46 protein-coding genes (1 of these 46 running past the window's edge) are annotated in these 57,671 nt (G+C 59.6%); 25 read left to right on the top strand and 21 right to left on the bottom strand.

Annotation, left to right across the window (positions count from 1 at the left end; translation table 11 throughout):
• The 6 genes from BWR59_RS10825 to BWR59_RS10800 all read left to right on the top strand — a co-directional run.
• A protein-coding gene (locus tag BWR59_RS10825) for an OprD family porin (RefSeq protein ID WP_081565636.1) crosses the window boundary here: on the top strand, positions 1–281 show its 3' end. It extends 1,102 nt beyond the left edge of the window; the window shows 281 of its 1,383 coding nt (coding positions 1,103–1,383); the start codon falls outside the window, past its left edge; its stop codon occupies positions 279–281.
• A gap of 87 nt (positions 282–368) precedes the next feature.
• A complete protein-coding gene (locus BWR59_RS10820; protein WP_230981990.1) occupies positions 369–1,976 on the top strand; it encodes an ABC transporter substrate-binding protein in 1,608 nt (535 codons plus the stop codon).
• Positions 1,977–2,051: 75 nt separating this feature from the next.
• A complete protein-coding gene (locus BWR59_RS10815) occupies positions 2,052–3,062 on the top strand; it encodes an ABC transporter permease subunit (protein WP_081565634.1) in 1,011 nt (336 codons plus the stop codon).
• A 10-nt stretch (positions 3,063–3,072) separates the two neighbouring features.
• Entirely contained in the window at positions 3,073–3,984 is a 912-nt protein-coding gene (locus BWR59_RS10810) for an ABC transporter permease subunit (protein ID WP_081565633.1), read from the top strand.
• Between the two features lie 10 nt (positions 3,985–3,994).
• On the top strand, positions 3,995–4,963 hold the full coding sequence (locus tag BWR59_RS10805; protein ID WP_081565632.1) for an ABC transporter ATP-binding protein: 969 nt from the start codon (positions 3,995–3,997) through the stop codon (positions 4,961–4,963).
• Positions 4,963–5,937 carry a peptide ABC transporter ATP-binding protein gene (locus tag BWR59_RS10800; protein ID WP_081565631.1) on the top strand — a complete coding sequence of 325 codons (975 nt, stop codon included), beginning with the start codon at positions 4,963–4,965 and terminating at the stop codon, positions 5,935–5,937. Before BWR59_RS10805 ends, BWR59_RS10800 begins: the two co-directional genes overlap by 1 nt.
• 344 nt (positions 5,938–6,281) lie before the next feature.
• Here BWR59_RS10800 and BWR59_RS10795 read toward each other — a convergent pair whose 3' ends face one another.
• Positions 6,282–8,843 carry a sulfite reductase flavoprotein subunit alpha gene (locus tag BWR59_RS10795; RefSeq protein WP_081566019.1) on the bottom strand — a complete coding sequence of 854 codons (2,562 nt, stop codon included), beginning with the start codon at positions 8,841–8,843 and terminating at the stop codon, positions 6,282–6,284.
• Positions 8,844–9,113: 270 nt separating this feature from the next.
• Positions 9,114–11,438 carry a TonB-dependent receptor gene (locus tag BWR59_RS10790; protein ID WP_081565630.1) on the bottom strand — a complete coding sequence of 775 codons (2,325 nt, stop codon included), beginning with the start codon at positions 11,436–11,438 and terminating at the stop codon, positions 9,114–9,116.
• Positions 11,439–11,637: 199 nt separating this feature from the next.
• Between BWR59_RS10790 and BWR59_RS10785 the strand changes: the two genes are divergently transcribed.
• Entirely contained in the window at positions 11,638–12,315 is a 678-nt protein-coding gene (locus BWR59_RS10785; protein ID WP_081565629.1) for a Fe2+-dependent dioxygenase, read from the top strand.
• Between the two features lies 1 nt (position 12,316).
• Entirely contained in the window at positions 12,317–13,102 is a 786-nt protein-coding gene (locus BWR59_RS10780; RefSeq protein WP_081565628.1) for a tetratricopeptide repeat protein, read from the top strand.
• Positions 13,103–13,186: 84 nt separating this feature from the next.
• On the opposite strand, the gene BWR59_RS10775 is transcribed toward BWR59_RS10780, so the two are convergent.
• Positions 13,187–14,350: a type III PLP-dependent enzyme gene (locus tag BWR59_RS10775; RefSeq protein ID WP_081565627.1), complete on the bottom strand. Its 1,164-nt coding sequence runs from the start codon at positions 14,348–14,350 to the stop codon at positions 13,187–13,189.
• Between the two features lie 673 nt (positions 14,351–15,023).
• Here BWR59_RS10775 and BWR59_RS31950 point away from each other — a divergent pair.
• Together BWR59_RS31950 and BWR59_RS31945 are read left to right on the top strand one after the other, a co-directional pair.
• Positions 15,024–16,352 carry an N-acetylmuramoyl-L-alanine amidase gene (locus tag BWR59_RS31950; RefSeq protein ID WP_143490811.1) on the top strand — a complete coding sequence of 443 codons (1,329 nt, stop codon included), beginning with the start codon at positions 15,024–15,026 and terminating at the stop codon, positions 16,350–16,352.
• Positions 16,349–16,636, top strand: a complete 288-nt coding sequence (locus BWR59_RS31945) for a hypothetical protein (RefSeq protein WP_120128872.1) — start codon at positions 16,349–16,351, stop codon at positions 16,634–16,636. The genes BWR59_RS31950 and BWR59_RS31945 overlap by 4 nt, the downstream gene beginning before the upstream one ends.
• 259 nt (positions 16,637–16,895) lie before the next feature.
• Here BWR59_RS31945 and BWR59_RS10760 read toward each other — a convergent pair whose 3' ends face one another.
• Genes BWR59_RS10760 through BWR59_RS10745 form a run of 4 tightly spaced genes read right to left on the bottom strand, consistent with a single transcriptional unit; the run spans position 16,896 to position 20,420 of the window.
• Positions 16,896–18,065: an ABC transporter ATP-binding protein gene (locus tag BWR59_RS10760; RefSeq protein WP_081565626.1), complete on the bottom strand. Its 1,170-nt coding sequence runs from the start codon at positions 18,063–18,065 to the stop codon at positions 16,896–16,898.
• On the bottom strand, positions 18,062–18,715 hold the full coding sequence (locus BWR59_RS10755; RefSeq protein WP_081565625.1) for an ABC transporter permease: 654 nt from the start codon (positions 18,713–18,715) through the stop codon (positions 18,062–18,064). The genes BWR59_RS10760 and BWR59_RS10755 overlap by 4 nt, the downstream gene beginning before the upstream one ends.
• On the bottom strand, positions 18,712–19,680 hold the full coding sequence (locus tag BWR59_RS10750) for a glycine betaine ABC transporter substrate-binding protein (RefSeq protein ID WP_081565624.1): 969 nt from the start codon (positions 19,678–19,680) through the stop codon (positions 18,712–18,714). Before BWR59_RS10750 ends, BWR59_RS10755 begins: the two co-directional genes overlap by 4 nt.
• Before the next feature lie 26 nt (positions 19,681–19,706).
• On the bottom strand, positions 19,707–20,420 hold the full coding sequence (locus BWR59_RS10745) for an ABC transporter permease (protein WP_081565623.1): 714 nt from the start codon (positions 20,418–20,420) through the stop codon (positions 19,707–19,709).
• 345 nt (positions 20,421–20,765) lie between these two features.
• On the opposite strand from BWR59_RS10745, the gene BWR59_RS10735 reads away from it, so the two are divergent.
• Positions 20,766–22,349, top strand: coding sequence for a peptide chain release factor 3 (locus BWR59_RS10735; protein ID WP_081565622.1), 1,584 nt, complete (start codon positions 20,766–20,768; stop codon positions 22,347–22,349).
• 183 nt (positions 22,350–22,532) lie between these two features.
• On the opposite strand, the gene ggt is transcribed toward BWR59_RS10735, so the two are convergent.
• The 3 genes from ggt to BWR59_RS10720 form a co-directional block, all read right to left on the bottom strand.
• Entirely contained in the window at positions 22,533–24,200 is a 1,668-nt protein-coding gene (gene ggt, locus BWR59_RS10730; protein WP_081565621.1) for a gamma-glutamyltransferase, read from the bottom strand.
• 165 nt (positions 24,201–24,365) lie between these two features.
• Positions 24,366–25,265 carry an NAD-dependent epimerase/dehydratase family protein gene (locus BWR59_RS10725; protein ID WP_081565620.1) on the bottom strand — a complete coding sequence of 300 codons (900 nt, stop codon included), beginning with the start codon at positions 25,263–25,265 and terminating at the stop codon, positions 24,366–24,368.
• A gap of 197 nt (positions 25,266–25,462) precedes the next feature.
• The gene (locus tag BWR59_RS10720) at positions 25,463–26,395 is read right to left on the bottom strand and encodes a DMT family transporter (RefSeq protein WP_081565619.1); all 933 of its coding nucleotides are present in this window, start codon (positions 26,393–26,395) and stop codon (positions 25,463–25,465) included.
• A 112-nt stretch (positions 26,396–26,507) separates the two neighbouring features.
• On the opposite strand from BWR59_RS10720, the gene BWR59_RS10715 reads away from it, so the two are divergent.
• Positions 26,508–27,386, top strand: coding sequence for a LysR family transcriptional regulator (locus tag BWR59_RS10715; RefSeq protein WP_081565618.1), 879 nt, complete (start codon positions 26,508–26,510; stop codon positions 27,384–27,386).
• Between the two features lie 151 nt (positions 27,387–27,537).
• Here BWR59_RS10715 and BWR59_RS10710 read toward each other — a convergent pair whose 3' ends face one another.
• Both BWR59_RS10710 and BWR59_RS10705 read right to left on the bottom strand, forming a co-directional pair.
• Entirely contained in the window at positions 27,538–28,434 is an 897-nt protein-coding gene (locus BWR59_RS10710) for a LysR family transcriptional regulator (RefSeq protein WP_081565617.1), read from the bottom strand.
• Positions 28,435–28,510: 76 nt separating this feature from the next.
• A complete protein-coding gene (locus BWR59_RS10705) occupies positions 28,511–29,047 on the bottom strand; it encodes a TetR/AcrR family transcriptional regulator (RefSeq protein ID WP_081565616.1) in 537 nt (178 codons plus the stop codon).
• A gap of 120 nt (positions 29,048–29,167) precedes the next feature.
• Here BWR59_RS10705 and BWR59_RS10700 point away from each other — a divergent pair, with 120 nt between their 5' ends.
• Positions 29,168–29,812, top strand: coding sequence for a glutathione S-transferase (locus tag BWR59_RS10700; RefSeq protein ID WP_081565615.1), 645 nt, complete (start codon positions 29,168–29,170; stop codon positions 29,810–29,812).
• A 58-nt stretch (positions 29,813–29,870) separates the two neighbouring features.
• Here BWR59_RS10700 and BWR59_RS10695 read toward each other — a convergent pair whose 3' ends face one another.
• Both BWR59_RS10695 and BWR59_RS10690 read right to left on the bottom strand, forming a co-directional pair.
• Positions 29,871–30,455, bottom strand: coding sequence for an NAD(P)H-dependent oxidoreductase (locus BWR59_RS10695; protein ID WP_081565614.1), 585 nt, complete (start codon positions 30,453–30,455; stop codon positions 29,871–29,873).
• Positions 30,456–30,640: 185 nt separating this feature from the next.
• Positions 30,641–31,405: a sulfite exporter TauE/SafE family protein gene (locus tag BWR59_RS10690; RefSeq protein WP_081566018.1), complete on the bottom strand. Its 765-nt coding sequence runs from the start codon at positions 31,403–31,405 to the stop codon at positions 30,641–30,643.
• Positions 31,406–31,582: 177 nt separating this feature from the next.
• Here BWR59_RS10690 and BWR59_RS10685 point away from each other — a divergent pair, with 177 nt between their 5' ends.
• Together BWR59_RS10685 and BWR59_RS10680 are read left to right on the top strand one after the other, a co-directional pair.
• Positions 31,583–32,506 carry a LysR substrate-binding domain-containing protein gene (locus BWR59_RS10685; protein WP_081565613.1) on the top strand — a complete coding sequence of 308 codons (924 nt, stop codon included), beginning with the start codon at positions 31,583–31,585 and terminating at the stop codon, positions 32,504–32,506.
• A gap of 62 nt (positions 32,507–32,568) precedes the next feature.
• Positions 32,569–32,913, top strand: a complete 345-nt coding sequence (locus BWR59_RS10680; protein WP_081565612.1) for a cupin domain-containing protein — start codon at positions 32,569–32,571, stop codon at positions 32,911–32,913.
• A 105-nt stretch (positions 32,914–33,018) separates the two neighbouring features.
• Here the strand turns inward: BWR59_RS10680 and cynR are convergent, their stop codons facing one another.
• Entirely contained in the window at positions 33,019–33,906 is an 888-nt protein-coding gene (gene cynR / locus BWR59_RS10675) for a transcriptional regulator CynR (RefSeq protein ID WP_081565611.1), read from the bottom strand.
• A gap of 112 nt (positions 33,907–34,018) precedes the next feature.
• Between cynR and BWR59_RS10670 the strand changes: the two genes are divergently transcribed.
• The 4 genes from BWR59_RS10670 (at position 34,019) to argH (ending at position 37,272) form a co-directional block, all read left to right on the top strand.
• A complete protein-coding gene (locus BWR59_RS10670) occupies positions 34,019–34,681 on the top strand; it encodes a carbonic anhydrase (RefSeq protein ID WP_081565610.1) in 663 nt (220 codons plus the stop codon).
• A 59-nt stretch (positions 34,682–34,740) separates the two neighbouring features.
• Entirely contained in the window at positions 34,741–35,211 is a 471-nt protein-coding gene (gene cynS / locus BWR59_RS10665; RefSeq protein WP_081565609.1) for a cyanase, read from the top strand.
• A gap of 244 nt (positions 35,212–35,455) precedes the next feature.
• Positions 35,456–35,710, top strand: coding sequence for a glutaredoxin 3 (grxC, locus tag BWR59_RS10660; RefSeq protein ID WP_081565608.1), 255 nt, complete (start codon positions 35,456–35,458; stop codon positions 35,708–35,710).
• A gap of 134 nt (positions 35,711–35,844) precedes the next feature.
• Positions 35,845–37,272, top strand: a complete 1,428-nt coding sequence (gene argH, locus BWR59_RS10655; RefSeq protein ID WP_081565607.1) for an argininosuccinate lyase — start codon at positions 35,845–35,847, stop codon at positions 37,270–37,272.
• A gap of 199 nt (positions 37,273–37,471) precedes the next feature.
• On the opposite strand, the gene mmsB is transcribed toward argH, so the two are convergent.
• The 3 genes from mmsB to BWR59_RS10640 all read right to left on the bottom strand — a co-directional run bounded on the left by mmsB (position 37,472) and on the right by BWR59_RS10640 (position 41,541).
• Positions 37,472–38,359: a 3-hydroxyisobutyrate dehydrogenase gene (gene mmsB, locus BWR59_RS10650; RefSeq protein ID WP_081565606.1), complete on the bottom strand. Its 888-nt coding sequence runs from the start codon at positions 38,357–38,359 to the stop codon at positions 37,472–37,474.
• A gap of 235 nt (positions 38,360–38,594) precedes the next feature.
• Complete coding sequence (locus BWR59_RS10645; RefSeq protein ID WP_081565605.1) at positions 38,595–40,121, bottom strand: CoA-acylating methylmalonate-semialdehyde dehydrogenase; 1,527 nt, start codon at positions 40,119–40,121, stop codon at positions 38,595–38,597.
• Between the two features lie 91 nt (positions 40,122–40,212).
• Positions 40,213–41,541, bottom strand: a complete 1,329-nt coding sequence (locus BWR59_RS10640; protein ID WP_081565604.1) for an MFS transporter — start codon at positions 41,539–41,541, stop codon at positions 40,213–40,215.
• A gap of 257 nt (positions 41,542–41,798) precedes the next feature.
• Between BWR59_RS10640 and BWR59_RS10635 the strand changes: the two genes are divergently transcribed.
• The 6 genes from BWR59_RS10635 (at position 41,799) to BWR59_RS10610 (ending at position 48,219) form a co-directional block, all read left to right on the top strand.
• Positions 41,799–42,746: a LysR family transcriptional regulator gene (locus BWR59_RS10635; protein WP_218191182.1), complete on the top strand. Its 948-nt coding sequence runs from the start codon at positions 41,799–41,801 to the stop codon at positions 42,744–42,746.
• A 538-nt stretch (positions 42,747–43,284) separates the two neighbouring features.
• Positions 43,285–44,136 (top strand): TIM barrel protein, encoded by an 852-nt coding sequence (locus tag BWR59_RS10630; RefSeq protein WP_081565602.1) that lies wholly within the window; start codon positions 43,285–43,287, stop codon positions 44,134–44,136.
• Positions 44,137–44,149: 13 nt separating this feature from the next.
• Positions 44,150–45,214 carry a 2-oxoglutarate and iron-dependent oxygenase domain-containing protein gene (locus tag BWR59_RS10625; protein ID WP_081565601.1) on the top strand — a complete coding sequence of 355 codons (1,065 nt, stop codon included), beginning with the start codon at positions 44,150–44,152 and terminating at the stop codon, positions 45,212–45,214.
• A gap of 59 nt (positions 45,215–45,273) precedes the next feature.
• Positions 45,274–46,089 carry an ABC transporter substrate-binding protein gene (locus tag BWR59_RS10620; RefSeq protein ID WP_081566017.1) on the top strand — a complete coding sequence of 272 codons (816 nt, stop codon included), beginning with the start codon at positions 45,274–45,276 and terminating at the stop codon, positions 46,087–46,089.
• A 252-nt stretch (positions 46,090–46,341) separates the two neighbouring features.
• On the top strand, positions 46,342–47,892 hold the full coding sequence (locus BWR59_RS33085; protein ID WP_081565600.1) for an amino acid ABC transporter permease/ATP-binding protein: 1,551 nt from the start codon (positions 46,342–46,344) through the stop codon (positions 47,890–47,892).
• Between the two features lie 54 nt (positions 47,893–47,946).
• On the top strand, positions 47,947–48,219 hold the full coding sequence (locus tag BWR59_RS10610) for a Rho-binding antiterminator (protein ID WP_081566016.1): 273 nt from the start codon (positions 47,947–47,949) through the stop codon (positions 48,217–48,219).
• A 3-nt stretch (positions 48,220–48,222) separates the two neighbouring features.
• On the opposite strand, the gene recD is transcribed toward BWR59_RS10610, so the two are convergent.
• Genes recD through recC form a run of 3 tightly spaced genes read right to left on the bottom strand, consistent with a single transcriptional unit; the run spans position 48,223 to position 57,490 of the window.
• Positions 48,223–50,310 carry an exodeoxyribonuclease V subunit alpha gene (recD, locus tag BWR59_RS10605; protein ID WP_081565599.1) on the bottom strand — a complete coding sequence of 696 codons (2,088 nt, stop codon included), beginning with the start codon at positions 50,308–50,310 and terminating at the stop codon, positions 48,223–48,225.
• Complete coding sequence (recB, locus tag BWR59_RS10600) at positions 50,307–54,008, bottom strand: exodeoxyribonuclease V subunit beta (RefSeq protein ID WP_081565598.1); 3,702 nt, start codon at positions 54,006–54,008, stop codon at positions 50,307–50,309. The genes recD and recB overlap by 4 nt, the downstream gene beginning before the upstream one ends.
• Complete coding sequence (recC, locus tag BWR59_RS10595; protein WP_081565597.1) at positions 54,005–57,490, bottom strand: exodeoxyribonuclease V subunit gamma; 3,486 nt, start codon at positions 57,488–57,490, stop codon at positions 54,005–54,007. The genes recB and recC overlap by 4 nt, the downstream gene beginning before the upstream one ends.
• Positions 57,491–57,671: the final 181 nt, after the last annotated feature.

The raw sequence follows: 57,671 nt of genomic DNA, 5'->3' as shown, positions 1-57,671 counted from the left end.
CCGACTACGGCGTACCTGGCCTGAAGTTCAACGTTTACCAGGCGCGCGGCTTCGACATCGACGGTACCCACTACAAGGGCACGGCCTATGACGTTCGCGGCATGGACGGCGAAACCCACTACGAATACGGCGTCGGTGCTTCGTACACCATGCAGTCCGGCCCGCTGAAGGCCTCGACCATGCGCGGCACCTACACCACGCACCGTGCGAGCGCCAATCAGGCTGACGGCAACATCAACGAGTTCCGTCTGGTTACCACCATCCCGTTCAACATTCTGTAATCACCAAACCGGTGGGGTTCGGGCCAGAACTTATTGGCCCGAATCACCCACTCACTCATGGCTTCATCACTTGCGGAGGGCGTTTACTTGAAATCGACATTCAAACTCGCAACATTGCGCAACGCGGTCGCACTGGCGCTGTTCAGCGTCGCGCTCGGCGTTTCGGCCAAACCTCTGGTGGTCTGCACCGAAGCCAGCCCGGAAGGGTTCGACACGGCGCTGTACACCACCGCCGTCACTGCCGATGCGGCAGCGGAAACCATTTACAACCGTCTGGTGGACTTCAAGCCCGGCACCACTGACATCGAACCCGCTCTGGCGGAGTCGTGGGAAATCAGTGAAGACGGCCTCAATTACACGTTTCACCTGCGCAAAGGCATCAAGTTCCACACCACCGATTACTTCAAGCCGACGCGCGACATGAATGCCGACGACGTGGTCTGGAGCTTCCAGCGTCAACTGGACCCCAACCATCCGTGGCACAAGCAATCAACGGTCGGCTTCCCCTACTTCGAGAGCATGGGCTTCAAGGAACTGCTGAAAAGCGTCGAGAAGGTTGACGACAATACGGTCAAATTCACCCTGACCCGCCGCGAAGCCCCGTTCCTGGCCGATGTGGCCATGGCGTTCGCCTCGGTCTACTCGGCTGAATACGCCGATCAACTGCTCAAGGCCAACAAGACCGACGACCTGAACAGCAAGCCGATCGGCACCGGGCCGTTCGTTTTCCAGCGGTACGCCAAGGACGCTCAGGTCCGCTTCAAGGCCAACCCGGACTACTTCCGCGGCAAACCACCGGCTGACACGCTGATCCTGGCCATTGCCACCGACAACAACGTGCGTCTGCAAAAGCTCAAGGCCAACGAGTGCCAGATCGCGCTGTATCCAAAGCCTGACGACATCCCGAGCATCAAAAAGGATCCGGCGCTCAAGGTCGACGAGCTGAATGCCATGACCACGGCTTACATCGCGATGAACACGACTCATAAGTACATGAGCGATGTGCGCGTGCGCAAAGCGATCGACATCGCCTTCGATAAAGAAGCCTATGTGAATGCGCTGTTTGGCAAAGGCAACGCCACCGTCGGCGTCAACCCGTACCCGGACACTCTGCTGGGCTACAACAAAGACCTGAAAAACCCGGCGCACGACCTGGACAAGGCACGTGCCTTGCTCAAGGAGGCCGGGGTTCCCGAAGGCACCGTTCTGACCCTGTTCACGCGCAATGGCGGCGGCCCGACCAATCCGAACCCGATGCTTGGGGCACAAATGATGCAAGCGGATTTGGCGAAAGTCGGCATTAAGTTAGATATACGCGTCATGGAATGGGGCGAAATGCTCAAACGCGCCAAAAACGGCGAACACGACATGGTGTCGGCAGGCTGGGCAGGCGACAATGGCGACCCTGATAACTTCCTGACTCCGAACCTGAGCTGCGAGGCCGCCAAGAACGGCGAAAACTACGCGCGCTGGTGCAATCAGAAGTTCCAGACGTTGATCGATCAGGCACGGGAAAAAACCGACCCGGCCGAACGTGCCGCGCTCTATGAGCAGGCGCAGGCGATCTTCAATCAGGATCAGCCATGGATCAGCATGGCGCACACCAAGATGTTCACTGCAATGCGCAACAACGTAGAGGGTTATCACATTAGCCCTCTCACCACTAATAACTTCGCCACCACCCAGGTGAAGTAGAAGAAGAATCCGGCGGGCTCGCAAAAACGGGCCCCGCCGGTACACGCCTAACCGGCAGATGAGGTACACGAGAAGATGTTTAGTTTTATCGCTCGCCGAGTGGGGTTATTGATACCCACCTTCTTCGGCATCACCTTGCTGACCTTCGCATTGATTCGCCTGATTCCGGGCGACCCGGTCGAAGTCATGATGGGTGAACGCCGGGTCGATCCGGAAATGCACGCCCAAGCCATGGAACGTCTTGGCCTGAACAAACCCCTTTATGCGCAATACATCGACTACGTCGGCAAGCTCGCCCATGGCGATCTCGGCGAATCGCTGCGTACGCGCACGAGCGTGTGGACCGAATTCACCTCGCTGTTCCCGGCAACCCTGGAACTGTCGATCGCGGCGTTGATATTCGCTGGCATCCTCGGGCTTCTGGCCGGGGTTATCGCGGCGCTCCGACGAGGGTCCCTGTTCGACCATGGGGTGATGGGTATTTCGCTGGCGGGATACTCGATGCCGATCTTCTGGTGGGGCCTGATCCTGATCATGTTCTTCTCGGTATCGCTGGGCTGGACCCCGGTATCGGGTCGTATCGACTTGCTATACGACATCCCTCCCAAAACCGGCTTCATGCTGATTGACACCCTGCTCAGCGATGAAGAAGGTTCGTTCATCGACGCTCTGCGTCACCTGATACTGCCGGCCATTGTGCTGGGTACCATCCCGCTGGCGGTGATCGCGCGGATGACCCGCTCTTCGATGCTTGAAGTGCTGCGCGAAGATTACGTGCGTACTGCCCGGGCCAAAGGCCTGTCGCCCGCCCGCGTAGTGTTCGTTCACGGCCTGCGCAACGCGCTGATTCCAGTACTGACCGTGTTCGGTCTGCAAGTGGGCACATTGCTCGCCGGTGCTGTACTGACCGAAACGATCTTCTCCTGGCCGGGTATTGGCAAATGGCTCATCGAAGCCATTGGCGCACGTGACTACCCTGTCGTGCAGAACGGCATCCTGCTAATCGCCTGCCTGGTGATTCTGGTCAACTTCGTGGTGGACATCCTCTACGGCTTTGCCAACCCACGCATTCGTCATCAGCGCTGAGATCCCTACTATGAGCACACCTACTCCCGTAGTAGCAGTCGATCAAAGCCTGCTCTACCCGTCCGTATACAAAGAGTTCTGGCAGCACTTCGCCAAGAACAAAGGCGCCGTTGCAGGGCTTGCGTTCATGCTGCTGATCGTTTTCTGCGCCATTTTCGCGCCATGGGTCGCGCCACATGATCCGAGCGAGCAATACCGTGACTTCCTGCTGACCCCACCGGTCTGGCTCGAGGGCGGTCAATGGCGGTTCCTGCTGGGCACCGACGAACTGGGTCGCGATCTGCTGTCGCGTCTGATTCAGGGCTCACGCCTGTCGCTGCTGATCGGTCTGTCGTCGGTGGTGATGTCGCTGATTCCGGGGATCCTCATGGGTCTGCTGGCCGGTTTCTTCCCGAAAATCCTCGGCCCAACCATCATGCGTCTGATGGACATCATGCTGGCCCTGCCGTCGCTGCTGCTGGCGGTGGCCATTGTCGCGATCCTCGGCCCTGGCCTGATCAACACCGTGATCGCGATCGCGATCGTCTCGCTGCCGTCCTATGTGCGTCTGACCCGCGCGGCCGTCATGGGCGAACTGAACCGCGACTACGTGACCGCTGCCCGTCTGGCCGGCGCCACCCTGCCGCGCCTGATGTTCATCACCGTGCTGCCCAACTGCATGGCGCCGCTGATCGTTCAGGCGACCTTGAGCTTCTCCTCGGCGATCCTCGACGCTGCGGCGCTGGGCTTCCTCGGTCTGGGTGTACAACCGCCAACGCCTGAGTGGGGCACCATGCTCGCTTCGGCCCGCGACTACATCGAACGCGCCTGGTGGGTGGTGAGCCTTCCGGGTCTGACCATTTTGCTCAGCGTGCTGGCAATCAACCTGATGGGCGACGGCCTGCGCGATGCGCTGGACCCGAAACTCAAGAACGCCGCCTGAGGACGTCCGAATGCCACTCTTACAAATCAAGAACCTCAACGTTCGCTTCGGCGACGCCACCGCCACCCCGGTCGTAGATGGCCTGGACCTGGCCGTGGACAAAGGCGAAGTACTGGCAATCGTCGGCGAATCGGGCTCGGGTAAATCCGTGACCATGATGGCGCTGATGGGCCTGATCGATCATCCCGGCATCGTCACCGCCGACTCGCTGATTTTCGACGGCAAGGACATGCTCAAGCTGAGCGCTCGCCAGCGTCGCCAGATCGTCGGCAAGGATCTGTCGATGGTCTTCCAGGACCCGATGACCGCGCTGAACCCGAGCTACACCGTGGGCTTCCAGATCAAAGAGGTGCTCAAGCAACACCTCGGCCTGTCTGGCAGAGCGGCGCACCAGCGTGCGCTGGAACTGCTGCAGAAGGTTGAGATTCCGGGCGCTGCACAGCGTCTGGACGCCTATCCGCATCAACTGTCGGGCGGCATGAGCCAGCGCGTCGCGATCGCCATGGCGATTGCCGGCGAGCCGAAACTGCTGATCGCCGACGAGCCGACCACCGCTCTGGACGTGACCATTCAGGCGCAGATCATGGACTTGCTGCTGGCCCTGCAGAAAGAGCAGGACATGGCGCTGGTACTGATTACCCACGACCTGGCAGTCGTGGCCGAAACCGCTCAGCGCGTGTGCGTGATGTACGCAGGTCAAGCCGTGGAAGTCGGTCAGGTCCCGGGCCTGTTCGACGTACCCGCGCACCCGTACAGCGAAGCGCTGCTGGCCGCGATTCCCGAGCACAGCATGGGTGCCGCGCGCCTGTCGACGCTTCCGGGCATCGTCCCCGGTCGTTACGACCGTCCGAGCGGTTGCCTGCTGTCGCCACGCTGCCCATATGTTCAAGACAAATGCCGCCAGCAGCGCCCGACTCTGGACCCTAAAGCCCACAGCCTTGCACGCTGCTTCTTTCCGCTGAATCAGGAGGTGGCGTAATGAGCGAAATCGTACTGACCGCCCGTGACCTCACCCGTCACTACGATGTATCCCGTGGTCTGTTCAAGCCACACGCTACCGTGCGCGCGCTCAACGGCGTGTCTTTCGAACTGGAAGCAGGCAAGACCCTGGCTGTGGTCGGCGAGTCCGGTTGTGGCAAGTCCACCCTCGCCCGCGCCCTGACACTGATCGAAGAGCCATCGTCGGGGTCATTGAAAATCGCTGGTCAGGAAGTGACTGGCGCGACCAAGGCGCAACGCAAGCAACTGCGCAAAGACGTGCAGATGGTGTTCCAGAGCCCGTACGCATCGCTCAACCCGCGCCAGAAGATCGGTGATCAATTGGGCGAGCCGCTGCTGATCAACACCAACCTGTCGGCGGCCGAACGTCGCGAGAAAGTGCAGGCGATGATGAAGCAGGTCGGTTTGCGTCCTGAGCATTATCAGCGCTACCCGCACATGTTCTCTGGTGGTCAGCGTCAGCGTATCGCGCTGGCCCGCGCCATGATGCTGCAACCGAAAGTGCTGGTGGCGGATGAGCCAACCTCCGCGCTGGACGTGTCGATTCAGGCGCAGGTGCTGAACCTGTTCATGGATCTGCAGCAGGAGTTCAACACGGGGTATGTGTTCATCTCCCACAACCTGGCAGTGGTTCGCCATGTCGCCGATACAGTGCTGGTGATGTATCTGGGGCGGCCGGCGGAGATGGGGCCGAAGGAGGAGATTTATAACCGTCCTCTGCACCCGTACACCCAGGCATTGCTGTCGGCCACGCCGACGATTCACCCGGATCCGTCTAAGCCCAAGATCAAGATTGTGGGTGAGTTGCCCAACCCGCTGAATCCGCCGTCGGGTTGCGCTTTCCACAAGCGTTGCCCGTATGCGACCGAGCGCTGCGGCACTGAGGTTCCGGAGTTGCGGACTGTGGATAACCGGCAGGTGGCGTGTCATTACGCGGAGCAGTTCGTGGCGTGATCGGCTGCTGACCTGTGAATGAAACAAGGCCGTTGCGTTTGAAGTGCAGCGGCCTTTTTTTGTGGCTCTGGACTGTTGCGCACTTAGACGCAAGATCAAGGCTGGCGCAGATCTGGAAGCTTCACGCGACCCGTGTGGGAGACGCCGGAGGTCACGACGGTACGGGCTGCGATCCGGGCGAAGCGGTGAGTCAGGCACTGATGGGTTGTCTGACAAACCGCTTCGCGGCTGTCGCACAGCTCCAGCAGCGCCCACAGGGTTCGGTGATCAACTCGAAATCCGGGTCCGCCACAAACCCTGTAAGAGCCGTATTGCTGGCTTCCGCAGGTACTCCTGCGGCGGGGTCAGTAAACATCCCGGCGATAACGGCCTTGCTCGATCAGGCTCTGTACACCCTCTTCGCCGATCAGGGCTTCCAATGTTTCATCGACGCCTGTGGCCATGCCTTCGAGACTGCCACAGATGTAGATAACGGCGCCGTCTGCCAACCAGCGATGCAACTCATCAGCTGCTTCGCGCAGGCGATCCTGCACATAGATTTTCTCGGCCTGGTCGCGGGAGAAGGCCAGGTCCATACGCGCCAGGCCGCCACTTGCCAGCCAGCCTTTCAGTTCATCTGCACAATGGAAATCGTGGGCCGCGTTTCGCTCGCCGAATAGCAGCCAGTTGCGTTGTTCACCTTGAGCAATGCGTGCTTTCAGCAAACTGCGCAGCCCAGCCAGCCCTGTGCCGTTGCCAATCAGTATCATCGGAGCAGGCTCGCTCGGCAGGTGGAAACTGCTGTTGCGACGCACGCGCAGGCTGATCGAAGAACCCACAAGGGCGTGCTCCGTCAGCCAGCCTGAACCCAGACCGAGACTGCCATCCGGATGCAGCTCCTGGCGCACGATCAGCTGCAATGCGCCGTCTTCGGGGATCGACGCAATAGAGTATTCACGCATCGCCAGCGGGACCAGCGCATCGATCAGTGCCTGAGCATGCAGGCCGACAAGATGGCTGCGATTGGCGGGCAATTGGCGGCTGGTCAACGCTTGGCTAAGGGGTTCGTGAAGACCCTCCACGCCGACCTGCGTGTCGGCAGCGATGCCCAATCCGGCGAGGAAATGCTCGACGGCGGACGGCGCATTTCGCGGCAGCACCTCGATCAGATCACCTGCTTCCCAGGGCGTGCCGGCTGCGGAGGTCAAGCTCAGCAAGAACACCTTGGAACCGACGCTGCCGGGGTTCAGCAGGTCGCGCTGGCTCAGTGTCCAGTTTTCGTAATCCGGGGCCTTCCATGCAGCAGCAGGCGTCGAGCCTGTCAGTTCGCCCAGCTGCTGCTGCCAGTGTTGCAGCGAGGCGCTGTCGCCGCTGTCCACTTCAACCGGTGCAAACAAGGTGCTGGCGCCACGTTCGGCGAGCCAGCCGTGGAGACGCTGGGCAAAGCCGCAGAAGTCTTGATACTGCCGATCGCCCAGCCCAAGCACTGCGTAGTTGAGGTTATTCAAGGACAGCGGACGCCCCAGCAGTTTGCGTTCGAAGCCACGGGCGCTGTCAGGTGCCTCGCCGTCGCCGAAGGTACTGACGACGAAAAGGGCGTTGCGGCTTTGATTCAGGTCTTGCTCGGTCATGTCCGCCAGACGCTGCACGCGCACCGGCAGGCCAGCCGACTGCAGTTGCCCGGCAGTCTGCCAGGCCAGTTGCTCGGCGAACCCACTCTGGCTGGCAAAGCCAATCAGCCACGCCGGGCCCTGAGTGCCGTAAGCGCTGGGGGTTGTCGCCACTTCGCCACGAGCATTGCGGATGTCGCGCTTTTTACGACGACGGTCCAGATACAACAGCCAGCCCGTGATGAAGAACAGCGGCATGAGCAGCGCTGCGATGGTGATCACGATACGTCCGGGAAGTCCCCAGTAGCTGCCGGTGTGCAGCGAGTAGTTACTGACCAGCAACTGCGCGCCGTAGCTTTTATCCGTGTAGCGCGAAACGGCCTTGAGCTGCCCGTTGGCGGGATCGAGGGTGATCTGGTTCAGGGCACGTGGATGCGGCGCGTTCTTCAGAATGTAGAAGACAGTCGCCATCTGCCCCGGCGCCTGTGGCATGCGCAGGTTATAGGTCTTCAGGTCCGGGCCTGCGGTTTTCTGGATGGTGTCCCAGATCGCGGCGTAGTCGGGCGCCGACGCCTGGACTGGCCCGCCATCCTTCGGACCCGGGCCTGGACGCGGCCCTCCTCCGCCTCGGCGCTGCTCGCCAGCCACCGGCGGGTCGCCGATCAACTTGTTCATGCCGTTGCTGAACCAGTCGTAAGACCACATCAGGCCCGTAACGGCCAACAGCAGATAGACGATCAGGCACCAGGTGCCGAATACCGAATGCAGGTCCCAATTGAAACTGCGTCCCTTCTTTGCCCAGTCCAGGGTCAGCCACACCCGCCAGTTAAGCGCCTGGCGCGGCCAGCGCAGGTACAGACCGGACAGGCAGAAGAACACCAGAATCAGCGTACAGGCCGCTGTCACTTGCTTGCCGTATTCGCCTGCCGCGAGGAAGCGGTGAAGGTTCAGGATGAAGCCGAAGAAGTCTTGCCCGATCGCGTCTTCGGTGAAGTCCCCGGTGAAGGGATTGAAGTTGTGCATCTCGCCACGGCGCTGGCCCGGCGGCGGCTGAAACCAGACTTGAGCGACCCGGTTACTGTCCGGCTCGATGCGAAACATGGAAACCTTGTCGCGGCCCTGGGCCTCGACTTTGCTGACCATTTCGACCAGGGACAACTGACGCTCGAGCGGCTGCACGAACAACGTATCGGGGTTAAGCGCATCGACGATCTCGTCCTCGAACGAATACAGCGCCCCGGTGATGCCCATCAGCGCCAACACCAGACCCGCCGTGATTCCGAAGAACCAGTGCACTTGAAACAGGACTTTCTTCAACACCCTCAATCACCTCGATAACCCGCTGCGACGCGCATTATGCGCACAAACGGCATGCATTCTCATCCGTATCTGATTCTGTATTCGGTCACAGACTGGACACAAAACGGTGTGTTGCCTGGGCTCCTGTAGCACTCCGGCTTGCCGGCGGCGACATGATTTAAATCGCTACCGCCGGCAAGCCGGACTGCTACAGAGAGACGCACGCCGCCCACATACAAAAGCCCCACTCACCAGTGGCAAGCGGGGCTTGTTAGCTTCGCTTCTTTATCAGAAGTGGAAGCTGGTGGTCAGCAAGGCCGTACGACCGGCTGCCTGATTGGCGAAATGCGCCGCGTAGGCTTTGTCGTAGTAGGTCTTGTCGGTCAGGTTCTGCACGTTCAGTTGCAGGTCGACGTTCCTGGTCAACTTGTACGAAGCCATGGCGTCGTAACGGGTATAGGACGGAACATAAACGGTGTTGGCCGTGTCGCCATAAACTTCGCCGACATAGAACGCACCACCACCAACGGTCAGCTTCGGCGTGATGTCGTACGTGGTCCAGAGGCTCGCGCTGTTCTTGGCGGTGTTGGGCATCTCATTGCCATCCTGCGAGGCAGCACCGTTTGTCACAGCGCCGTTGCGCCCGACCAGACCGGAGTCGACCAGCTCGCTGTCCAGGTAGCTGTAGCCTGCGAACACTTGCCACTGCTCGGTGATCTTGCCGCTGGCCGACAGTTCGAAACCGTCGACACGAGACTTACCGGCGTTCTGGTAGGTGTTGGTGCTCACCAGGACTCGGGTGTTGTCCTTCTCGGTGCGGAACACCGCTGCCGTTAGCGACAGACGATCATTGAGGAAGTCCCACTTGGTGCCGATCTCGTAGTTTTTGGTGGTTTCTGGCTCCAGGTCGCTGGTCAGAGTACCGCCGTCAGCAATCAGGCCGTTCCCGTCGGTACCTTCGTTGAGCATGCCGCCCGGTGGGGTGGCAGACGTGGCGAACGAGGTATAAATGCTGCCGTTCTCAACCGGCTTGTAGACGATCCCCGCCTGCCAGTTCCAGAAGTTGCTGGTGTTCTTGCTGCGAGTGGTGGCTGCGGTGAGGCTATCGGTCTTGGCCGAGGTATCGAAGCTGTCGAAGCGCGTACCCAGGTTGATCTGCCACTGCGGGTTCAGCTCGATGGTGTCGAAGGCATAGACCGAGCGAGTGAAACCGATGGTGTTGGTCCCTTTGTAGTTGCGCGCGATCGTGCCGGTGTAGTCGTCGTCCGGATTCGGGTTGCTCAGCGACGTACAGGTGCCGCCGTAGACTTCACCGACCTGACATCCCACTCCGCCAGGAGACGCTGCGGTCGGGTTGGAGTTGGCAGGGTTGGCGAAGGTGTAGCCGCTGACCTTGCTCACTTCACGGGTCAGCTCGATGCCGGTGGAGTAGCTGTTTTTCAGGCCCAACAGCTGGAACTGGCCGAACAGGTCAGTCTGGTTGGTCGTGGTTTCGGTGGTGCTGACCCGGGCGTTGGCACGGCGCCAGACGGTCCCGCGGGCATTGACGTTGTGCTGGCTGTCGTCCGGCTGGGTGAGGATGTAGTCCTGCCCTACGTTGCCGTGACGAAAGGTGTTCTTCAGGGTCATGTCTTCGTTGAAGTCATGCTCGAAGCTGATGGTCGAGATATCGCTGCGGGTCTTGCGGAAGTCGCGATCTTTCAAGCCGTAGAAGTTGTTGCTGTTGCCGCCGTCGGTGGGCTTGTCATGCACATGGACAGCGGTTGGCGAGTTCGAGCTGTAGCCGTAGGGAATGCCCGAATCTGGCAGATCATTGCCTTCCACATGGTAATAGCTGAGGTTCAGGCGGTTTTCAGTGCCCAGGCCGAACGTCACCGACGGCGCCACGCCCCAACGGTCGTAGTTGATCGCATCACGACCGGCAACGTTCTGCTCGTGGCTCATCAGATTAAGACGGAACGCTGCGGTGTCGAGAAACTTGCGGTTGACGTCCAGGGTATAGCGGCGCGTCTGGTCGGTGCCGTAGGTGAAACTGCCCTCGGTGAAGTCGTTGGCCTTCGGCAACTTGCTGACCAGGTTGATGCTGCCGCCCGCCGAACCGCGACCGCCCATGGCCGAGTTAGGACCCTTGCTCACTTCGATCGATTCGATGTCGAAGATCTCACGGCTCTGCGCACCCGTGTCGCGCACGCCGTCAATGTAGGTGTCGCCTTGGGCATCGAAGCCACGAATGAACGGACGGTCGCCCTGAGGGTTACCGCCCTCACCGGCTCCGAAGGTGATGCCCGGCACTGTGCGCAGCGCGTCCTGCAAGGAAGTCGCGGCAGTGTCCTTGAGTACTTGCTGAGGAATGACGGTGACCGAACGAGGCGTGTCCGACAACGGCGCGGTGTACTTCTGCGAAGCGCTCTTCTCGGTCTTGTAGTCTTTGGACTCGGTAGCCTCACCATTGATGCTGGTCGCGCCCAGCGAAATAGCACCACCGTTGGCCTTGTCGGTTTCTTCGGCGGCGTGGGCCATCTGCGAGGCGGACATCGCAGTGACGGCCATGCCAATCGCGGAAGCGAGAAGCCGTGGTGAGCTGACAGACGGTTGTAACGAGAGGCGCGACATGATGAGTTTCCTTCCCCAAGGAATGTAGAGGCCGCGGAATATAGTTGGGAATCATTTGTATTCGCATAAAACTTACATTCTTTACATTTTCGCTTTACGGATTTTTCACCTTCATTCGTCTACGCGCGCTCGCAGGGTTTTACACAGCCAATAAGAATCACTACCATTCGCTACCTTTTCGATACAGAGTGGCGACGCCATGCTCCTGCACATACCTGGCCTGTTTGCGCGTGAGGAAGTGCTGCGCGTCCGTGAAGCTCTGGAACAGACCGAGTGGGCGGACGGCAAGATCACCGCCGGTCACCAGTCGGCGAAAGCCAAGCACAATCTGCAACTGCCCGAAGGCCACCCGCTGGCGAAAGAAATCGGCGCGGCCATGCTCGAACTCTGGCAAAACCCGCTGTTCATGTCGGCTGCCTTGCCACACAAGGTGTTTCCACCCTTGGTGAACTGCTACACCGGCGGCGGCAGTTTCGATTTTCACATCGACAACTCGGTGCGTCAGGCCAGAGGCAGCGTCGAACGGGTGCGCACCGATCTGTCGTCGACGCTGTTTTTCAGTGACCCGGACGACTACGACGGTGGCGAGTTGGTGATTCAGGACACCTTCGGCACCCGGCAGATAAAGCTGCCAGCCGGAGACATGCTGCTCTACCCCGCCACCAGCCTGCACAAGGTCAATGCCGTAACTCGCGGGGCGCGTTACGCATCGTTTTTCTGGACCCAAAGCCTGGTACGCGACGATGGCCACCGTACCCTGCTATTCGAAATGGACACCGCCATTCAGCAACTGAGCCGCGACGTACCCGATCATCCATCGCTGATCCAGCTCACCGGCACTTATCACAACCTGTTGCGCCAATGGGTCGAGGTCTGACATGAGCTGGACCATGCGACGCGAAGATGTACTGGACGGCGAGCAACTGCGCGCCATGTTGCAGGAAAACCCTGCGAGTGCTGCGCGAGCGATCCTGATCGCCGCTCAGGAAAACATGGTCGATGCCCAGGCTCTGCTCGGTCAGATCCTGCTGGATGGCACCGGCATCGAACAGGACGCAGCACTGGCGTTGGTGTGGTTCCAGATCGCCGCACGCAACGGTCATGCAATGGCCACCAACATGGCCGGTCGCTGTCATGAGCACGGCTGGGGCTGTGAGCCCGACGCCGGCAAGGCCGCCGAATACTATCGGCAAGCCGCCGAGGCCGACCTCGACTGGGGTTTCTACAACTACGGCAACCTCTTGGCCACCGGCCGTGGCGTTAACAAGGATCAGGCCCGTGCCCTCGCTTGCTATCGCAAGGCGGCGCAAATGGGCCACGCTAAATCGATGAACATGCTCGGCCGTTACCTGGAAGAAGGCCTCTGTTGCGAGCGGGACCTGGCCGCTGCCCACGACTGGTATCGTCGCTCGGCGGAAGGCGGCGACTTCCGTGGTCAATTCAGCCACGCCGCCGTTCTGGCTGATAAGGGTCGCATCGACGAAGCGGTCTCGTGGTTTCAGACCGCACTGCGTATCGGCAACCTGAACTTCCTGCGCGTCAGCCGCAAAACCCTGCTCGAGGCCACCCATCCTGACGTGCGGGCATTGGCACTGGATTACCATCAGCGTGCCGCCGAGCTGGGTGATAGATCAGATCAAGCGCAGCTGCAGGCGTTGAGATAGGCCTGGGACCAAAGTCGGCCTCGGCCAGTGAGACACAAAAAAGCCCGCGATCACTCGCGGGCTTTTTGCGTTACGGCATCAGACTCAGACGTAGAACGATTTCAGCGGCGGGAAGCCATTGAACTCAACAGCACTGTAGCTGGTGGTGTAGGCGCCGGTGGACAGCCAGTAAAGGCGGTCACCGATGGCCAGGTTCAGCGGCAGGCCGTACTTGTAGTTCTCGTACATGATGTCGGCGCTGTCGCAGGTTGGCCCGGCGATGACGACTTCTTCAACTTCGCCTTTCTTCTCGGTCCAGATCGGGAACTTGATGGCTTCGTCCATGGTTTCGATCAGGCCGGAGAACTTGCCCACATCGGTATAGACCCAACGCTCGACGGCGGTACGCGATTTACGCGCAACCAGCACCACTTCGCTGACCAGGATACCGGCGTTGGCGATCAACGAACGGCCCGGCTCCAGGATGATTTCCGGCAGATCGTCACCGAAGTCTTCTTTGAGGAAGCGGATGATTTCTTCGGCGTAGGTTTCCAGGCTGTTGGTACGGGTGATGTAGTTGGCAGGGAAGCCGCCACCCATGTTGATCAGCTTGAGCTCGATGCCGTCTTCTTCTTTCAGACGTTCGAAGATCACCTTCACTTTGGCGATCGCGGCGTCCCAGACGCTGATGTCGCGCTGTTGCGAGCCCACGTGGAAGGAGATGCCGTAAGGCACCAGGCCCAGGTCACGGGCCAGGATCAGCAGGTCCATCGCCATGTCGGTCTGGCAGCCGAATTTGCGCGACAAAGGCCAGTCAGCGGTGGTCGAGCCTTCGGTGAGAATACGCACGTAGACTTTCGAGCCCGGAGCGGCCTTGGCGATGTTGCGCAGGTCGGCTTCGGAGTCGGTCGCGTAGAGGCGTACGCCCTTCTCGTAGAAGTAGCGGATGTCCTTGGATTTCTTGATGGTGTTGCCGTAGCTGATGCGATCCGGGCCAACGCCACGGTCCATCACTTTGTCCAGCTCGTAGATCGAGGCGATGTCGAAGCTCGAACCTTTCTCTTTGAGCAGGTCGATGATTTCGACGGCCGGGTTGGCCTTGACCGCGTAGTAAACCTTGGCGAATTCGAAACCGGCGCGCAGGTCGTCGTAGGCTTTGCTGATCATCGCGGTGTCGATGAGCACGAACGGGGTTTCTTGCTTGTCGGCAAACGCCTTCATTTTTTCGAAGGTGCTTTTCTCGAAATAGTCTTCGACCTGAATCGACATGCGGGGGACTCCTGTTGGCAAACGGTAAAAAACAATGGGTGCGAGGGCCTTACCCTCATGAACGTCCTCCGTATCCCCACTTTGGTTCGCCTACTTCCCAAGGCATGTCGCCGAAAGCAAAAAGGCCATGAGAACCGGGATTCTCTTGGCCTGCTGTCTCGTCGTCAGTACTTGAGCCGGATGGATCGTTTCCAGCATGGACGTTCGGCGCGAACTTTAGGACCTGAGGGGTTCAAGATCAACAAAAAATGTCGCTTTTCTGCCCGTTTTTGCCAGACGGGCATCAGCTCCGTTCAATCACCCTGTAGTAACCGACCGATGTGACAGGACGATGTTCCCCTTGATCCCTGCCATTGATCCCCTGTAGCAGTCCGGCTTGCCGACGGCGGTGATTTGAAAGACGCCACCGCCGGCAAGCCGGACTGCTGCAGGGGACCGGAATCAGACGCTGAAATAGGTGTCAGCAACGCCTGTCGCTGCTCCCCTAACACCAAACGATGCGGGCTTTCCCCACGTACCATTGGCGAGTTCTAGTGACGGAGATATCTGTCAGTTACCGGAGACCGCCACGCCGGAATCGGCCTACATGACGGATGGCCTACCCCCTATCGTCAGGCAGCATTTTCATTCCGTACGGTGATGCGCTCACTGGGCGAATAATGAGGGCTTAGCCGTGGGTTATTTCAAAATTGGCGGGCGTGAGCAGGGATTGGATGGGGACAAAACCACGACCAACGCGATCTGCTTTTCCAGCCTGCCGCAGGCGCACCTCGAAGATGGACGGGGCGCATTGCGGCTAGGGGACAAAACCAGTCCGTGCGGGCTATGCGGGCAGATCGGGGAAATTGTCGAGGGTGAAAATAGTTTCAAGTGGGATGGCATTCCCACAGCGCTGCACAACGCGATGGTGATGTGCGCATGTCCGCCGGGGACCAATCGATTGATCGCCCCATCCAGAACAAAATCGGGTTCGAATCGGGATGAAGCGTCTACGCCGCCGAAAGCGAACATCGGATCCTCGAACGTGGTGCCCTACCCTTTAGCGAAGGGGATACAGCCCGTGGGAAAAACCTGGGCGCGCAGCTTCTTCGTGACCCATAGCGAAACCGGCCAACCGCTGGCAAACCGGAAATACATCGCGACGGTAGACGGTCAGCAACGCAATGGCGCAACCGATAGCAACGGGATTGCATACATAGAAGGAGCGTCAGCTAACTCCAGCATTTCCATTCACATCCCCTTCCATTCCCCCGCACGCGAATTGATCGAGCTTGCGGGAATGACAACTCGCGAGGTCGTCACCACTACCCGGGTCGAGCAAGTGCTGCACGGCGAAACACCCAGGCCTATCGCGATCACCGTGAATGATCGAGCGGCGACTCGGGAGGCGATCATTCAGAAAGTGCGGGAATTGGGGCATGGGTTTGTGGAGCGTTCGGGATGGCATGCGAAACCGCCTGGAAAGCCACTGGAGCGGAATTGGGATTACAGCATGATCGCCTTGCATCACGCGGGTAGGAGCTATTCGTGCAATGCCGGAGGTGAACAGATGCAGGATATTCAATCGTTCCAACAGAACAAGGAGTTCGACGATATCGGTTACCACTTCGGCATTGATTGCTCAGGGATAATCTATGAAGGCAGGGATATTCGTTCTAAAGGAGGACACCTTCTCGCCTATAACTCAAACGTACTCGGCATTGTCCTTTTGAACAACCTGACTACACCAGAGGAAGGCAAAGATTTTGTAACGCTGGCTCGGACTGCACTGGATTATTTGGGACTTAGCACCACGAACCCGCTACCAAGCCTCCAAGTTAATGCGACCATCAACCTCATTACTGTTCTAAAAGACATTTATGACATAGAGCACTTTGGTGGACATCGCGAATTCCCCCATCAAGATGAAGGCGAGGCAAAAATTTGCCCTGGAAACGTCGGAATGAATCTTGTGAAAAAAATTCGTGCAAAAACGCGCCTTCGGAAGCCAATGAAATCATGAAAAAATCACTTCTCCTATTACTCCCGTTCTTGGCAGCGTCGTTGACACTTGGCTACTACAGAGAAACGGGAGAGGCACAAATGTACACTTATGTATTTGTTAAAAAAAGCCCAACATTTCAGATGAAATTTGAAAACATATTCGCCAATCTACGCGACGACAAGAAACTCTCTAAACTCGACATTCAAGAGCGCCAGAAAGTTATAGACTATTGCAAATATCGGCTTGGCATTGATACCACACTGGAAACACAAGACGATCTTGAAAGATGCAAGGCACCCTGACCACATAAACAGATGCAACCTATCACCGAGCCGAGCTTTAGTCATCGTCGTCCTTACTGGGTCAGGCACGACATTTAGTTATGTAGGCTATTACTAGACCTGCGAGGATGCGAGAACTCAGCGGCTGATTGACGGGTCACGTTACTCCGTTCACAGAAAAAAATTCGCTCCCATAGATGGACTGCGTTCCACCCGTGGGGGCGAATCCATTCGCGATCGCGTCAGTTCAGGCGCTATCAAAGCGCCTGACTCAGCTACTTCAAGTCGACGCCGCCTGCTCCGCCACTTCTGCTGGCGAAACGATGCTGGTCTTCTTGCCTCGGGATTGCCCCGAGCTCAGGTAGGCCGCAATCGACTCCTGTGTCACCTCGCCGAGGAACACGTTCTCGGCATCCAGCACCGGCAGCCAGGAGCGGTTGAACTCGTACATGCGCGACAGCAGGATGCGCAGGTGTTCGTCGTAGGCGGCGGTGGCATTGAACGGGCGCAGGTACTGCTCGCAGGTACCTGTCTGGCGGTGCAGGTCGCGACGTCGGACATAACCCATGGCTTTGTTGCCGCCATCGGTAACGACAACGTAGCGGCGGTCCTGTTCGTCCATGATTTCCAGCGCATCGGCCACCGGGGTTTCCGGGCTGACGGATGGCGCGTTGTCGGCGGCGTCTTCGGCCTTCACCAGCAGCAGGCGTTTCAAGGTGCTGTCCTGGCCGACGAAGTTGCTGACGAAGTCGTCTGCAGGATGCGCCAGCAGCGTGTCCGGATGGTCGATCTGCAGCAGTTTGCCGGCGCGGAAAATCGCAATCTTGTCGCCCAGCTTGATGGCTTCGTCGATGTCGTGGCTGACCATGATCACGGTCTTGTTCAGCGCACGCTGCATCTCGAAGAATTCGTTCTGGATCATCTCGCGGTTGATCGGGTCGACGGCGCCGAAGGGTTCGTCCATCAGCAGCAACGGTGCATCGGCGGCCAGCGCGCGGATCACCCCGATCCGCTGTTGCTGACCACCGGACAGTTCACGCGGATAACGATGCAGATACTGCTTGGGTTCCAGCTTGATCATGCTCATCAGTTCGCGAGCGCGGTCGTGGCATTTCTGTTTGTCCCAGCCGAGCAGCTTGGGCACGACCACAATATTTTCTTCGATGGTCATGTTGGGGAACAGGCCGATCTGCTGGATCACATAGCCGATGTTGCGACGCAGGGTCACTTCGTCGAGGCCCGTGGTGTCTTCGCCGTTGATCAGCACCTTGCCGGAAGTCGGCATGATCAGGCGGTTGATCATTTTCAGCGTCGTACTCTTGCCGCAACCCGACGGGCCGAGGAATACGCAGATTTCACCTTCGTTGACGGTCAGGCTCACTGAATCAACGGCCTTCACTTCCTTGCCGTTGCTCTGGAAGGTTTTGGAAAGATTTTGAAGTTCGATCATTTCAGGAGTCCTTTTGGAGTCAGCGAGCGTTGCAGCCATTGCAGAAGCAGGTCGGCGAAGATGGCCAGAATGCTGACCAGTACGGCGCCGACGATGAGCATCGACATGTCGCTGCGGCTGATGGAAGCGAGGATGAGTACGCCAAGACCACCGGCACCGATGGTGGCGGCGATGGTCATGACACCGATGTTCATGACCACGGCGGTGCGCACACCGGCGAGGATCACCGGCACGGCAATCGGCAGTTCGACCATGCGCAGGCGCTGGCCAAAGGTCATGCCGATGCCCTTGGCGGCTTCGCGAATACCCGGTTCGACGCCAGTCAGCGCCAGATAGGTGTTACGCATGATCGGCAGCAGTGAGTACAAAAACACCGCAGTGATCGCCGGCATAGGGCCAAGGCCTTGACCGAACTTAGAGTAGAACGGCAGCAGCAGGCCGAACAGGGCAATCGAAGGGACGGTCAGCAATACCGTGGCGCTGGCCTGTAATGGACCGGCGAGCACCGGGAAGCGAGTCATGAACACGCCCAACGGCACGCCCACCAGAATCGCCAGCGAAACGGCGATGCCCACCAGCGTGATGTGTTGCAGGGTCAGGTGCATGACCTGATTCCAGTCCAGATGGGAGAAAGCGCTCAAGAAGCTCATAGTTTCTCCTCCTGTTTTTCCACCGGCGTCTGCTTGATCGGCACGCTTTCGGCAGAAGGATTGATCGGATGTGTGCGCAGGAAATCAGCGGCCACGACGGAAGGACTTTCGTGATCGACATCGATGCGCGCGTTCAGATCGATCATCGTCTGGTTATCCAGCAACGCAGCCAGCGGCTTGAGTTGCTCGGCCAGTTGCGGGTGCTTGTCCAGGTACTCTTTGCGGATTACCGGCGCTGCGGTGTAGTCCGGGAAGTAGTGCTTGTCGTCGTCCAGCACCTTGAGTTTGAACGCGTTCAAACGGCCATCGGTGGTGTAGACGAGCCCTGCGAATACCTGGCCGTTGCGCAGTGCGGTGTAGACCAACCCTGCGTCCATCTGACGAGTGTTTTCACGGCTCAGGTTCATGTCGTAGTGCTTGACCATGCCCACCAGCCCGTCGGAACGGTTGGCGAATTCGGTGTCGAGCGCGACGATATGACCCTCCTTGGCCTCATCCTTTAGTAAGGTTGTCAGTTGCGAAACGTTGTTGATCTGCGGGTACTGTTTGGCGATCTTGTCCGGCAGCGCCAGCGCATAGGTGTTGTTGAACTTCGACGGCGAGAGCCAGACCAGGCCCTTCTTGGCGTCCAGTTCTTTCACCCGCTGGTAGGTCTGTTCGCTGTCGAGTTTTTCGTCGACGTGGTTGTAGGCAACCAGCGAAACGCCGGTGTATTCCCAGAGCATGTCGAGCTGGCCGCTTTCCTGGGCACTGCGCGCCAGGTTGCTGCCCAGCCCGCCAGTGATCTGGACCTGATAGCCCTTGTCGCGCAGGTATTGCGCGGTCAACTCGGCGAGGATGGTCTGCTCGGTGAAGACCCGTGCGCCGATGCGCAGCAACGGTCGCTCGGCCGGAGCGTCGGCCGCTTGGGCAAACCCGGACAACAACAGGCCGGCGCCCAGCATAAATGTGCATAACTTCTTCATACGAATTCCTTCTTCAGCGCGGCCGCTCAACGAGCCAGGCCACGTTCCAGCCACAGACGACTCGCCAGGGTCACGGCGCCATCGAGCAGCAGAGCCAGCAACGCGGTACACGCGGCGCCCAGTACCAGTTGCGGCTGATTGTTCAGGGCGATGCCGGGGAAGATCAGACTGCCGAGGCTGTTGGCCCCGATCAGGAAGGCCAGCGGCGCAGTCCCGACGTTGATCGCCAGCGCCACCCGCACACCGCCGATGATGATCGGCACGGCATTGGGCAGCTCGACGCGCCACAACACCTGACGCGGTGTCATGCCGATGCCGGTGGCGGCTTCTTTGAGAGAACCCTGAACGTTTTTCAGGCCTTCGTAGGTGTTGCGCACGATGGGCAACAGAGAGGCGAGGAACAGCGCGAAGATCGCAGGCCCACTGCCGATACCCAGGACACCCAGGGCAATGGCCAGTACTGCGAGAGGAGGAACGGTGTTACCGATGTTGAAGATCTGCATGAAGCGTTCGGCGCGGCCGACCATGTTCGGTCGGCTCAAGACAATGCCGGTCGGTATTCCGACCACCAGTGCCGCGAGCATCGATGCCAGGACAAGCATCACATGCGCTTGCAGGTAAAACAGCAGATCATCCTGATACTGCCTGATGGTACTGATGCCGATCCATTGGACCAGCAGGGCCAGAAGTGCGATGACAATCACACCTCCCATTAGCCCCTTGCCATAGCGATTAGCCACGGGCGGACTCCTTATTTCAGTCGGCGAACGCCTCGCAGGGGATTGGCCATTTCGGCCGGATTGCGAACGTTCGCGAAGAGCAGCGGGTGGGTCGCCGGAAAGGGTGAAACCTCGGCGAAAACACAAGCCATGAGCGCAGCTTCGTCAAGCTAACTTGCTGATTTTGCAACCCTTGACGTTGAGTGTAGCTTCTTCAACAGCCAGGGAATGGACGTCTCCACAACCGCAAAGGTTCCCACGTAAGATGCTATTTGGCCACCCTTGATCGACTGAACGGTTCGGTTATTGACTTTGTTTGAGCTATAATCGCCGCCCTTTTTTGAATCACCTCTCGGGCGATTTCCCATGACCAGACAGGCCGCCGAAGTCGCGAAACGCCGCACTTTCGCCATTATTTCCCACCCCGACGCCGGTAAGACCACCATCACCGAAAAGCTTTTGCTGATGGGCAAGGCCATTGCCGTCGCCGGTACGGTGAAATCCCGCAAATCCGATCGCCATGCCACGTCAGACTGGATGGAGATGGAGAAGCAGCGGGGTATTTCCATTACCACGTCGGTCATGCAGTTCCCGTATCGCGAACACATGATCAACCTGCTCGACACCCCGGGCCACGAAGACTTCTCCGAAGACACCTACCGCACGCTGACCGCGGTGGACTCGGCATTGATGGTGCTCGACGGCGGTAAGGGTGTAGAGCCGCGGACCATCGCCCTGATGGACGTCTGCCGTCTGCGTGACACGCCGATCGTCAGCTTCATCAACAAGCTGGACCGCGACATCCGTGACCCGATCGAACTGCTCGACGAGATCGAAGCGGTCCTGAAGATCAAGGCTGCGCCGATCACCTGGCCGATCGGTTGCTACCGCGACTTCAAGGGTGTGTACCACCTGGCCGACGACTACATCATCGTCTACACCGCCGGTCATGGGCATGAGCGCACTGAAACCAAAATCATCGAGAAGCTGGACTCTGACGAGGCCCGCGCCCATCTGGGCGACGAGTACGACCGCTTCGTCGATCAACTCGAGCTGGTGCAGGGCGCCTGTCATGAGTTCAATCAGCAGGAGTTTCTCGACGGCCAGTTGACCCCGGTATTCTTCGGTACTGCGCTGGGTAACTTCGGTGTCGACCATGTGCTCGATGCGGTCGTCGACTGGGCCCCGCTGCCGCTGCCGCGTGTTGCCAACGAGCGGACCGTCGAGCCAGTCGAGGAGAAGTTCTCAGGCTTCGTGTTCAAGATTCAGGCGAACATGGACCCCAAGCACCGCGACCGTATCGCGTTCATGCGCATCTGCTCGGGCAAGTACGACAAGGGCATGAAAATGCGCCATGTCCGCACTGGCAAGGACGTACGCATCGGTGACGCGCTGACGTTCTTCTCCAGCGAGCGTGAACAGCTGGAAGAAGCCTACGCCGGCGACATCATCGGCCTGCACAACCACGGCACGATCCAGATCGGCGACACCTTCACCGAAGGCGAGGCGCTGGGCTTCACCGGTATCCCGCACTTCGCTCCGGAACTGTTCCGTCGTGTGCGTCTGAAGGATCCGCTGAAATCCAAGCAGCTGCGTCAGGGTCTGCAACAGCTCGCCGAAGAAGGCGCCACGCAGGTGTTCTTCCCGACGCGCAGCAACGACATCATTCTGGGCGCCGTCGGTGTGCTGCAGTTCGACGTAGTCGCCAGCCGCCTGAAGGAAGAATACAAGGTCGAATGCGCCTACGAGCCGATCACCGTGTGGTCAGCCCGATGGATCGACAGCAGCGACAAGAAGAAGCTCGAGGAATTCGAGAACAAGGCCGTGGAAAACCTGGCCATGGACGGCGGTGGTCACCTGACCTATCTGGCGCCGACCCGGGTCAACCTGGCCCTGATGGAAGAGCGCTGGCCGGATATCAAATTCCGTGCGACGCGTGAGCATCATTAAGGGCCATTGAGCTATAACGGCTGGTGATCGTTCCCACGCTCCGCGTGGGAATGCCGACCGTGACGCTCCGCGTCATCCTACTGCGGGACGCGGAGCGTCCAGGATGCATTCCCACGCAGAGCGTGGGAACGATCATTCACCTTCGATCCCTCCCACAGAAGCTGCTCACCACTGCGAACACGTCTACTTGACCACCATCCCCACTCCCCGCCCACGCGGGTCGGACGCGGTTTCGACTTTCGCGCCGTCGACTTTGATCGCCTGCACATTGCCCATCGACCAGCCTTGATCCTTGAGCGTGTAGCCCATGGTCTGCAACTCCTCGGCAACCGGGGTGGGCAATGGCGCGAATTTCTCGGTAAAGATCGTGTCTTTGGGCAGCAACTGGTGATGCACTCGCTGCGCCGCCACTGCGTCCTTCAACGGCATGTGGAAATCGTAGAGGTTGTTCAGCACCTGAAAGACCGTGGTGAAAATCCGTGAACCGCCCGGCGTGCCCAACACAAGAGTCACGGCGCCGTCGCGGGTCACCAGGCTCGGACTCATCGACGACAGCATGCGCTTGCCCGGTTCGATGGCATTCGCATCTCCACCTACCACGCCAAACGCATTGGCCACGCCCGGCTTGGAGCTGAAGTCGTCCATCTCATCGTTCATCAAAAAGCCCGCGCCCTTGACCACTACGCCGCTGCCGTAGTCCCAGTTGAGGGTGTAGGTATTGCTGACGGCGTTGCCGCTGGAGTCGACGATGGAAAAGTGTGTGGTCTGGTTAGATTCAAGCCCGGCCTTGATGTTCTCGGTCGGTGAAATGCCGTTCGGGTTGACCTCGTGCGCGCGCTGGACCAGATACACATGGTCTGTCAGTTGGCTGACGGGCGCCTTGGAGAAGTCCGGATCGCCGAGGTAGTTAGCGCGGTCAGCGAACACACGCTTTTCGATCTCCGCCAACAGGTGAATGTAGCGCGCGGAGTTCAGCGGCACGCCTTTGAAGTCGTCGCTCAATTGCTGCTTGATGCCGATCAGCTGTGCCAGTGCCACACCGCCCGAGCTGGGCAGCGGCGCGGTGTAGAGGGTGTTGCCGTCGAAGTTGACGCGCAACGGCTTGCGCCATACCGCCTTGTAACCGGCCAGATCCTGCCTGGTGATCAGGCCGTTGTCGTGCTGCATCTGCGCCACCAGCAAGTCAGCCGTCTGCCCCTGATAGAACTCGTTGGCGCCCTTGTCGGCGATCCGCTCCAGGGTCTTGGCCAGCTCCGGCTGGCGGAAGGTCTCGCCGCTTTTCATGCCGCCGAAGTAATCGCTGAAGTTTGTCTTGCCGTTGAGCTGCTTGATCGCCGCTTCGCCGTACATGTACTGCTTGTCGGCCACTGTGAAACCGTTCTTCGCATAGCCGATGGCCGGGGTCAGCAGTTCGGCCCAAGGCAATTTGCCGAATTTCTGATGTGCTTCCCACAAGCCCATCACCGTGCCGGGCACGCCGGAAGCGCGGGCACCAACCAGGCTCATGCCAGGGATCACGTTGCCCTTTTCATCCAGGTACATGTCGCGGCTCGCCGCCTTGGGCGCGGTTTCGCGGTAGTCGAGGAAGTAGGGTTTGCCCTTCATGAACAGGGTCATGAAGCCGCCTCCGCCGATGTTGCCTGCTTCGGGGTAGGTCACGGCCAGCGTAAAGGCGGTGGCGACCGCGGCATCAACGGCGTTGCCGCCCTTTTTCAGGATTTGCGCCGCCACTTGCGCGCCATACTGGTCGGGCGCTGCAACGGCGCCGCCTTCAAGCGTAATTGCATAAACGGGTGAGCTGGCGGCGAAGATCACCGACAAGGCGAGGGTCTTGAGGGTCACGACTCGCATGGGGCTTCCTTAATGAGCTGATGCGACAGCTTCGTACGCGCGTGCTGTATGAAAGCTGTCTGAAGGCTGACGAGACTAACGATCCAGTCACTCATTAATGATGAAACTTCCCGCAAACGCAAACGGCCACCAGAAGGTGGCCGTTCATTGCACGTCAGAGGCGGATCAACCTTTGAGCATGTCGTGCTTGATCCACTCGATCACCGACGTGCGCTTGGGCACCCAACCCAGCAACTCGCGGGCGTTCTTGCCGCGGACCCGGCTGTTGGAGCCCAGGCCGTAGTTGGCCATCTCATAGCCCCATTCTGCTTCTGCATCTTTCAGCGGCCAGTCCTGAGATTTACCAAGCCCCATCGCTTCGGCCATGGCATTGGTCATGTCGACGAAAGATGCTTCCCCGCTTTCGACGAAGTAGAAAGTGCCCGCCGGGTTCTTCTCCAGCGCCAGGGCGTACAGCTCTGCCACATCTTCGATGAACACGTTGGACCAGACGTTTTCGCCCGGGCCGACGTGACGCACGATACCGCTTTTGCGGGCCTGTTTGAGCAGGCGCGGCAACTGCACGCTGTCGCGGTCTACGCCCAGGCTCAAGCCGTAGATCAGGGTGTTGCAGATCACGGCCGAACGTACGCCGTCTTTCGCCGATGCGATGACCAGATCGTCGATGGCAACCCGTGCGGCCTTGTCAGGCGTCGCGGCCGGGAGCTTGTCTTCAAAGAAGACCTGGCCGCCGCCCTTGCCGCCGGACGCATCACCGACGATGCTCGACCCGCTGGTGTGCAGGAGCGGCTTGTTCGAACCTTTCAAACCTTCGATCAGTGCTTCGACCGCACCACGGTGGTCACTGCTAGCGGCGTTGATCACGCCGTCGGATCTGCGCGCCTGCTCGATCAGCATGGCCCTGTCGTCGAGCGTGCCAATCACCGGAACGATACCCAACGCTGTCATTTCATCGGCCTGCTCGGCGCTGCGCACCAGGCCAGTGACTTGATGGCCCTTTTTGACCAGGCTCGTTGCGATGGAGCCACCGATAAAACCTGCGGCGCCGGTAATGAAGATGTTCATGCGATGACTCCCTGTTGCTGTAAATGATGGAGTCAGTATCAGCCTGTGATTCGATACGAAAAAGGCAGTTGAGCCCAAATGACTATTGCGTGCAGTTCACGAATAGCCGATTCACCACCACTCTCTGTAGCAGTGCGGCTTGCCGGCGGAGGCGCCCTCGACATCGCTACCGCGGCAAGCCGGACTTCTACACAAGCTCACAGCACCAGCCGCTCACGCCGCAGGTTCAGCGCCAGCACGCTGCTCAACACAACGACCGAACCCACGACCACCATGACCGAGGGCATTTCTCCGAGCAGCACCGAGGCGATGGCGATAGCCATGGGCGGGGTCAGGTACAGGCTCATGGAGGCGCGGCTGACCTCCATGTGTTTCAACACGTACGCCCACGCCAGATAGGCCAGCGCACTAGGGAAGAAACCGAGCACGCCCACGGCAACGTTGACCCGCAGCGGGGCATTGACGATTTCCCCCATGAGCCCCGGAAGGTAAATGAGCAGGAAAAAAGTCCCGGCCCAGATCGTGTAGCAGACCATGGTCAGGCCGTCGTAACGATGGCTATAGCGCTTCTGCAGCGAGAAATACACACTCCAGGAAAACGCCGCGAGCAGGACCAACAAACCCCGCGCATCGATGTGGCCGAAACCGCGATCGCCGGTGATGACAATTGCAACGCCGACCAGTCCCCACGCCACACACGTCCAGCGCCAGCCGCTGACGCGCTCCTTGAACACAAAATGCGCGAGCAGTGCAGTGAACAGCGGCATCGATTGAATCAGCACGCTCGATGCCCCGGCACTGACGCCCGACTGGCCGAAATTCAGCGCGATGTGGTGCAGGCTGACCGCGAAAAAACCCAGCACGCCGAGCAGCGGCAGGTCCTTGATACGCGGCAGGGAGATGCGTAACGAAGAAGCGATGATCGCCATGAACAATGAGGCGATGATGAATCGCAGCAGGGCCAGGTGCTGCGGGTCATAGCCTTGCAGACCAATGCGAATCCCGGTCGGGGAGAAGCCCCAGCAGGCGATGACGAAGAAGGTTGCCGCCGCCACTTTCAGGCCCTGCCAGCGCACGCCTGAATCTTCCGAACCGCCCGTTACCGCAACCGGCTCACTTGCCACGCTCATGTCGATGCTCCCGTCCGCAGACGTTTTGCCCGCGCTTGGCTGCGAGTATCGAAACAACTTATGCTCACCACAACCGAACAATAATGACTCAACCATTCACTTTTGGTGATGCATGGAACTGGCTCAGATTCGCATGTTCAAGACAGTTGCCGACACCGGCAGCATCGCTCGCGCCGCCGAGGTTCTGCATTGCGTCCCGTCGAACATCACGGCCCGGATCAAGGCACTGGAAGCCGAGCTCGGCACCGATCTGTTTTTCCGGCACGGTCGGGGCTTGCGCATCAGCCCGGCCGGGGAAATTTTTCTGACGTACGCGGGGCGAATGCTCAGCCTGGCGGACGAAGCCAAGCGTGCGGTGCACCCCGATGCAACCCCTTCAGGCCCCTTGCGCATCGGCGCCATCGAGTCGTCAGCCACTTCACGATTACCCCGATTGCTCGCACGTTTTCACGCGCGCTATCCAGACGTGTCTCTGGAGCTGACGACCGGCACCGGCCCGCAACTGCTGGATGCCACGCTCAACCACAAACTCGACGGTGCAATTGTGGCGATTGATGTGAAGCGCCCTCGACTCAAGCGCACGTCGATGTATCGCGAGGATCTGGTGCTGATCGCTGCCGAATCCCTGGGGCCGATCCGTAGCGCGGCGGATCTGCAGGGCAAGTCGATTTTCATGTGGCCTGAAGGTTGCCCGTATCGCGCGGCGCTTGAGCGCTGGCTGCTGAACAATGGCCAGACGCAGCCGATCATCAGCATCGCCAGCTACGGCACTATCGTCGGCTGCGTCAGTGCCGGTGCGGGCGTGGCGCTGGTGCCCAAGGGGGTGTTCGAGCAATACCACAAGGGCTCGGGCTGGGTCGGTTACGAATTCCCGGAACTGACGTCTGTCGACAACCTGTTCTACTGGCACGAGAACGCCGAACACCATCCGGCGCGCGAGGCATTCGTGGAGATGTTGCGGGCGGAGTTCAGTGGTGTTCGACCGGTATGATCATCATCCGGATTGGAATGCGAATGTGGGAGGGAGCTTGCTCGCGAATACCAGCGCCCAGTCACTGAAAAATCATGCGAATGTACCGACCCTTTCGCGAGCAAGCTCCCTCCCAAAGGGGCCAGGTACATCCAGGAGAATGGGCGTTGAATCAAGCCGCATAATTCGCCAGCTTCTGCTGTATGAAATCCAGAAAACACTGAATACGCAGAGCCAGTTGCGAGTTGCGGTAGTACACCGCATGAATCGGCTGGCGATAACCACTGTTGGCTTCCGGCAGAATGACTTTCAGACGCCCTGAGCGGATGTCTTCGTGGGTCATGAAGTGCGACAGGCAGACGATGCCCTCCCCCGCCAACGCCAGCTGACGCAGGGTTTCGCCACTGGACGCCGAGACCGTTGGGTGAATGAACAAACGATCGCCGTCGGCATGCCGCAAAGGCCAGTGATTGAGGGTCTCGGTCTGAGTGAAACCCAGCAGCGAATGCTCGCCCAGCGCCTCCACCGTTTCAGGCGTGCCGTGCTGTTTCAGGTATTCGGGGCTGGCCAGAATGTTCAGCGGGCTGGTGCCCAGCGAGCGCGCATGCAGCGTCGAGTCGGCGAGCGTGCCGATGCGTATCGCCACGTCGGTGCTCTGCTCCAGCAGGTCGATGATCAAGTCGTTGCTGTTCAACTCCAACTGAATGTCCGGATACATTGCCCGAAATTCCGCCACATAAGGCACGATGGAGTGCAGCATGAACGGCGAAGCAGCGTTGATTCGCAAACGCCCTGAAGGCGTCTGCTGACGCAGCGACATGCGCTCTTCCAGCTCTTCCATCTGCCCGAGAATCTGCCTGGCCCGTTCGAGGAAAAACTTGCCCTCCTCGGTCAGGTCCATGCGCCGAGTCGTGCGATTGATCAGCGTGGTGTCGAGCTTGGCTTCAAGCCGCGACAAGGTGCGACTGATGGCCGAAGGCGTCTGGCCTATCTGCTCGGCTGCGGCCGAAATAGAGCCGCTTTCGATCACTGAAACGAACACCTGCAACTCATCGGATCTGGCTTTCACTGTTGTCCTCCGCTCAAAGGCAGGCTGGATATTAGCGCTGTTTCGAGCAAAAGACAGAGCGCTCATGAAGGGGCGCTCACGGCAACAGTCCGGCAAGACGATAGGCCGCGATGGTGTTGTCGAACGCGCTCAAATCATCACGCCCGCGCGCGACCAGTTGCGCGCCTTCGACGGCTGCGTAAATCGCCAGCGCCTGGGCGTGCTTCTGTTCCTCGGTCAACTCCGGACGGCACACCGACAACACCTCAGACAGCCAACGCACGTTGACCTCGATGAACGCGTCGACTTCGACGCGAACCTCGGGCGGCAAGTCCTCGTATTCCGCCGACATGATGCCGCACAGGCACATGCGGTTGTCGTTGACCAAGGCCATGCGAAAAATCCCGGTGTAGCCCCTCATCCAGTCGTCGAGGTTGTCTGAGTCAGCGCGCAAACCCTCGAAGTACGTCACGCCATCTTCGGTGTAGCGTTTGGCAAGCGCTTGGCCCAAATCGCCCTTGGTGGGGAAGTGGTAGTGAATGCTCGCGCTCTTGATGCCAACTTCCTTGGCCAGTTCACGAAAGCTCAAGCCATTGTAGCCGCGGGTCTGCACCATTTTTCGGGCAGCCGCCATGATCGATTCCCGGGTATCGGTCGTCACAATTTACCTTCCTATCGATAGATAGACGTTGACAGCTCAAACATTCTCGGCGCAGTGTATACCTACCGATAGGTAGACAGCTATGGAGCTCGCATGAAAGTTTTCGATATTCCCGGTTTCCCCAACCCGCTTCGGGTCCGAATTGCACTCGCTGAAAAAGGCCTGGCGTCAAAGGTGGAGTTCATCAAGATCGACCTGCCCGCCGCAGAGCACAAGCAACCGGCGTTCCTCGCAATTAACCCGCTAGGCACTGTGCCGGTCCTGCAACTGGACGACGGCACCAATATTTCCGAATGCACCGCGATTACCGAATACCTCGACAATCAGGACGGCAACCCGACCCTCACCGGCAAAACGCCGAAGGAGAAGGCCATCATCCACATGATGCAGAGGCGTGCCGAATCCGAACTGGAAAACCCCATCGGCTTTTACTTCCACCACTCGACGCCCGGGCTCGGTGCGGGCTTGCAGCCGTACAAGAGCCCTGAGTGGGAAGGTCGTGTGGAATGGGGTAATCGTCAGCGCGACAAGGCCGTGGCCGGCATGAAGTACTTTGACCAGGTGCTGCGCAGTCAGCCCTATGTCGCCGGAGAAGCGTTCTCCATGGCCGACATCACGGTCTACGCCGGACTGGTTTTCGCAGGTTTCGCCAGCGTCGACATTCCTGAGGAATGCACGGCGCTGGTCGCCTGGCAGGCCAGGGTCCAAGAGCGCCCAAGCGTGAAAACCCCGGCCTGATCCACACAAAACCCGCACAGCGCGATCAGGCTGTGCGGGGCTTTTTGGGGTAGCCGATTCAGACGCCGAACACAGCCGCCAGATGCGCTTCGTAGCGCTTCATATCGGCTTCGATGTTCGGCACCTTCATCACGTCTACCGCCAGGAAAGTCGGCAGAGCGGTCATGCCCAGGAACTGGTTGGCCTTGTGGAACGGGAAGTACACAGCGTCCACGCCCTTGGCTTCGAAGAAGTCGGTCGGGTCGTCGAAGGCTTGCTGCGGGGCATTCCAGGTTGCCGAGATCATGTATTGCTTACCCTGCAACAGGCCGCCGCTGCCGTACTTCTGCGAACTGTCGGAACGGGTGCGACCATCGTTGGCGTAGAGGCTGCCGTAGCCTTCGGTGAAAACTTCGTCGATGTACTTTTTCACCGTCCACGGCGCGCCCATCCACCAGCCTGGCATCTGCCAGACGATCACGTCAGCCCACAGAAACTTTTGCACTTCTTCGGCAACGTCGTAGCCGCCGTCGATGAAAGTCTGCTTAACGTCGAAACCAGCGCGGTCCATGAATGCCAGTGCAGCGTCGTGCAGTGTTGCGTTGTAGCGGCCTTCGGAATGAGCGAATTGTTTGCCGCCGTTCAGGAACAGTACTTTTTTCATTTGAGCCTCGTCGTTGCCCGGGCCGTCAGCCAGTCATGGCTTGGGCGAGCGTCGGAAGATGGGAAGGGTTGGAAACTGGAATGGAGGGCAGGATAACGATTTGGCGGGCGCGGAATAAGCAACAGTGATGCAAAAAGCTTTTGCCTTGAAAGCATGAATAATAGCGAGATTGTTAACTTGGCTTTTTAACCCGATATCAACAGGTGCAGACCCAGCAGGCCCATGCCGATGAAAAACACGCGCTTGAAGACCACGGCGCTGATGCGCTGGCGCAGCCATTGGCCGAGCATCATGCCGATTAACGCGGGGACCACGGCCAGTAATGAGGCGCTCATTTCTGCACCGCCCAACGCGCCGTTCCAGAACAGCCCGGCGCCCAGTGCCAGGCTGGATACGGTGAACGACAAGCCCAGCGCCTGCACCAGCTGATTACGATCAAGCCCGAGGCCTTGTATGTAGGGCACGGCGGGAATCACGAACACGCCGGTCGCCGAAGTGATCAACCCCGTAATCAAACCGCACAACGGCCCCAACCAGGGTTCGGCGCGGGGCGGCACCTTGAGCGTCGGCAGGAACAGGCCGCACAGCGCATAAATGAATAATGCCCCACCGAGCGCACGCCCCATCGAATGAGCGCCGTCCATTCCCAACACGTACGAGCCCAATCCGGTCCCCACTGCAATCATCGCCAGCAGGGGCCAGAGCCGCTTGAGCGAACTGCGCAGATGCCCGCCCGCCGCCAGTTGCCAGAGATTGGTAAAGGTCGAGGGAATCAGCAGCAGCGCCGCAGCCTGCGTCGGTAACATAGCCACCCCGAGCAACCCCATCGCCACGGTAGGCAGCCCCATGCCGATCACGCCCTTGACCGTGCCTGCCAGCAAGAAGGCCATAAGGACCAGACCTGTCAGGCTCCAACCGATGTTCTGATACAGCGAGAAGAATGTGTTCATGGGCTCATACTGAGCCTGTGCCGCACGATTGAAAATCTGCGATATATTGATCCAGCCTTCGGCTATGCCAGAACCACCAGGATTTTCTGCTTTTCCAAAAACCTGCATTACAGAGCAAAGTAAGTTCTTCCCCCAGCTGGGTGTCCACCGAATCGGGGGAGCATCACAGGGCACGCCATGCATTTCGACCTGATCGACCTCAAGCTTTTCCTCCATGTCTGCGAAGCCGGGAACATTACTGGCGGAGCCTCTCGTAGCCATTTGTCTCTGGCATCAGCGAGTGCGCGGATTCGCGGGCTGGAATCCGCGCTGGGCATCACAATGCTCGAACGAGGACGACGCGGCGTCACCCCGACCGCAGCAGGCAAAGCGCTTGCGCAACATGCGCGGCTGATCCTGCAGCAGGTAGAACGTCTGCAGGCCGATCTCACCGAGTACGCCCAAGGTTTCAAAGGTCAGATTCGCCTTCTGTGCAACACCTCGGCGCTGAGCGAATACCTGCCGGAGCGTCTGGCCGAATACCTTGCCCGTTACCCGAATATCGACATCAACCTGGAAGAGCACCCTAGTCTGAGGATTCTTCACGCGGTGCGGCATGGCACGGCTGATATCGGCATTATTTCCAACGCCGTTGATGCCAGCGACCTGCAGACCCTGCCCTTTTGCGCCGATCCGTTAACCCTGATCATGCCAGCCAGCCACCCCTTGGCCGAACATGACACGCTGCGTTTCAGTCAGACCTTGCAGTACGAATTCGTCGGGCTTGGGGTCAACAGCGCCATGTCGATTTATCTTGAGGAACAAGCGCTGCATCTGGGCCACCGCATCAAAACGCGGGTACGCGCCGAGAGCTTCGATGGCGTGATGCGCATGGTGATACGGGGCGCCGGGCTGGGCGTCGTACCTCGGGCTGCAGTCGAGCGCTTCCAGCAGGCCGGGCGACTGAAAAGCCTGCCATTGAGCGACAGTTGGGCCGATCGCGAGTTGCTGCTGTGCGCACCTGACTTCGATGCCCTGCCCGAATACGCCAAGGCACTGGTGCGTCATCTAAGCGAAAAAACTGCGTTTCCAGGCACCTCGATGTCGAGCCCAGACAACTGAGCCGTCCCAGACACCCCTAAGGTGTGCGAGCGCAACTTTCGCCACCCTCTTCTGGAGCTGTCATGAGCAAGCCAATCATCGTTCTTCGCGACACCACGCCACTGCCCGTCGTCGACGCCTGCAAATGGGAACGCATCGGCGGTGACCCGCACACCGTCAACCTCAACGCCTATACCAGCGCCGATGGCGAAAAGATCATGGGCACCTGGATCTGTACGCCGGGCAAATGGTTCGTGGAATACGTGAAGTGGGAATACTGCGACTTCCAGGAAGGCTACTGCATCATCACCCCTGAAGGTCAGGAGCCAATTCACTTGAAGGCCGGCGACAAGTTCATCATCGAACCAGGCATGAAAGGCACCTGGGAAGTGGTCGAGACCGTGCGCAAGTACTTCGTTTTTGCCTGATTCCCCAACGGGCACAATTCCCCTGTAGCCGTGCGGCTTGCCGACGGTGGCGCTCAGGAAATCACCACCGCGGGCCAGCCATGCCGCTGCAGATGTCGGACTCGATCAGGCAAGGTTTTCGCACCACCGGCTGAGCGTGCGTATGAACTCCACCGATGCAGCGCTCTGCCAGGCATTGCGTCGACGCAGCAGTGCGGCGCTGCGTTGCGGGGCGCCGTCACGCAGGGGAATGGCGTGGACGCGCCGCTCCTGGCTTGCCGTGGCCTGCGGCAGGATGGTGGCGACCGGCACATGGCGAATGATCTCCAGAATCGCGCTTACCGAATTGGCCTGCATGTCCACGGTCGGCGCGATGCCATGCTCGCGGCAGTAGTCGTCGATGCAGGTGCGGGTGAAGAAGTCCTTGGTCAGCAACACCAGCGGCAGGCCTGCCAGCTCTTCGCCTGTCAGGGCCTCCTCACGGCCAAATTGCGGGTGAACCTGACCGACCATCACGCTGAGCGTTTCCACGAACAGCGGCTCGCACTCAATATCCGGGTCACGCACATCAGTGAAGGCGATCGCCAGATCCAGACTGTCATCGGCCAGTCGCGCTTCGATCTCGCCCATGGACAACTCGAAGACGCTCAGCCGAATGCCGGGGTGTCTGCTGCTGAACTCACGGATCAGCGGCCCTGCCAGATAGGCCATGAACGTCGGCGTCATCGCCAGACGCAACGTCCCTCGCGACAGGTCCTTCACGTCATGGATCGCACGCTTGCCCGCCTCCAGATCGCGCAAGACCTTGCGCGCGTATTCGATATAGGCCGCGCCCGCATCGGTCGGGCGCACCAAGCGTGCCGAGCGGTCCAGCAACTCGGCACCGAGGGATTCTTCGAGCTGTTTGATCTGCTGCGACAGGGTCGGCTGCGAGACATGCAGCGCCTGTGCAGCACGGCTGAAATTGCCGTGATCGGCCACGGCCAGCAGGTATTTGAGATGGCGCAGAAGCATGGCGAGTCTCTATAGGCTGTACTTATAGAAACTATTGTAGATCGGTCTTGGACGCTATAGCAGGAGAAGATCAGTATCGATCCCACAGCCACTCACCACCAGGTGAAACACCATGAAAGCGCTAATCGATGGTCTGCTCAAATTCCAGAGCGAAGCATTTCCAAAACGGGCCGAACTGTTCAAACACCTCGCCAGCACGCAAAACCCGGCCACTCTGTTCATCACCTGCTCAGACAGCCGCGTGGTACCGGAATTGCTGACCCAGCAAGAGCCCGGCGAGCTGTTCGTGATCCGTAACGCCGGCAACATCGTGCCCTCCTACGGCCCGGAGCCGGGCGGTGTTTCCGCTACCGTCGAATACGCCGTCGCCGTTCTGGGCGTGACCGACATCGTCATCTGCGGCCACTCCGACTGCGGCGCCATGACCGCCATCGCCCAGTGCAAATGCATGGATCACCTGCCTGCGGTCGCCAGCTGGTTGCGCCACTCAGAGTCCGCTCGGGTGATCAACAGCGCCCGCACTCACACCAGCGATACCGCACGTGTCGGCTCGATGGTCCGTGAAAACGTCATCGCCCAACTGGCCAACATTCAGACCCACCCGAGCGTGCGCCTGGCGCTGGAACAAGGCCGCCTGAACCTGCACGGCTGGGTCTACGACATCGAAACCGGCTCGGTCGACGCACTCGACGGTACTGCCCGTCGCTTCGTGCCGCTGGCCAGCCATCCGCACACCTACGCGTTACAACGCCTGCGTAACAGCGACGTCGCTTGATACCGCCCCGGAACCCACGAAGCACTGTACTTACCTGCTAACCACTGAGGATGCACACCATGCAACAGTCCAACGCCTACCAGGATCCATCCCTGGCCCTGACCGCCAAGATCATCGACATCAAGTCGCAGAAAGGCCTGTCGTTCGAACAACTGGCTGACGGTACCGGCCTGAGCCTGACCTACGTCACCGCGGCCCTGCTGGGTCAGCACCCGTTGCCCGCCAACGTCGCGCAGATCATCGGCCAGCGCCTGGAACTCGACGATGACGACGTGCGCCAACTGCAATCCATTCCCTTGCGCGGCAGCATCGGCAACGGCGTGCCCACCGACCCGACCGTCTACCGTTTCTACGAGATGATTCAGGTCTACGGCACCACGTTGAAAGCCATCGTCCACGAGCAGTTCGGCGACGGCATCATCAGCGCCATCAACTTCAAGATGGACATCAAGAAAGTCGAAGATCCAGAAGGCGGTTCCCGCGCGGTGATCACTCTGGATGGCAAGTTCCTGCCGTACAAACCGTTCTGAGCGTCCCCCCGCAACACCCAGTGCCCGGCATATGTCGGGCACTTTTTTGCCTGCAACCGAACGGCCTCGGCGGGCATCCCGAACATTGAGACGATCTATCGCATCAATGAGCGTTTTGGACACGAAAGCCTTTGCGGAACGCTATAGGATTAACTCCGTCATAGAGATGATCGGGATGAACCTCCGATCATCCGAGTCCATTCCCGGGCCGCAATCCAAGGGCCGACCAACGGAGTTCTTTGTCATGTCTGAAGTCACGATCTACACCACCAACACCTGCCCGTACTGCGTAGCGGCGAAAAACCTGCTGAAGGCCAAGGGCGTGAGTTACAACGAAATCAACGTCCAGACCTCGATGGACCAGCGCAACATCATGATGGAGCGCAGCGGACGTCGTACCGTGCCGCAGATTTTCATTGGCGAGCATCACGTGGGTGGGTTCGACGACATGGCGCTGCTGGAACGCAAAGGCGAGTTGAACGCGCTGCTGGCGGGTTAAGCGCCGACAGGTTTCCATTTCTGCCAAGTCCACTTGCCATTTGAAACATTTCCCCCGTAGCGGGTTTTTCCTAGCATCCCCCGACGTCGTCGACGCCTGGTTCGCCAGCAATCACGTATCCAAGGGGAATGCACATGTCCGATGCAACCGAACGTCTGTGGGGCGCGCGCTTCAAATCCGGCCCGGCCGAGGCAATGGCCAATCTGTCGCGCTCGCCCAGCGTCTATTTCCGCATGACGCCCTATGACGTCGCAGGCTGCAAGGCCCACGCCCACGAGCTTGAACGTGCCGGGCTGCTGGATGCCGACGAGACGCAGCGCATCATCGCGACCCTGCAATCGATCGATGAAGACTTCGCCGCCGGCAAGGTGCAGCCCATCCCCGCGGACGAAGACGTGCACACCTTCATCGAACGTCTGCTGACCGAACGCCTCGGCGCGCTGGGTGGCAAGCTGCGTGCCGGTCGCTCGCGCAACGACCAGACCGCCAACGACATGCGCCTGTTTCTGCGCGATCAGATTCGCGTCCTGACGCTGTCGATTCTAGACCTGCAAAAAGCGCTGGTCGGCCAGGCCGAACAGCACATCAACACCATCGCGCCAGGCTTCACGCATCTACAGCAGGCCCAGCCGATTGTCTTCGCCCATCATTTGATGGCCCACGCACAGGCGATTCATCGAGACATTCAGCGTCTGCAGGATTGGGATCGCCGATTCAACCTTTCGCCATTGGGCGCTGCTGCCATGGCCGGTTCAGCCATTGCGCGGGACCTGCAAAGCTCTGCCGCAGAACTGGGTTACGCAGGCCCCTGCGAAAACTCAATCGACGCCGTTGCCAGTCGCGACCATGTGGCCGAATTTCTGTTCTGCGCCAGCATGCTGGGCATCAACATTTCACGCATGGCCGAAGAGTTCTGCATCTGGACCTCACGGCAGTTCCGCTGGATCGAGCTGGACGACGCCTACGCCACTGGCAGCTCGATCATGCCGCAGAAAAAGAACCCTGATATCGCCGAACTGGCCCGTGGAAAATCCGGGCGCCTGATCGGTTCTCTGACCGCGATCCTGGCGGTGCTCAAGGCACAGCCGCTGTCGTACAACCGCGACCTGAGCGAAGACAAGCACGCCATTTTCGACGCCGTAGATACCCTGAATCTGGTGCTGCCCGCTTTCGCTGGAATGGTCAGGACCATGACCGTGCGCACCGATGAGTTGCTGCGTCAGGCGCCGCTGGGTTTCACCCTTGCCACGGAAGTCGCCGACTGGCTGGCCGTGCGCGGCGTGCCCTTCAAGGAAGCGCATGAAATCACCGGGCAACTGGTGCAGCTGTGTGAAGAGCAGGACATCGGCCTGGAAGAATTGACCCCGCAGATGCTGGCGGATACCGATGCGCGCCTGACACCGGACGTGCTGCAAGCCCTGACGCTGGATGCCGCGCTGGCAGCCCGCAGTGGTTGGGGTGGAACATCGCCGGTACGGGTGGCGGAGCAGATTGAGCGGTTCAGGCAGAACCTGTTGGCGCAGGAAAAGTGGGCCAAGGATTACAGCGGCCCGCGCGCGTAACGCCCTCTGCCTGACCTGACAATGATGGTGTAGGAGACCTGAGGGTATCAACGGCAATGATGTTGTGAGAGAGGCTGGAGAAATTTGTGGGAGACGCCGGAGGTCACGACGGCAGCGATGGCGGCGTACCTGACACACCGCTTTCGCTGCCGTCGTGACCTCCGGCGTCTCCCACAGGTACAACGCGATCGAAAATCACCTATTCCTTCTTTAAATACCCTTCAATCACCGCCGAAAAATCCTTGCCGCCGTCGCCGCGCAGGCTCATCGCCTGATACAGCTGCTGCGCCACAGCCCCTAGAATCACTGGCTGACGCGCGACCTTCGCGGCTTCGGTGGCTAGCCCCAGATCCTTGAGCATCAGCTCGGCGCCAAACCCTCCGGTATACCCCCGCGAAGCCGGCGCGGTTTCGACAATGCCGGGCCAGGGGTTGTACATCTCCGAACTCCAGCAACGGCCAGTAGAGCTGTTGATGATGGTTGCCAGAATCGCCGTATCGATCCCCAGACGATCCCCCAGCGCCATGGCCTCGGCGACGCCGATCATGGAAATCCCCAGCAGCATGTTGTTGCAGATCTTGGCGATCTGACCGGTGCCGACATCGCCGCAATGCACGATGTTGCGGCCCATCTGCGCGAGGATCGGTTTGAGCACCGTGAAGTGCTCAAGACTCGCGCCCACCATGAACGTCAGCGTGCCCGCCTGCGCCCCGCCGGTGCCACCCGATACCGGCGCATCGCCGACCACGACACCCTGCTTCGCTGCAACCGCTGCCACATCACGAATGGTCTGCGGATCGATGGTGCTGCAATCCACGGCGGGCACGCCAGCAGCAATTCCGGCCAGCACGCCGTCTTCATTCAGGTAAACCGCGCGAACATGCGCAGCGGCAGGCAGCATGGTGATCAACAACTCCGCGCCTTCTACCGCGTGTTTGGGCGACTCGCTGATGCGGCTGCCCAACTCTGCGAGTTCTGCCAGCACCTGCTTGTTGAGGTCGAACAGGTGCAACTGATGCCCGGCCCGGATCAGGTTCCGCGCCATCGGGGCGCCCATGTTGCCCAGGCCGATAAATGCGATTTTCATGGTGTTCTCCCTTCCTCAGATTCAGATACGTCTTGCCCGATCTCGAAACCACCCTTCAAAGCCCTGCCTCACGCCGATCACCGTGGGAGGGAGCTTGCTCGCGAAAGCGGTGTGTCAGTTTTCATTGAAGTCACTGATCCAACGCATTCGCGAGCAAGCTCCCTCCCACAAGGGGCCGGCGCCAAACATTCCATAGCAAAGCATCAAGATATCGGTGAAACCTGGCTCGATTTCTTCATCGCAAATTGATCGTCGTGTTCACCCCGTCATTCACGCTGTCGTCATCGAACCAGCGGCTGGTGACGGTCTTGGTCTGAGTGTAGAACTGCACCACCTGTTTGCCGTACGGGCCCAGATCGCCGAGTTTGGAGCCGCGCGAGCCGGTGAAGCTGAAGAACGGAACCGGCACTGGAATCGGGATATTGATGCCGACCTGGCCGATGTCGATCTCGTTCTGGAATTTGCGCGCGGCCGCTCCGCTCTGGGTGAACAGGCCTACGCCATTGCCGAACGGATTGGCGTTGACCAGCTCGATGGCCTGATCCAGCGTGTCGACCTCGAGTACCACCAGCACCGGACCGAAGATTTCCTGGGTGTAGATCTGCATCTGCGTGGTCACGCCGGTGAACAGCGTCGGGCCGACAAAGTTGCCGTTCTCATAACCTGCGACCGTGATGCCGCGCCCGTCCAGTTCGAGTCGGGCGCCTTCCTTCACGCCGCTTTCGATCAGGTCGAGAATCCGCTGTTTGGCACGCTTGGAAATGACCGGGCCGACGTCAGTGCCCGGCTCGTTGCCCGCATTAACCTTGAGCTTCTGCGCCAGCGTCTTGAGTTCGGGAACCCACTGCTTCGAGGCGCCAACCAGCACCACCACCGAGGTCGCCATGCAACGTTGACCGGCCGCGCCAAAACCTGCCCCGACCAGAGCATTGAGCGTCTGCTCGCGGTTGGCGTCGGGCAGCACCACGGCATGGTTTTTCGCGCCCATCATCGATTGCACGCGCTTGCCGTGTTTGCCAGCCAGGTCGTAGACATGAGTGCCCACTGCCGTCGAACCGACAAACGAAACCGCTTTGATGTCCTTGTGGGTGCAGATGGCATCGACCACTTGCTTACCGCCGTGCACCACATTCAATACGCCAGCTGGCACGCCCGCCTCGACTGCGAGTTCGACCAGCAACATGGTCGACATCGGGTCCTGCTCGGACGGTTTGAGCACGAAAGTGTTGCCGCAGGCGATGGCCATCGGGAACATCCACAGCGGAATCATCGCCGGAAAGTTGAACGGCGTGATGCCTGCGCAGACGCCGATGGGTTGGCGCAGCGTGTACGTATCGACGCCGCCTGCGACGTTCTCGGCAAACTCGCCCATCTGCAGCGTGCCGATGGAACAGGCATGTTCGACCACTTCAAGACCACGGAAAATATCGCCCTCCGCGTCAGCGATGGTCTTGCCCTGTTCGGCGCTAAGCACCACGGCGATGCGCTTTGAATGCTCGCGAATCAGCGCCTGCAACTTGAGCATGATGCGCATGCGGGCGCCAATCGGGGTGTGGCGCCAGGTCTGGAAGGCCTTCTGCGCAGCAGCAACGGCCGCATCGACTTCAGCAGTGGTCGCGAACGGCACTTTCGCCAGCACTTCCTGAGTTGCGGGGTTGATCACATCCAGCCACTCGCCGGTCTGCGATTCGACCCATTCGCCGTCGATCAGCATCTTCACATGGGCCACAGTGGTGTTGTTTTTATTGAGTGAAACGTTCATTGCAGGATTCTCCATTCGGGGTGGCACCGCTGAGACAGACTCAGGCGGCAAGCCGTGCTGCTACAGATGTTCGATCCACGGCAAATTTGTTTCAGCCGATTCTTTGGCGTGGCGGGTCGCGCTTCATCAGCGCTGTACACACCAGTGCAATCAGCGCCATGCCGATCAGGTAAACAATCACGTAGTGCGGATTGCCACCGCCCATGGCCAACAGTTGCGTGGCAATCATCGGCGCGAAACCGCCGCCCAGCACACCGGCCAGTTGCACCGACACCGAGATGCCGCTGTAGCGAATTTCTGCCGGGAATTGCCGGGCGAACAGCAGCGATTCAGGCGCATAAAGGATCGGGAACACCACGCCCACCGCCAGCACCATCGCCCACCAGACCAGTACGGGATCGCGAGTGCCCAGCATGGCGAAGAAGGGATAAACAAAGGCGCAGAGCAGTAACAGGCCCACGAAATACAGGCGCTTCTGCCCTACCCTGTCGGAGATGTGTCCACACAACGGCATGGTCACCAGCGACAGAGCTGCCCCCGCGGTAATCGCCCCCAGCACATCGGCGCGAGGGATCTGCAGCTGGTTGGCGGCGTAGGCCAGCGCGAAGGTCACGGACATGTAGAACCAGGCGTTCTCAGCTGTGCGCGCGCCTATGATCGTCAGGGTTTCTCTGGGGTGATCGCGAAAGACCTTGAACAGCGGGACCTTGACCGCGATGTTGTCTTTTTTCAGCTTCTCGAAATCAGGCGACTCCGGGACTTTGAGACGAATCAGCCAGCCCACGCCGAGCAGCACCACGCTCGCCAGAAACGGAATGCGCCAGCCCCAACTGAGCATGTCTTCTTCGGGCATCTTTGCGACCATCGCCATGGCCAGCGACGCCAGCACCAAACCTGCGCCAACACCGGTCTGCGGCAGGCTGCCATAGAAACCTTTCTTGCCCTCCGGTGCATGTTCGACGGCCATCAGCACCGCCCCGCCCCACTCGCCGCCGACCGCCATGCCCTGGAGAAACCGCATCGCCACCAGGATCACTGCCGCCCAGTAACCGATCTGTTGATAGGTGGGAATCAGGCCGATGATGATCGTCGGGATCCCCATCAGCATGAGGGTGAAGAGCAGCATGGATTTGCGGCCGATCTTGTCCCCGAAGTGCCCGAACAATATTCCGCCCAGAGGACGCCCCAGAAAGCCCACGGCGTAGGTGGCGAACGCCGCCAGCACCCCGATGATCGGGTCCAGTGCAGGGAAGAAGATTTTGTTGAAGATCAATGCGGCAGCGGTGCCGTAGAGAAAAAAGTCGTACCACTCGATGGTCGTGCCCGCCATGCTCGCGGCACCGGCCAGCCGATAGGATTTGGCTTTCTTTGCAGAGCTGGCATCGAGTGCGCCGGCATCCGCCGTTATAGCGTTCTTCATAAACTCCTCCGCTTATTTATTGTTGTGCAGGGTGTTATGGCGTGTAGGTGGTTCGGTTCTTGGCGCGATCTCACTGCTGAATTGGCATACATGACCGTGGGAGGGAGCTTGCTCGCGAAAGGCCGGTACAACCAACCTGTCTCCAGAGCCTGTTCCATCGTCAGAAATACGGCTCAATCATGAGGTTGGATTGCTCCGTGCTTCGGAGTATAGATGTGCAAACTTCTAATAAGAACGCACATAAAAGCAGGTTCAACATGCAAAAAAACATCACGTCCCTGAGCGCTCTGAACTGGGATGACCTGAAGTTTTTTCTCGAAGTGGCACGCACGCGCAAGGCCAGTTCCGCAGCCAAGCGGCTTGGGGTGGACTACACCACCGTGTCACGACGGATCAACGCACTGGAAGCCTCACTGGGTACGCTGCTGTTCGAAAAGTCGCGCAACAACGGCTTCGTCCTGACCGCCGAAGGCCAGCGGTTGCTGGGCTCGGCGGAGTCCATCGAAAGCACTCTGCACATTGCCTGCGAACAGGTTTCCGGCTCAGGCGTGGCCTTGTCGGGTCATGTTCGCATGGGTTGCACCGAAGGCTTTGGCAGCTTCTTCATCACCCCGCAATTGAGCCACTTCACCGACACCTACCCCGCCATCTCGGTGGACATCCTGCCGCTGCCGCACTTCATCAGCCTGTCCAAGCGCGAGGCGGATATCGTCATCGCCCTGGAACGCCCGGAACACGGGCCTTACGTCTGCTGCAAACTCTGCGACTACAACCTTCGGCTGTACGCGACTCAGGAATATCTGGACCATCACGCGCCAATCAATAAAGTCGAAGACCTCGCCACACATCCTTTCATCAGCTACGTCGACGATCTGGCCTTCAGCTCCGAACTGCTCTACCTGAGCAACCTGCTCCCCGGCGCTCATGCCCACCTGCGCAGTACCAGCGTCATTGCCCAATACGTTGCGGCCCTTCAAGGCAGAGCCTTGGCGATCCTGCCGTGCTTTTTGGCCGCACAGGATTCACGACTGCTGCCGGTGCTGGAGACCGAGGTGGATATCACAAGGCAGTTCTGGATGTATTGCCGGGAGGATCTGCGCAAGCTCAAGCGGATCACCCTGTTGTGGGATTACATCCGCCAGACCACCGAGCAGAATCAGGCGTTTTTGTTGGGCCAGACCAAGGTGATGAGTTTTGTGGATTGACATCGTTCGCTCACAACCGCTTCGCTGCCCTCGTAACCTCGGACGTCTCCCACAGGTCCGCGACGCGCTGCAGATCTCTGGCCTATCGCAGATCCTGTGGAAGGCTGACTGTAAATCCATGATGTACCGCAGATGCTCTGAGAGACTCACTGTAAATCCATGATGTACCGCAGATCCTGTGGGAGACGCCGGAGGTCACGACGGCAGTGATGACAATCTCTCGGTTATCCAGCATTTCCAGCAGTTGCCAGCAAGCCGTGCTGCTAAAGAACCCAAAAAACCCGAAGAGTTACGTCTAGCAAGCACCTCGCCACCATAGTTTAGAAATCTCTGAACTATGCATTTGAGCTTTCCTATTCTTTCCGTTCATCGGCCGAACCTAAGATCGGCTCCAATAAAGGAGCCCGTCCAGAAGAGACACGGCCCGAAGATTGCCTTTTTCAGATGTGACTGCCGTTGTAACCCCGTTTCGGCTCGCGCCGAGGCGGAGCTATGTCAGGGCAGGTCTGTCGCCAGACGCAATCTTTGAGGACGTTCGATGAAACTGGAAATCTTCCGCACGATGTGGGGCTACACCGCCAGCAAGGCTCAGGCGCTTGATGAGCTGTTGGAAGCGGGGTTCGATGGCATGGAAGCGCGCCTGCCGCTGACGCCGGTCGAGCGGGCCGAATTCGGGGCTTTCCTGCGCGCCAATCGCCTGCCTTACATCGCTACGGTTTTCACCGCCTATGACGTCCTGCCGGAACAATCGGCAACCCTTGACGAACACCTCGTCGATCTCGAAAAGAAACTCGCCTGGTCCACCGAGCTGAACCCGCGCTTCGTCAACGTGCTGGCTGGCAACGATCGCTGGCAGCTGCCGCAACAGGTCGAGTTCTTCGGCCAGGCACTGGAACTGGCGCGCAAGCACGGCCAGATCGTCACCTTCGAAACCCATCGCGCACGCTCGCTGTTCAACCCTTGGGTAACGCTGGAGCTGATCCGCCAGTTACCCGACCTGCGTTTCACCAGCGACATCAGCCACTGGATCGTCACCTGCGAGCGTCTGCTTGATGACCCCGAGGACGACCTCAGCGCCTTCGTCGAACGCGTGCACCACATTCAGGCTCGGGTCGGTTATGACCAGGGCCCGCAAGTCCCTCACCCGGCCGGCCCCGAGCGTGCGAAAGAGCTGGCCTTCCATCAGCAACACTGGGAGGCCATCTGGAAGTCGCAGCAGGAACGCGGTTATCAGGTCACCACCCTGACCCCGGAATTCGGCGCCGACGGTTACTTGCATCACCTACCCTTCACCAACGTACCGGTGGCCGATCTGTGGTCGCTGAACGTGTGGATGGCCAAGACCGAACGTGAACATTTCCAGCGCTTCACCCACACAACAAGCCGATAAGGAGCGTTTCGCCATGCCTGATCAGTCTCAAGCGGCGGCACCAAAGGTCGCCAATTTCAGCAGCATTCCGGTGGTGGATATCGCCGGTCTGTTCAGCTCCAGCATTGCCGAGCGTCAGGCCGTGGCCGACGAACTGGGCAAGGCGGCGCGGGAAGTCGGCTTCCTGTACGTCAAGAGCCACGGCATCGAGCAGTCGTTGATCGACGGTCTGCGCCAGGCTGCCAAGGACCTGTTCGCTCAGTCCCTCGACTACAAGATGCAGCATTACATCGGCACTTCCCGCAGCCACAAAGGCTTCGTGCCGGAAGGCGAAGAGGTGTACGCCAAGGGCAAGCCGGACCACAAGGAAGCCTTCGACATCGGCTTCGAAGTGGGCGATGAAGACCCTCTGGTGATTGCCAAAACCCCGTTGATCGGCGCCAACGAATGGCCTGACCTGCCGGGCTTCCGTCCGGCCGTTGAAGCCTACTACGCCGCGGTGTTCGCCCTGGGTCGTCGCCTGTTCGACGGCTTCGCACTGGCTCTGGGCCTGGAAGAGGGCTATTTCGAGGCGATGGTTACGCGTCCGCCTTCCAAGCTGCGGCTCATCCACTACCCATTCGACGGCGCCGCACAAGACGCGCCCGGTATTGGTGCACACACCGACTACGAGTGCTTCACCATGCTGCTGGCCGACAAGCCGGGGCTGGAAGTGATGAACGATCTTGGCCAGTGGATCGATGCACCTCCTGTTGAGGGCGCGTTCGTGGTCAACATCGGCGACATGCTGGAGGTCATGACCGCTGGTACGTTCGTTGCTACAGCTCATCGGGTACGCACCGTCAGCGAAGAGCGTTACTCCTTTCCACTGTTCTTCGCCTGCGACTTCCACACTCAGATCAGACCGCTTGCGCAGTTTGAAACCGGCAGCAAGGACTACGAAGAGATCACCATCGGCGAACACATGTTCGGCCAGGCCTTGCAGACCTATCAATACCTGCGGCGCAAGGTCGAGAGCGGCGAGATCAAACTGTATGAAAAGGCGCGCAAGCCATCGAGCTTCGGCCACCTGAAAAATCAGGCACAGGACGCGTCCTGATGCTCAAGAAGATTTGCAAACACACCGTGCCTTACCTTCCTGACGTGGAGTCACCGACGATGCGCAACACTTTGAACACTGCTGTTCGCTTGACCGTTCTTGCCACCGCCGTGCTCGGCGCGACTGTTTTTGGCACAGCTGCCCAGGCCGCTACCACCGTGACACCCGGTCAGTTCAAGGTCGGCATGGAAATCACCTATCCACCGTTCGAATCCTATGACGAGAAGAAAAACGTCGTGGGCTCCGACCCGGATCTGTCGCGCCTGCTGGCCAAGCACATGGACCTCAAGGCCGAGTTCGTCGACACCAAGTTCTCCAGCCTGATTCTGAGCCTCAATGCCGGTCACTACGACGCCATCATCTCGGGCATGTACATCACGCCTGAACGTCAGACCCAGGCTCAGACCATCGCATACGCCAAAACCGGTGCGGCAATCATGGTCCTCAAAGACAGCACCATCAAACCGAAGGTGCCGGAAGACCTCTGCGGTCTGAAAGTCGGCCTGGAAAAAGGCACCACCTGGGTCGCTCAGTTCAACAAGCTGTCCACCGATTACTGCGTGCCGAACAACAAGGGCGCGATCTCGGTCAGCGAATTCCCGTCCGCCCCTGAAGTCACTCAGGCGCTGCTGTCCGGCAACGTTCAGGCGCAGGTCGAGATCGACGGCGCCGCCGGCATGATCGCCGAGCGCACCAAAGGCCGTGTGGTGGTGAGTACCGAACACTCGATCTATCAGCAGACCTTGGGCATCTACGTGAAGAAGGGTAACGACGAGTTGTATCAGGCGCTGCTCAAGGCCTTCGACGAGACCAAGAAATCCGGTGAGTACGCAGCACTGCTGAAGAAGTACAACCTGGAAGAGCCAACGAACTGATCGTTCGAAAGTTCTGTAGCAGCACGGCTCACTGGCGGTAGCGTCTTTGAAATCGCCACCGCCGGCAAGCCGGACGGCTACAGATCGATTGACGCTGTACCTCCTGCAGGAGTGAGCTTGCTCGCGATGCGTCTGTTCAGACACCACTGTGATGACTGACTGATTGCATCGCGAGCAAGATCACCCCTACAGGATCTTCATCCGCTGTAAGTGCTGTGAAGTCCCTGTCCAGGCTGGCAGCTTGAGGTGTCTATGCAATTCGAATGGTCCTACTTTTTTTCGCTGTTCTCGGTTTCGGACTTCTGGGAATCCTGCATCACGGTGATCGAGCTCAGCGCGCTGGGCTGGTTCATCGGCATGCTCCTGGGTTTCCTGCTGGCCTCGGCCAAACTCTCGACCACGCGCTGGATCAGCGTACCCGCGTCGATTTATATCTGGTTCTTCCGTAGCGTCCCGTTGCTGGTTCTGGTGGTATTCACCTACAACCTGCCGCAGATGTTTCCGATTACCCGTGAAGTGCTGTCCAACCCCTTCTACTCCGGGCTTCTGGCGCTGGTGGTCACCGAAGCGGCGTACATGGCCGAAATCCACCGCGGCGGCCTGATTTCGGTTGCCAAGGGCCAGAAGGAAGCAGGCCGCGCGCTGGGCGTCGGCCTGATCGGCATGCAGCGCCTTATCGTGATTCCGCAGGCGTTTCGCATCTCGCTGCCGACACTGATCAACGAATACATCACTGTGGTCAAACTCACCTCGTTGGTGTCGGTGATCTCTCTGACCGAACTGCTCACCGTCGGCCAGCGCCTGTACGCGCAAAACTTTCTGGTGATGGAAACCCTCTCAGCGGTGGCGGTGTACTACGTGATGATCGTCACCGTGTTCGGCTGGCTGTTTCACTGGCTCGAACAGCATCTGGAATTGAACAACCGCAAGCCGCAGACCCTGGATGACAGCGCCCTCGCCCGCCTGCGTTCGACGCTGGTCGCCCAGCCCGTCAGAGCCCGCCAGCCGGATGCCGGGCCGGGGTCGGCGCCTGCATTGCAGTTGCTCAACATCCACAAGAGCTACGGCCATCATGAAGTGCTCAAAGGCATCAGCCTGGATGTGAATCCCGGTCAGGTGATCTCGATCATCGGCCCATCCGGCTCGGGCAAGACCTCGCTGATCCGCACCGTTAACAGCCTGGAAACCATCGACAAGGGCGAGATCATTCTGTTCGGCGAAGGCTTCATCCACGCCGGCGACAGCCCCAACGCCCCACAGATCCGCCGTGGCGTGCAGCGCATCGGCATGGTGTTCCAGAACTTCAACCTGTTCCCCCATCGCACCATCCTCGACAACGTGACCCTGGCGCCGCGCTATCACGGCCGCGACAAGGCCATCAGCGAACAACGCGCCTACGCCCTGCTCGACAAGGTCGGCCTGCTGGCCCACGCGCACAAATACCCGCATCAGCTTTCCGGCGGTCAGCAACAGCGCGTGGCAATCGCCCGGGCGCTGGCGATGGACCCGCAGATCATGCTGTTCGACGAACCGACGTCGGCGCTCGATCCTGAACTGGTCGGCGACGTGCTCAAGGTCATTGGCGACCTCGCCAAAGAAGGCATGACCATGCTCATCGTCACCCACGAAATGGACTTTGCCCTGTCGATTTCCGACCGCGTGATCTTTATGGAAAACGGCGTGGTGCAAGTGGATGCTTCGCCGCAGAGCATCCTCGCCGACCAGTGTGGCGAGCGGGTACGCAAGTTCATGGGGCTGGACAGCCTGGTCACCCAGCAGGAGCCCGTGCGCAAGGAGGCCTGAACGGCTATCGTGAATCGACCACGATAGATGCACAACACCGCTCGGGAGCCTGAAATGGACCGTTATCAACCGCTGAATTGCGATCTCTATGACTACCTGGAGATCGCTTGCATGCACCGCTATCGCTTGAAGGTCGAACTGGTCGACGGCCAGAGCTTCGAAGGCACGCCGTTGACCACGCGTACGGCGCCAAGCAAGGAAGAGTTTCTGCAGTTCGCTGACGGCATCGAAGAGGTGCGAATGGATCAACTGGCCGCCATTACCCCGCTGGATGATGGCGCCAGTTTTGGTCGCGTGGAGTTGGGCAATTCGTTTTGCGCGACGTGACGCTCACAACTCCAGCATCAACCCGCTCAGGCGCTTGACCTTGCGCCGTAGCGCTTCTTCGAATACCCCTTGGCGTGGCTCGATCAGGCTGAACCAGTTCTTCGCGCGCGTGATACCGGTGTAGATCAATTCCTTGGTCAACACCGGGTTCAGCGCCTCGGGGAGAATCAGTGCGGTATGCGCGAACTCCGAGCCCTGGGATTTGTGCACGGTCATGGCATACACCGTTTCAACGTCGTTGAGCCGGCTGGGCAACACGAAGCGCACCCCGCCACTGCCATCGTTACGTGGAAACGCGACGCGCAAGGCCTGACGATTCTCCTCAGGTGCGCCCTCTGGCAAACGCAGCGCGATGCCGATGTCGCCGTTCATCAATCCCAGACCGTAGTCGTTACGCGTCATCAATACCGGACGGCCTTCGTACCACTGCTGATCACTCTCAATCAACTGCGCAGCGAACAATGTCTGGGTGATGCGCTGGTTCAGTCCTTCGACACCCCACGGCCCTTTGCGCACGGCGCAAAGCAATTGAAACTCATCGAACGCATTCAGCACCTTTCGTGCCCAGTCGATGCAGCGCGGGTCGTCAATTGAGGTGAGATCCTGCGGACGCTGCGCATGCATCACCCCCAGATAGTGCCGGTAACCCTGCGGCCCGTTGCCGTGCCCATCGAGCAGCAGTCGCGACAAGGCCCGATCCTGCTCGCCCTTGAGTGCCAGCGAGAACAGGTCCTTGTAGTCGCCGTGGACCAGCAGCGAACGAGCGTCCTGATCCTGCTGCTGGTTGACCAGTTTCGCCAGTTGGCCAATCCCGCTACCGGCGACGAAGCGCCGGGAATGGCGCAGCATCACTACCTGCTGCGCCAGCGCGTGCTGAACGTTGTCACCCTGCTGCAGGCCGCTTTTGCTCAGGTCTTCGCCACTGACCGACTCAAGCCACGTTTGCGTCTGCGGGCTGTACATCCCCGCCTCAGCATCGCGACACAGATCGCCCAACACGGCACCCGCTTCAACCGACGCCAGTTGATCCTTGTCCCCCAACAAAACCATCCGCGCATGGGGCGGCAAGGCATCCATCAGATTGGCCATCATTTCCAGGTCGATCATCGAGGCTTCATCGACCACCAGCACATCCAGCGGCAACGGGTTGCCCGCGTGGTGACGGAAGTGCCGAGTTCCGGGACGACTGCCAAGCAAACGGTGAACCGTGGTCACGTCGCTCGGGATCTTCTGCCGCACCTGTTCAGGCACTTGCAACGATTGCACCTGATGGCTGATGGATTCGGTCAGACGCGCTGCAGCTTTGCCGGTCGGGGCCGCCAGACGGATACGCAAGGGTTTGCCCCGCTCCACCGCAGGCGATTGCAGCAACGCCAACAGTCGCACGACCGTGGTGGTTTTCCCGGTTCCCGGCCCGCCAGTGATGATGCTGAACGCGCCACGAGTGGCCAGCGCACAGGCGAGTTTCTGCCAGTCGATCAACGCATCCGGCGCAGGACTGGCGGGGCCAAACAGCGCTTCAAGTCGTTGCGCCAGATCACTCGGTGCCGGCTCCACCTGAGTCAATCGACGATGCAGCGCCGCGTCGATCCTGCGTTCATAAGTCCAGTAGCGTCGCAAGTACAGGCGCCGATCCGACAGCACCAAGGGTTTTTGCGCTGCCGCTTCGCTGTTGTCGCCAGCCCTGGCGACCAGCACGCTGTCCGCCAGGGCCTGACACCAGGTCGCACCGTCCAGCGCCTTGAGCAGGGCCGAAGGCAGCAACATCGGCGTGGACAGCAGGTCACCTTCAGGTGGGAGAGACAAGGCGAAGTCCGGCTCCTTGAGGGTCTCGAAAAGATCGAGACACACATGCCCATGCCCCAGTTGGTGGCTGGTCAACGCAGCAGCCAGCAACACCAATGAGTCCGCAGTTGGGTCGAGATCGGCCAGAAACGCCACGAACGCCTTGTCCAGCGCACGCAGCCAGCCGCGCTCGACCCAACGTTCGAGCAGCAGCAACAGGTCGTCCACGCGACTCAGCGGTTTGAGTTCGGCAAGGCTCTCGGCATCCAGGGCCGTCGGTAGCAAATGAGCGAAGGTGCGATTCATGCGAGGTCTCCTGACAACACTTCTTCCTCGATCAGGGGGCGGCCCTGAAACAGCAGATCAAGGCTCTCGATAAGCTCGCGAGGTGGCCGTGTGAACCATGCGCCCTGACTCGTCGCACGGGCGCCGCGCACGAACAGATACACCGAGCCGCCCATGTGGCGGTCGTAATCGTAATCCGCCAGGCGCGCCTTCAACTGGCGATGCAAGGCCAGCAGATAAAGCACGTATTGCAAGTCGTAACGGTTGTCCAGAATCGCGTTTTCCATCGCCTGGGCGGTGTAGGCATCGTCGTCGACACCCAGCCAGTTGGATTTGTAATCGGCCACGTAATAGCGGCCCTCATGCTCGAACGTAAGGTCGATGAAACCTTTGAACATACCATTGAGCGAGACGGTTTCGGCTGCCGCTCGGGGTGCGCCGTTGTGGGTGTAGCGACGAACCAGCGCGTCCATCTGCGCCACATCAACCTTGGAGCAGGCGAACCAGAATTCCATCTCGACGCGGTACTGATTCAGTTGGTCGAGCCCACTCAGTGCAATCGGCTGAACATCCGCGCCAAGGCGCAGCGGCATGCTCAACAGATGCTGCAACCAGTCGGTCAGCGTGTTGATCCAGCCAGTCCAGTCGCGGCGGTTGCAGCGTTGAGCCACAACCTTCTCCAGCGCTGCCGGGTCTCGCGCCGCCACTGCAAAACCTTTCTCGCCTGCCCACTCCAGCAAGCCGTGGAGGAATGTCCCGGGATTGGGCCCACGGGGAAAACGATGGATATCACCGCTGCTGGCCATGACTTCACGAGGCGCTTCGGGGTCCAGACGTTCATCGTCGAACAGCTTTTGTGCCTGCGGGCTGTCGGGGGACTGATCGCCGCTGTCGGTGATGATGTCGCCAATGCGCAGCGCACTGTAAGAGGCGATCCACCAGTTCTCCTTTGCACTGCGTCGAGGCATGCGAGGTTTGCTCAACGCGGCTTCACTTTTCGGCGCCGTGAAGGTCTCGGCGGAGGGCGCCGGTACGCTTTCGACACTCACTGTCGGTTGGTCTTTCGCGAGGGACTGCAGCCAATCGCCGAGCGTGTTCGACTCAGCCAGAACGTCTCCCCCACCGAGCAGATAGCCCAGTGCCGAACGGTGCAGAATCGAGCTGCTGGTATTGCCGCGTTTGATATCGGCGACGCCTAGCCAGCAGGCATGTTGAGCACGCGTCAGGGCAACGTAAAGCAGACGCAGATCCTCGGCCAGACGCTCGTCATCGGCTTGTTCGATCAGCGCCGCGGTGGGTTTCAGACTGATCTGCGCGTGTCCGTGCGCATCGTGAAAATGCAGCGGCAGACGGCTGCCATCCACAGGTTTGGTCGAGCAGATGAAGGGCAGGAAAACCAGCGGATATTCCAGGCCCTTGGACTTGTGAATGGTCACTACTTTGACCAATTGCTCGTCGCTTTCCAGGCGCAGAATCTGCTCTTCGCCCGCCTGTCCCGACAACGCCAGGTGCTCGCCCAGATGACGAATCAATGCCTGTTCGCCATCGAGTTCGGCGGCGGCTTGCTGCATCAATTCGGACAGGTGCAGCAGGTTGGTCAGCACGCGCTCTCCATCGCTGCGCTGAATCAATGTCTGCGGCAGCTTGAAGTCGTGCAGCAGCCGACGCAGCATCGGCAGTACACCCTGAGTGCGCCAGATGCGTCGGTAGTCGCGGAACTGCATGACGCGGTTTTCCCACGCCAGTTCGTCCTGGTTCAGCAGTTCGAGTTCGGCCAGCGGCAGGTCGAGGGTAATGCAGGCCAGAGCCGCGCGCAGCGTGCGTTCGGCGTCCGGTTCGGCACAGGCCTTGAGCCAGGCCAGCAAGTCATGGGCTTCCTGCGCGGCGAACACGGAATCCTTGTCCGAGAGATAAACACTGCGCACACCACGGGCGGACAACTCGGCGCGCACAGCCTGCGCTTCCTTACCGTCACGTACGAGAATCGCGATATCAGCAGGCAGCAACCCCTTTAGTGGTTCATCGGGTTTGGCGAAACCTGCACGGCCCTGTTGGCCGGCGTTGAGCAAGCGCACGATTTCACTCGCGCAACTGGCCGCCAGCTGCTGCCGATAGGCCGCTCCCGAGATTGGCTGCTCGCTCTCCAATCGCCAGACATTCAATGCAGCAGAGACTTGTCCATCGATCTGAAAGCGCTCTTTGCGGCCTTGAGAACCAACGGCCAGGAAAGGAACAGGGTTTTCATCGGCACTGCTTCGGAACAGAAATGCACCGCGTCCGGTATCGCTGGTTTCGGCGCGCACGAACACATGGTTCACGGCCTCGACCATCGCGTGGCTGGAACGGAAGTTGGTGCCCAGCGTGTGCAGACGGTCAGTCGTTGCCGTCCGGGCGCGCAAGTAGGTGTAAATGTCAGCGCCGCGGAATGCGTAGATCGCCTGTTTGGGGTCACCGATCAGGAACAGGCCGGTGCTTTCGTCGTTGGCTTCGAGGCGATAGACGCTGTCGAAAATCCGGTACTGCACGGGGTCGGTGTCCTGGAACTCGTCGATCAGCGCGACCGGGAATTGCTCACGAATCAGGGTCGCCAGACGCTCGCCCCCAGAGCCGCGCAAGGCCGCATCCAGACGCAACAGCATGTCGTCGAAGCCCATTTCGGCGCGGCGTCGTTTTTCTTCTTCAAAGCGTGCGCTCACCCATTGGGCGGCGTGTTCGAGCACGGCGGCGTCAGGGGTTGGCAGGGTGTCGAGGGCAACCTTCAACTCAACCATCGCCTCGAAGGCCGGGTGCGAAGGCGGGTTGTTCTTCCACGCTTCGGCGATGCCGTCGGGTGTCAAACGAGTAAAGCCGGTGCCGAGATCCAGCTGCTCCTGCTCCTCATCGTTCGCCCAGGCGATCAGCTTGTCGAACCAAGGCTTGAAGTAGCGCTCCTGCATCTTGCGCCCATCGACCACCTTGCACTTCACGCCATCGATGCAGATCGCGTGCAACTCCGCCGCCCAATTCGCCCATGGCGATTTGAGGGTTTTGAGGGTTGCACGGCGCTCCTGAATCGACTGTTCAATCAGCTGCGTCGGGGTCTGAGTAACAATTGCACGCTCGCTGCCAAACAACGCACGCACACGGGGCAGCAATGCAGCGGGCCCGCCCCAGTTATCGCGCACCCAGTTGAGCGCGTCCCCGCTCATGGGGTAACAGAACTTTCGCCAGTAATCGCGCAGCACTTCGCCAAGCAGGTCGCTGTGGTCGGTTTCCAGGCTTTGGGTGAAAAGGCTACCGCTGTCGAACGCGTGCTCGCGCAACATGCGCTGGCACCAACTGTGAATGGTCGAGACTGCGGCCTCGTCCATCCATTGCGCCGCGATGTCCAGGCGGCTCGCGCAACCGGCCCACCGTTCGGGAGCGAACTCGTTGCGTAAATCGGCGATCAGCGCGTCGGGCGCTTCGATCTCTTGGCGGAAGAAACGCGCAGCTTCGGCCAGACGGGTACGGATGCGATCACGCAGTTCCTTGGTCGCCGCGTCAGTGAAGGTCACGACGAGAATTTGGGGCGGCAGCAGCTCCTGGCCGAAGCCCGACATCTCGCCGCCATGTCCCAACACCAAACGCAGATACAGTGCTGAAATAGTGAACGTCTTGCCCGTACCGGCACTGGCTTCGATCAGTTGGCTGCCCTTGAGCGGAAAGCGCAGTGCCAAAGGTTGTTGTACGCCACTCATGCTCCGGCCTCCTCGCTGGACAGGGATTGCCAGGGTGCATCGAATATCGGTTTGTACAACGACTCACACCAGCCGACGAATTCCTCTGAGTCGAGAAGCGCATCGAAGTCCGGGAACTGCCTTGCCAGTGCGGTGCTTTTTTCACGCTCTCCTTTACTGTTCTGGCCGTCGCCGTCATACGCCTTGCGCGCTGCGGCCTCAGCTTTCACCTCGTCGCCTTGGCCCAGCCAGGCGAATGCGGTCTGAACAGCGACAGGCAGCGGGCGTTGCATGCCATGCTGCCAAGCGAGCAACAGGTCGTTGAGCGCTCTGCAAGCCGTATTTTTATCCAGTGGTGAAAGCAGTAGCGTGTCATCGCTCGCGACCAGTGCGGTGGTCAGCGGCAGCTCACAGGCACAAGCGACGAGGTGAGTGACCCACGGCTTGGTCAGGCGATGCCATTTGCGGGCCTTCTTTCCACCAATGGCGTTCGGGATAGCAGTCACGGCCAGTAGCTGGTTTTGCGCATTCTGATAGAGCCCGTCGAGCCACCCATCGAGCGCAATGCCCTGATGTTCGTAGCTCACCGGCAACGCGCTGTTGAGGCGCTCGGGCCACTTGAACAGAAGATACTGATAGCGCTGGACCAGGTCTGGCAGCGGCTCTATGAGTTCATCCTGCAAAAGTGTGCCGAATCCGGCCATGGGCAGGAGACCACTGGCCTGCAACCTCGTTGCCTGGGCTCTGAGCGACTCGTCGGTATGCTCAGGGTCGGTAAGTGCAGCTTGCAGCAGGCTGTCGCTCACGCCGTAACGTTCAAGAGCATCGAGTACAAACGGCTCCTCATCCGCCAGTGGCGCTTGGGCGACTTCAAAGAAGATCTTCAGGCGCTGGCTGAAGAAGTGTTTGACCGGGTTGCGCAAAAAATCCTGCAACTGCATCAGGCTCAACGGTTCTTCCTGCTCATGCTTCACCAAAGTCTGGGTTTCACCCACATCGGCGATGGCTTCGTGCAGAACCTGCCACTCGCGGGCGAAGCTGAAGAACTCCATGATCTCCTGAAAATACTTGGCACTGAACGGCTGCAATGGATGTTCGAGGGTCAGCTTGTGCAGCAACTGTTGGCCAGGATCGCGCTTCTTTTCATCCTCTGGCCCAACCGCGTCCGCGAGTCGCCACCCGCTGGCAAGATGGTCGCGCAACTGACCGATAAGCACTGACGCGGGCCGCTCGGAGTTGTCACGAATGCTGCGCCCCACCCAACTGATGTACAGCTGATCACGGGCGGACAGCAGCGCTTCGAGCAACAGGTAGCGGTCGTCTTCACGACGAGAACGATCGCCGGGGCGGTAGTCGCTGCCCATGAGGTCGAAATCCAGCGGCGGTTGCGCACGAGGGTAATCGCCATCATTCATGCCGAGCAGACAGACGATCTTGAACGGGATGGCGCGCATCGGCATTAATGTGCAGAAGTTGACCGAGCCTGCGAGGAAACGCTGTGACAAACGGCCCTGATCCAGCCCGGCGAGCCAGGCCTCGCGCACCACCGTCAGCGGTAGCTCTTCCAGCAGGCCGACGGTTTCGCAGGTCTCAAGCCAGGTCTCGCGCAAGGTCTCCAACTGGCCGAGCAGGTAATCGTCGTGTTCGCTTTCAGCCGCAAAGAACAGTTGCATGAGCGCTTGCAGACGCGCTCCCCAAACCGGCGGCGTCGCGGCTTGCGAGAGCTCATTGTGTGCGACCTGCAGCGCATCGATCAGCGCAACCAACGGCCCAATCAATGCTGCATCGAGCCCACCAATTTCGTCGTAGGGTTCAATACCCTCATAAGCTACCCCTGCTCCGACTGCATAGCCCAGAAGCATGCGTCGCAAACCGAAATGCCAGCTGTTCTGCTCCAGGGCCTCGGGCAGTCCAAGGCCTTCGCGCTGCTCTGCACTGAGCCCCCAGCGCACGCCTGCACCTTCAATCCAGCGGTGCAGAGTCGGCAAGTCGCGCTCGTCGATACCAAAGCGCGCGCGCAAGGCAGGGACATCCAGCAGATCGAGAATCTCGCTGACCGGGAAGCGGCTATCAGGGATTTTCAGCAGGTGTTCGACAGCGATCAGCAAAGGATCGCGGCCACGTTGTCCCTGATCTGCCAAGGTAAAAGGTATGAAGCGACGATCATCGCGATCCAGTTGACCAAAGACGGCGCGAATGTGTGGCGCATAGCTGTCAATGTCCGGAACCATCACGATGATGTCCCGGGGACGCAGATCAGGGTCCTTGCTGAATCGCGCAAGCAACTGATCGTGAAGCACCTCCACTTCGCGCTGGGCACTGTGAGCGACATGGAAACGAATCGAGCGGTCTGTCTTGAGATCAACGGCAGGCCATAGCTCGCGGGTTTCGCCCAAGGGCCGTAGCTCGAGAATGTCGTCCTGCAGTTGATTGAGGATCGTGTGTGGATCGCTATCGCTGAACAGGTCGATACGGCCGTCGCGGAAGATCGAGCGATAACTGTTCGGGTCGTCGTAACTGTCGAGCAGGTTGATGTAGTCGCGACCTTGTTTGCCCCATGCGGCCAGCAGCGGATGGGCGTGTTGATGCAGCGCATCCGGGTTGAGCGTCACCGGCATGCCTGCCTTGCGGGACTGGCGTTTGTATTCGTGACGCAGCAGGTCCTTGTCGGCGACGATGTCGGCCCAGTGATGACGACAAGGATTGTGTACGCACAGTAGAACCTGGCTGAAACGGGCCAGGCCGGCGAGGGCTTCCAATGCTTGAGCGGGCAGCGATGAAATGCCGAAGACAATCACTCGCGCAGGCAGACCTGGCGGGCTGTCGGTCAGGCTGTTGATACGCTCGATATAACGCTGGTGCACACCCGCACGACTCTGGGCCATGCCTTCGGCTCCGACGTCATGCAAAAGCGCACGCCACAATTCGGCCTGCCAGCAGTTCTCGGGCTTGAGCGGTTTGACCTCCCCTCGCACGTTTTTCAACTGGTGCTTGCCTGCGGCCCAATCTTCCAACCAGTCGGCACGATAGACCTGATACTGATCGAACAGGTCTGCCAAGCGCTCGGACAATTGATAGCGCTTGCGCAGATCGGTGTCGGCGATCAAGAAGCGCTGCAGCGGTTCAAAATGCGGTTGGTTGATCAGTGCCGGCAGCAAGCGCATCAAACGCCAGGTCAGCGGTGCTTTATCAAGCAGAGAGGTCTCCGGAATTTCATCCTTGCCCAGTACAGCGCGATAGAGCTGCCACATGAAGCTGCCGGGAAGCTGTACATCGATGGCAGCGGCAATGCCGCATCCACCCAGATCGTCATCTTGAGCGTCTTCAGCCAAGGCGAGCTTCAGCCACTGGGCGATCCCATTGCTTTGTACCAGCGCGACCTCGTTCTCCAATGGGGTCAGCGGGTAGCGGCGCATCCACGACACCACGAGGCTGCGCAGTTCATCCAGGCGGTTGCCATGCACCACCATGAACCCGGGATTGAGATTGGACGTCACCGGCATAGCTGCTTCCTTGGCATTTGAAGAGGGAGAAGACTAACAGAGGGGGCCGCGCTGGAGCAGTCCAGCTTTTCTTCGCGCAAAAACAAAACCCCATCTGCTTTCGCAGATGGGGTTTCGGAATTTAATCTTGACGATGACCTACTCTCACATGGGGAAACCCCACACTACCATCGGCGATGCA

Origin of the sequence: Pseudomonas sp. Bc-h, assembly GCF_002080045.1 — a bacterium.
Classification (GTDB): domain Bacteria; phylum Pseudomonadota; class Gammaproteobacteria; order Pseudomonadales; family Pseudomonadaceae; genus Aquipseudomonas.
This window is presented reverse-complemented; position numbering and strand designations above follow the sequence as displayed.

Bases quoted from the DNA above. Each gene is read 5' to 3' on its own strand.
- BWR59_RS10635 (WP_218191182.1), top strand. From the start codon at position 41,799: ATGCAAAAAAACATCACGTCCCTGAGCGCTCTGAACTGGGATGACCTG.
- ggt (WP_081565621.1), bottom strand. From the start codon at position 24,200: ATGCGAGTCGTGACCCTCAAGACCCTCGCCTTGTCGGTGATCTTCGCC.
- BWR59_RS10775 (WP_081565627.1), bottom strand. From the start codon at position 14,350: ATGTCGATTCAGGTCGAAGACTATTTCGAGAAAAGCACCTTCGAAAAA.
- BWR59_RS10755 (WP_081565625.1), bottom strand. From the start codon at position 18,715: ATGAGCTTCTTGAGCGCTTTCTCCCATCTGGACTGGAATCAGGTCATG.
- BWR59_RS10785 (WP_081565629.1), top strand. From the start codon at position 11,638: ATGCTCCTGCACATACCTGGCCTGTTTGCGCGTGAGGAAGTGCTGCGC.
- BWR59_RS10630 (WP_081565602.1), top strand. From the start codon at position 43,285: ATGAAACTGGAAATCTTCCGCACGATGTGGGGCTACACCGCCAGCAAG.
- BWR59_RS10735 (WP_081565622.1), top strand. From the start codon at position 20,766: ATGACCAGACAGGCCGCCGAAGTCGCGAAACGCCGCACTTTCGCCATT.
- BWR59_RS10685 (WP_081565613.1), top strand. From the start codon at position 31,583: ATGCATTTCGACCTGATCGACCTCAAGCTTTTCCTCCATGTCTGCGAA.
- BWR59_RS10695 (WP_081565614.1), bottom strand. From the start codon at position 30,455: ATGAAAAAAGTACTGTTCCTGAACGGCGGCAAACAATTCGCTCATTCC.
- BWR59_RS10720 (WP_081565619.1), bottom strand. From the start codon at position 26,395: ATGAGCGTGGCAAGTGAGCCGGTTGCGGTAACGGGCGGTTCGGAAGAT.
- recB (WP_081565598.1), bottom strand. From the start codon at position 54,008: ATGAGTGGCGTACAACAACCTTTGGCACTGCGCTTTCCGCTCAAGGGC.
- BWR59_RS10780 (WP_081565628.1), top strand. From the start codon at position 12,317: ATGAGCTGGACCATGCGACGCGAAGATGTACTGGACGGCGAGCAACTG.
- recC (WP_081565597.1), bottom strand. From the start codon at position 57,490: ATGCCGGTGACGTCCAATCTCAATCCCGGGTTCATGGTGGTGCATGGC.
- BWR59_RS10800 (WP_081565631.1), top strand. From the start codon at position 4,963: ATGAGCGAAATCGTACTGACCGCCCGTGACCTCACCCGTCACTACGAT.
- cynR (WP_081565611.1), bottom strand. From the start codon at position 33,906: ATGCTTCTGCGCCATCTCAAATACCTGCTGGCCGTGGCCGATCACGGC.
- BWR59_RS10700 (WP_081565615.1), top strand. From the start codon at position 29,168: ATGAAAGTTTTCGATATTCCCGGTTTCCCCAACCCGCTTCGGGTCCGA.
- BWR59_RS10810 (WP_081565633.1), top strand. From the start codon at position 3,073: ATGAGCACACCTACTCCCGTAGTAGCAGTCGATCAAAGCCTGCTCTAC.
- grxC (WP_081565608.1), top strand. From the start codon at position 35,456: ATGTCTGAAGTCACGATCTACACCACCAACACCTGCCCGTACTGCGTA.
- BWR59_RS10725 (WP_081565620.1), bottom strand. From the start codon at position 25,265: ATGAACATCTTCATTACCGGCGCCGCAGGTTTTATCGGTGGCTCCATC.
- BWR59_RS10610 (WP_081566016.1), top strand. From the start codon at position 47,947: ATGGACCGTTATCAACCGCTGAATTGCGATCTCTATGACTACCTGGAG.
- BWR59_RS10790 (WP_081565630.1), bottom strand. From the start codon at position 11,438: ATGTCGCGCCTCTCGTTACAACCGTCTGTCAGCTCACCACGGCTTCTC.
- BWR59_RS10625 (WP_081565601.1), top strand. From the start codon at position 44,150: ATGCCTGATCAGTCTCAAGCGGCGGCACCAAAGGTCGCCAATTTCAGC.
- BWR59_RS10705 (WP_081565616.1), bottom strand. From the start codon at position 29,047: ATGGCGGCTGCCCGAAAAATGGTGCAGACCCGCGGCTACAATGGCTTG.
- BWR59_RS33085 (WP_081565600.1), top strand. From the start codon at position 46,342: ATGCAATTCGAATGGTCCTACTTTTTTTCGCTGTTCTCGGTTTCGGAC.
- BWR59_RS10620 (WP_081566017.1), top strand. From the start codon at position 45,274: ATGCGCAACACTTTGAACACTGCTGTTCGCTTGACCGTTCTTGCCACC.
- argH (WP_081565607.1), top strand. From the start codon at position 35,845: ATGTCCGATGCAACCGAACGTCTGTGGGGCGCGCGCTTCAAATCCGGC.
- BWR59_RS10680 (WP_081565612.1), top strand. From the start codon at position 32,569: ATGAGCAAGCCAATCATCGTTCTTCGCGACACCACGCCACTGCCCGTC.
- BWR59_RS10750 (WP_081565624.1), bottom strand. From the start codon at position 19,680: ATGAAGAAGTTATGCACATTTATGCTGGGCGCCGGCCTGTTGTTGTCC.
- BWR59_RS10690 (WP_081566018.1), bottom strand. From the start codon at position 31,405: ATGAACACATTCTTCTCGCTGTATCAGAACATCGGTTGGAGCCTGACA.
- BWR59_RS10815 (WP_081565634.1), top strand. From the start codon at position 2,052: ATGTTTAGTTTTATCGCTCGCCGAGTGGGGTTATTGATACCCACCTTC.
- BWR59_RS10645 (WP_081565605.1), bottom strand. From the start codon at position 40,121: ATGAACGTTTCACTCAATAAAAACAACACCACTGTGGCCCATGTGAAG.
- mmsB (WP_081565606.1), bottom strand. From the start codon at position 38,359: ATGAAAATCGCATTTATCGGCCTGGGCAACATGGGCGCCCCGATGGCG.
- BWR59_RS10805 (WP_081565632.1), top strand. From the start codon at position 3,995: ATGCCACTCTTACAAATCAAGAACCTCAACGTTCGCTTCGGCGACGCC.
- BWR59_RS10640 (WP_081565604.1), bottom strand. From the start codon at position 41,541: ATGAAGAACGCTATAACGGCGGATGCCGGCGCACTCGATGCCAGCTCT.
- BWR59_RS10670 (WP_081565610.1), top strand. From the start codon at position 34,019: ATGAAAGCGCTAATCGATGGTCTGCTCAAATTCCAGAGCGAAGCATTT.
- BWR59_RS10715 (WP_081565618.1), top strand. From the start codon at position 26,508: ATGGAACTGGCTCAGATTCGCATGTTCAAGACAGTTGCCGACACCGGC.
- cynS (WP_081565609.1), top strand. From the start codon at position 34,741: ATGCAACAGTCCAACGCCTACCAGGATCCATCCCTGGCCCTGACCGCC.
- BWR59_RS10760 (WP_081565626.1), bottom strand. From the start codon at position 18,065: ATGATCGAACTTCAAAATCTTTCCAAAACCTTCCAGAGCAACGGCAAG.
- recD (WP_081565599.1), bottom strand. From the start codon at position 50,310: ATGAATCGCACCTTCGCTCATTTGCTACCGACGGCCCTGGATGCCGAG.
- BWR59_RS31945 (WP_120128872.1), top strand. From the start codon at position 16,349: ATGAAAAAATCACTTCTCCTATTACTCCCGTTCTTGGCAGCGTCGTTG.